Origin of the sequence: Acinetobacter sp. YH12045 (genome assembly GCF_013419925.1) — a bacterium.
GTDB lineage: Bacteria > Pseudomonadota > Gammaproteobacteria > Pseudomonadales > Moraxellaceae > Acinetobacter > Acinetobacter amyesii.
In genome coordinates this window covers 1-57,671 of sequence record NZ_VOZE01000010.1, presented here as the reverse complement: position 1 = coordinate 57,671, position 57,671 = coordinate 1, and the positions used below count along the sequence as shown (strand labels likewise).

Here is a 57,671-nt window from a genome sequence, read left to right as displayed (position 1 = left end):
CATCTGACCTCAAAGGCAATAATGACCTATTGGTGTTGACTCAGCCGCAAATCATTCAAGGCATTCATGAAGCCTATCTCGATGCTGGTGCAGACATTATTGAAACCAACAGCTTTAACGGCACAAAAGTTTCAATGTCTGACTACCACATGGAAGATTTGGTATCAGAGATCAACCGTGAAGCAGCGCGTATTGCCAAAGCAGCTTGTGAAAAATACTCAACGCCTGAAAAACCGCGTTTTGTAGCAGGTGTGCTTGGCCCGACTTCACGTACTTGCTCGATCTCGCCAAATGTAAATGACCCAGCATTTCGTAACATTACTTTTGATGAGTTAAAAGAAAACTATATTGAAGCTGCGCATGCCCTGATTGAAGGCGGTGCAGACATTCTTTTAATTGAAACAGTATTTGATACTTTGAACTGTAAAGCTGCCATTTTTGCAGTGAAAGAAGTCTTCAACCAAATTGGCTACGAATTGCCATTGATGATTTCAGGCACGATTACCGATGCCTCTGGCCGAACTTTAACTGGCCAAACTGCTGAAGCGTTCTGGAACTCTGTGCGTCATGGTGATTTATTGTCGATTGGCTTTAACTGTGCCCTAGGTGCAGATGCCATGCGTCCGCATGTAAAAACCATTGCTGACGTTGCCGATACTTTTGTTTCGGCGCATCCGAACGCTGGCTTACCAAATGCCTTCGGCGGTTATGATGAAACCCCTGAACAAACCGCTGCCTTTATTAAAGAATTTGCAGAAAGTGGCTTGATTAACATCACTGGCGGCTGCTGCGGTACAACGCCGGATCACATCCGTGCTATTGCCAATGCCGTAAAAGACATTAAGCCACGCCAAGTGCCAGAAACTAAGCCTGCTTGCCGTTTAAGCGGTTTAGAGCCGTTCAACATTACAGAAGATTCGCTGTTTGTAAACGTCGGTGAACGTACCAACGTGACAGGTTCTAAAAAATTCCTACGTTTAATCCGTGAAGAAAACTTTGCCGAAGCTTTAGAAGTTGCACAGCAGCAAGTTGAAGCCGGTGCTCAGATTATCGACATCAATATGGATGAAGGCATGCTGGATTCAGAAGGCGCAATGGTGCACTTCCTGAATCTTGTAGCCTCTGAACCTGAAATTTCACGTGTGCCGATCATGATTGACTCATCTAAATGGGAAATCATTGAAGCGGGCTTAAAATGTGTACAAGGTAAAGCAGTTGTTAACTCGATTTCCTTAAAAGAAGGCTATGACGAGTTCGTTGCAAAAGCGCGTTTGTGCCGTCAGTATGGCGCTGCGGTGATTGTGATGGCATTTGATGAAAATGGTCAGGCCGACACTGCTGCACGTAAAAAAGAAATCTGTAAACGTTCTTATGATGTATTGGTCAATGAAGTGGGCTTCCCTGCTGAAGACATCATTTTTGACCCTAACGTGTTTGCCGTGGCAACAGGTATCGAAGAACACAACAACTATGCTGTGGACTTTATTGAAGCGACAGGCTGGATCAAGCAAAACTTACCACATGCGATGATTTCAGGCGGTGTGTCTAACGTATCGTTCTCCTTCCGTGGTAACGAACCAGTCCGTGAAGCGATTCACTCTGTGTTCTTGTACCATGCCATCAAGCAAGGCATGACCATGGGTATCGTCAACGCAGGTCAAATGGCGATTTATGATGATATTGATGCTGAACTGAAAGCTGCGGTTGAAGATGTGATCTTGAACCAAAACCAAGGTGAAAGCCATCAAGAAGCTACAGAAAAGCTGCTTGAAGTTGCTGAGAAATACCGTGGTCAAGGCGCTGCGCAAAAACAAGTTGAAAACTTGGAATGGCGTGAACTTCCAGTTGAAAAACGTCTTGAACACGCTTTGGTTAAAGGCATCACCACCTTTATTGATGAAGATACTGAAGAAGCACGCCTGAAAGCTAAACGTCCACTCGATGTGATTGAAGGTCCGCTGATGGACGGCATGAATGTGGTAGGTGATTTGTTCGGTTCAGGCAAAATGTTCCTGCCGCAAGTCGTGAAATCTGCACGTGTCATGAAACAGGCTGTAGCTTGGCTCAACCCATTCATTGAAGCGGAAAAAACAGCTGGCCAATCTAAGGGTAAAGTCCTGATGGCAACTGTGAAAGGTGACGTACATGACATCGGTAAAAATATCGTGGGCGTAGTGCTGGGCTGTAATGGCTATGACATCATCGACCTTGGCGTGATGGTGCCTTGCGAGAAGATTCTGCAAACTGCCATTGATGAGAAAGTCGACATTATTGGTCTCTCTGGCCTCATTACGCCGTCACTGGATGAAATGGTTTTTGTTGCGAAAGAAATGCAGCGCAAAGGCTTTAATGTTCCATTGATGATTGGCGGTGCAACCACTTCTAAAGCGCATACGGCAGTGAAAATTGATCCGCAATATTCAAATGATGCGGTGATTTATGTTGCCGATGCATCTCGTGCGGTGGGTGTAGCAACAACTTTACTTTCTAAAGAAATGAAGCCTAAATTTGTTGAAGACACACGTGCTGAATATGAAAAAGTCCGTGAGCGTATTGCCAATAAACAGCCAAAAGCTGCCAAGCTGACATATGCTGAATCTGTAGAAAATGGCTTAAAAATTGACTTTGCTGCCAATGCGCCTGTGAAGCCAAACTTTATTGGTACGCAAACGCTGACCAATTATCCATTGGAAACATTAGTTGAGTACTTTGACTGGACACCGTTCTTCATTTCTTGGAGTTTGGCAGGTAAATTCCCTGCTATCTTAACGGATGAAGTTGTAGGTGAAGCAGCAACTGACTTGTATGAACAAGCACAGACCATGCTAAAAGACATCATCGACAACAAACGTTTTGATGCTCGTGCTGTGTTTGGTATTTACCCTGCTAACCGTTCTGCAGCGGATTCGGTTGAAGTGTATAGCGAAGATGGTCAATCGGTTACGCATACCTTCCATCACATTCGTCAACAGTCTGACAAAGTGACCGGCAAGCCGAACTTGTCATTAGCGGACTTTGTTGCGCCTAAAGGTGTCGCAGAAGACTACTTGGGCGGTTTCACGGTATCCATCTTTGGTGCGGAAGAAATGGCCAATGAGTACAAAGCTAAAGGCGATGACTACTCTGCAATTCTTGCACAATCTTTAGGTGACCGTTTTGCGGAAGCGTTTGCGGAGCATTTGCATGAGCGCATCCGTAAAGAGTTCTGGGGCAACCAAGCATCTGAAACCTTAAGCAATGAAGAATTGATTAAAGAGAAGTATGTCGGCATCCGTCCTGCACCGGGCTACCCTGCTTGCCCTGAGCACTCTGAAAAAGCGCCATTGTTTGACTGGTTAGGTTCTACCGACAAGATTGGTACGCAGTTGACGACGAGCTTTGCAATGTGGCCGCCTTCATCTGTCAGCGGTTTCTATTATGCTAACCCTGAAAGCCAATATTTTAACGTGGGTAAAATCGCAGGCGATCAGCTTGAGGATTATGCGAAACGTAAAGGCTGGACTTTAGATGAAGCGAAGCGTTGGTTAGCGCCAAATTTAGATGATTCTGTTCAGTAATTAGTTTGAAAAAATCCCCTCAAATGAGGGGATTTTTTAAAATAGTATTTTATATAAGCTAGATTTTTCTAATATTCGCAACTCTTGGATTCTCACACACATAAACATACAGAATAGTGCAATAGTCAAAATAATAAAGTCCCATACAATCCAATTCAAAATACTAAGCAGATCTCCTTTTTCAAATAGGTTATTAAATTTGACGATCATTTTATTAAAATTTAAAAATTGCCAAGATACATAACTAAAAAATAGGCTATAGATAAGAAAAAATGATACCGAGAAAAGGTTGAGTTTTACTTTATTAATTTTTACATCTGAATAATCTGAAGAAACCTTTAAATAAAACCTATATTTAGTAACTAGATACGCTTTTTGTTCTAACTTTTCATCATAGAAAAAGAGATCTACAATTTTCGCCTTTACGCCCTTCATATTAAGTAAACTTTCAGCAGCTCTATCTCGATAAATTTCGCGAATCTCATAATTTCTATAAAATTTCATCTCATATTCTTCCAGCGAATTATTAAATTCACGGACATGGTTCGACCTATGTTTACTTATAGAAATTACAGCAGCTAACAATGCACAAAAACCTGCAATAATTGCAGCAATAATTGTCACCATTCAAATTTCTCACTTCTTTGTTTTTCTCTCGCTATATCTTGTTTAGCCTGTTTATCAATAGCAACTAACCACTCTTTTTCTTTAGAAACAATAAGTGATTCAAGTTCAGGAAAGAACGGTATTATTTTATCTTTCAAAGAACTAATATACAGCAACCTAGTTTGCATAGCTTGCGACCAAGAGCCTGAAAAAACACCTCTCATTCTCAATATATGATTTTCAAAAAGTATATTTATAAGCTTAGACTTATGATTACTCATATTAATTAAAATGATCAATAAGTTTTTCCAAACAATATTATCTCCATTTCCCTCACTAACTAACTCTCTTCTGCTATCCACATATAGCATTGCATTTTCCACCCAAAAATTTATTTTTTCTTGATCTGTACCAATCCAATCAAGCACCTCTTTTTCATCTGCATAAGCCAGTACTTTGTCTACGTCATTCTGATAAAATTTGGACATAAAATTTTGATCTTCAACAAAATCAGTAATAAATTTGCCCGTATTATTTTCGATCAGCATTTTTAATAATTTAAATTTTTTATCTTCTCGACGAAATGAAATATAAGATTCAACACTAAAAAACTCTTTAACATCATTAAATATTTTAGCTTGGTAAAACTCGCCACAATCTAGTAAAACAAGTAAAGTATCTTCGAAGTAATTGAAAGCATCCTGAGAACTTATAAATTCAGAGACATAGTTTAATAAAATAGGTTGATATTTTACCGATAATTTATTTTGCAAATGGCATTCTGTCATAAGCTCATATTGAACTAACTTATGAGCATCAATGGAAATCAGGGCATCAACAACTAATTCAAATTGCTTGCTTGAGATTTTTTCATGTTTTTTTAACCAAGCTAAACTTAAAGCACGATCTAAACTAAATTTCCCTGTAACCAAAAATTCAATAAAAATTTCAAAATCTTGGTCTGTTTTACAACTATCAAATAAACTTATACCAATTATTTTATTGAATCGATCATCATTGACCAAACCTTTAACCAAAACTCTATATTGATCGATATTCTTAATTCTAAAGCCATTCAAAATTCCAACGATAAACTCAGAAGAATGTAAATTTTCATCTACACTTATCGTTTTTAAAATCTGAAGTAAATCATTTGCTAACTCAAAGGCAAATACACAACCCTCACCTAATCTTTGCAAATACTGATCACCTTGCCAACCATTTTTTGCATTAAGCAATATTTCAAAATTAGCTTTAACAATCTCTATATTCTGAAGCTCATCAGATATATAACTAATTAATTCATCATAATTATCAAATTCTGGGATTGGAATTGCATAATCTTCATTACTATCTTTAGTTAGACGATATAAATAATGATCATCTACCAACACATAGGATTTAATTAATTCTGAAATATTATTTTTCTGGGGTCTTAAGCTTTGCTCTAAAACCTCCAAATCTGACAATAATTTTGGTGCTTTAGCTTTTAGCTCATCACGATTCCATTGAATTATATTTAATAATTGTGAATGAGCCTCTGGGAAATATAGTCTCTGATTGAATCTTTCTAAATATTTTTTAGCAATATCAACTTTCCCGCATTTCCATATTACATGTTTAAGATTATTAGTAAAAACCTCTCGTGCTTTGCTAACATTTTGACTATCTAGTTCATCTAATAAACTCAGCAAAAACTCAACCCAGTCTAAGATTTCATCATGATTCTTCGGCTGATAGCCATATTCACTTAGTTGAGAACTTTCAAATGATTCTCTTATAAAAAATCCATAATCATCAAAATTGAGCGCTTTAGATAAACAATCTAAAAGGATCGACTCGTATTCCGGCTTCCTTTGTAATTGAGTCAGAACTTCCTTTTTTTGCTCTAAATCAGCCATTGTTTCTGATGTATAGAGCCTAAATAATGAAGTTACTAAATCTAGAATAGAATTGTTTCTTTCACCTTCTTTTTCATCTTTAGCAAAATAAATGAGTAACTCAGACGCTTTTTTAAAATTATGTGGTTGATAAGTTAAGGATCTAACTAATCTAGAAATTTCAACAAAATGAGTATTTTCTCTAGTTAAAAAACTAGGATCAGTATTATGTTTTTGTTCTAGTAATTGTAAAATTTGATCTACCGATATATGAGTAAGTAATCTAATTTTAACCAAATCTTGTGCATCATATTCATCATTTAACAGTTTTCCCCCCAACCATTCAGTAGAAGAAAACCATAATTTCACTAATTCTTGTACCTTAGGAACATCATGTAAGTAGCTTAAACGTTTAATACAGGACATCTGCAAACGTGCAGGCATATTTTGTATAAACTCATCTAGATGCTTCGGCAAACGTCGTGAAATACATTCTTTAGCTAAATGATTAGCTAGGACATGCGGTAAAATAGCACGCCATATCCCACGCTGTTGAACAATGTCTTTAGTTTTCAGCTCTTCAATTCTTTCAATTACATCATAACTATCAACTCTTGCAAATTTCGATACACAATCCAATTCAGAATTTTCTTCACCTACGTCCTCTAAATTAAAGGAATAAACTAAAGCAAAATTTTGAGCAACTTTATATAACTCATCATCACGCTGTCCTCTCTGCCAGAAGAGCCGTTCAAATAATTCAGAACTTGTGAGTAATGCTAAGTTATCAGTACGTTCAATATTTGAGGCTATTGCTAAAGCTAATCGATAGTTACCACCTGAAAAATCAGCAATTTTCCTTGCGTTTAAATCATTAATATGTGGGTAATGATGCTCAATAACTTTTTTTATAATTTCAGGGCTATTTGGCTTTAATTTATAAACTTCTGTACTTTCCGGTAAATCATCCTGAACATCATATTCAATAGTTAATAATGCAATTTGAGTATCTTTAATTTTTTTCGTTAGACTGCCATGTGTATCTTGCCCGCAATTATCTATAATTAAAATATAGGGCTTCTGTTTCTGTATTAGCTCTTCAACAAAATGCTGAGGTTGCGGATTAGGCGAATCACCAAAGTCACAATACCAAACATTTTTGATATCTAGACTATTAACTCCAACACGATCATCGAAAAGAGCTTGAGCTAAACGAGTTTTACCTACACCTGAGAGTCCAACTAATCTTATAGACGTACCACCTACTAATAATTTTTCTCTAATCGCATTGATACCATCAATCACACTCATTTCATTTTTATTAATATCTTTAGGTAGAACAACTTTAATATCTTCATCAACTAAATATTCTGCTTCAACGTTATCCTTTGTATTTGACCAATCATCGTAGCGTTGCCAACCTTCAAGCTTTTGCTGTGTAAAGAAGTATTTAGCTAAATCGCTATGCTCTAAGCACACAAATTCAGATTCAAAAAATGATGCTTCTCGCCATTCAAGCTCAATCATTAATTCTTTAGCTTTAGCGTTAATATCTAATAATGCCTGTGGAGACATCATTTTTTGCTCGGCTCTATTGTATGCTTCACCCCAAAACTGATTTGTATATACCAATTTTTTTGTTAGCGAGGGATGATCTCTTTTAGCTTTCTCTAACATTTCTAAAAAGTCATCTTTATGACTAGAAAGTTTTGTAAAGTAAAACTTCGCTTGAAAGCCTATAACCTCATCACTTCTTTCGATTGGATTTTTTTCAATACCTGACTGATTCTTAAATCCAAACCATCCCTTGGGTAAATCAAATTCGCGACAAAACAATAAATAAGCAAACCATTCAAACGTCATCTGTTGATTATTTGAAAATTTTGCTGAAAAGACTTCCCAATTTGGTTGGATCATTAATTTTTATCCATTTAATTTATAAAGACAAATTAAGTCAAAAATTCATTTTTTACAAATCACTCTCACCCCAGCCCTCTCCCACGGGGAGAGGGAGCATTCATTACGAATTCAACCCCATCATATATTTAATAATGGATATTCCCTCTCCTTTTAGGAGAGGGTTAGGGAGAGGTCAATTAATCATGCTAATACAGCAAACTGCACCTGATTCCGCCCATTTTCTTTCGATTTATATAGAGCCTGATCCGCCAAACGCGTCACTTCATCCATGCTCATACCGTCTTGCGCAGTAGCAACACCAAAACTCGCAGTTACTTTCAAAACACTTTGATTTGGCAGAGTGATCTCCAATGCTTCAATAGCCTGACGGCAGCGTTCCGCAATTTCTAAAGCCTTTGACAAGTCCTGATCGGCAAGTACCAAGGAAAATTCCTCCCCGCCAAAACGGCCAACCTTATCTTGCTCACGGACTGCATGTCTGAGCACATGGGCAACTTGGCGCAATACTAAGTCACCCGCTTCATGCCCATAACTATCATTAATTTTTTTAAAATGATCTAAATCCAAAAGAATCATCGAATATTTTTGGAAATTCTTTTGATGTCTTTTATTCACAAATTCAGATAAATAACGACGGTTATATACTCCCGTTAAACCATCAATTCGGCTCAAAATTTCAATCTTCTGATCTCGATTACGCCACTGACGCAGCAATATTTCAAAAAATAATGCTGAAGTAATTAATATCGGTGAGTAAAGGATCAACATACTTTTAAGCCAAAAACTATTGCTGTACAAATCACTTTGATTTAGCTGATCACTAAATAAAGGCGCATAAGCCAATGAACCAATGGCGGTGAAATAACACATCGCCCCAAAAACCAAAGTCACAATCACCATAATGCTATAAATGACTTTGGGTTTATAAAATACAAAACCAATCAGCAAAATATTCAAAATTCCGCCCATAGATGCAGGGCTATAAAGGCCAACACTTTTGGCTGAATACAGCAGCAGTAGCCCAAAAAATAGTGGAATAAACCAGCCCATAACATGACGGAACTTCGCATTTTGCTTAAATGCTAAAGCAAGTAAAAGTACAAAGGCGGTTAAAAATATCTGACACCATGTGGTAAAAATACGCTCATCATGATAGCTCTGACTAAACCAAATTTGGTTTGCAGACTCGTAATTCACCACATACCAACCCAAATGCCCAAGCAAGATCAGCAGCGCAAATACAAGTAAAAGTATGCCCTTATTAAAATCTGGCCAGTAAATGAATACATCGTCTGTCTCAAATAAATGAAATTTCAAAGACTTAAAATTTTCACTTATTTTATTTTTTATTCTTAGCATTTTGCCCATATATATTTATAAATCAAAAAATTAAATGGTTTTCACAACTGATATCCTTTTATTCAGATTTAAGGATTCCTTTTCTTTATAGCACCATTAAGATTGCTGATCTGCAAAACTTTAGACCACTTTTAAACAAATTATTTAAGCGCTTTGTAAATTTGAGATTTTCCCTGTCTGATGTTGCAAGTCTTTATTTTTAGAATGTCATTCAATATAAAAACTCAACCTTTAATCAAAAAATTGCTTTTTTACACTTTTATGTCAGCAAACATTATGTTTTTCGATAATAATAAACTTTTTACATTCTCCCCTATAAATACAGATTGGTACATCCATGAAAAAACTCATGAACGGTGCAGAAAACATCGTAATTGAAATGTGCAAAGGCTTTGTTCTTGCGCATCCTGAACTCTCATTTAACGAGTCACACAAAATCATTTCACGTAAAGAAAAACACAACAACGTGGCATTGATCAGTGGCGGTGGTAGCGGTCACGAACCTGCCCATGCAGGTTTTGTCGGTACAGGCATGTTAGACGCTGCCGTATGTGGCGATGTGTTTGCATCTCCTTCGCAAATTCAGGTCTATAAAGCCTTACAGCAAGTCGCAACTGACAAAGGCGTGCTGATGATCATCAAAAACTATTCTGGCGATATGATGAATTTCCAGAATGGCGCAGCCCTTGCAACTGAAGACGGCATTAAAGTTGACTATGTAAAAGTGGCAGATGACATTGCGGTTAAAGACAGCCTATATACAGTCGGTCGTCGTGGTGTTGCAGGCACAGTATTTGTACATAAGATTGCAGGCGCAGCAGCATCAAAAGGCTTAGAACTTGCAGACGTAAAAGCGATTGCTCAAAAAGCTGCGGACAACGTCATTAGCCTTGGTTTTGCTTATAGCTCATGTACTGTTCCAGCCAAAGGCACGCCAACGTTTACTTTGGCTGATGACGAAATGGAATATGGCGTCGGCATTCACGGTGAACCCGGCATCCGTCGTGAAAAAATCTTGCCATCCAAAAAAATGGCACAGCGCATCGTGGATGACCTGTTCCTTGACCGCCCAGACATGAAAGAAGTTGCAGTCTTGGTCAATGGCTTTGGTAGCACACCGCTGCAAGAGTTGTATGTCTTTAACCATGATGTATGCGAACACCTTGCACGTAAAGGCATCAAAATTTACCGCACATTTGTCGGCAACTATATGACCAGTATCGACATGAATGGTGCATCTGTGTCCTTGCTTGCTGTCGATGATGAATTGAAAACCTACCTCGATGCAGCAGCCAATACCCCTGCATTTAAAATGGATGTTTCAGCAGCACAGCCTTTAACTTTTGTGTCCAAAGATTCTGCCACCGAAGCTGTGGTAAATACCCAAGTTGAAACACAGCCTGAACATGCGGTGATTAGCAATGAACAATTCACCATCGAAAACATGCGTTATGTGGTGGATGTGATGTCTGCCTGTATCATTAGAAATGAAGTGCTATTCTGTGAGCTGGACGCGCATGCAGGTGATGGCGACTTCGGTATGAGCGTGGCGAAAGGCTTTAAGCAATTAAAACGTGAATGGCAAAGTCTAATTCAAGCGCAGCAGATGGATGAATTCATGCTGAACTGCTCAATGATCATTATGGAACATTGTGGTGGCGCGTCTGGCCCAATCTGGGGTTCAGCATTCCGTGCGGCAGCGAAATCAATTCAAGGCAAATCAGTTTTAACTGTCACTGATTTCGCAGAGATGCTGCAAGCAGCAGTCAAAGGCATTCAAACTACAGGTGAACGTTCATTTGGACGTGGCGCAGTGGTGGGTGATAAAACCCTGATTGATGCCTTAGTGCCATGTGCAGATTCATGGTCTGCCCATACCGATAAATCCTTTAAAGAAAACTTTGTCCTTGGTGCAAAAGCGGCGGTTCAAGGCGCTGAAAATACCAAAGAGATCGTAGCGCGTATGGGACGTGCGGGAACTGTAGGCGACCGTAGTCTTGGCTATCCAGATGCTGGCGCACATGGTTTAGGTGTAATCTTTACGGATATTGCAGAACATATTAAATAACTGAACATCTTTAAAAATTGCCAGACCACATCAAAAGCATCGAGTCGTCGGTGCTTTTTTTATGGCTATTTTAAAGCACTTTTTTTTCATCAAATATCTCATGCATACAATACCTTTAGCATGAAATCCTTTTTCGAATAGTGCTTAAAAATTAACACAATTGAGCTGCTTTATCGCCCAGCGCTTTGCTAAGTTAAAACACATAACGATTAAAAAGGATGAGACATGGATATCACTCAAATTTTCATCCATGACACCACATGGACTTTTGCTGCCGAAGTGATTTTGCGTAGCGTCATTATGTTCGTTTTAATCATCGTATTCTTACGCCTAACGGGCAAACGCGGGGTGCGTCAGTTATCCATCTTTGAAGTTGCGATACTCCTTGCTTTGGGTTCTATTGCAGGCGACCCGATGTTTGAGGAGGAACTCCCCCTCTTACAAGCTCTCATTGTGATGACGGTGGTGATTGGTTTATACCGCGTAATCACTTGGCTAATGATGAAATACCAACCCTTTGAAGATTTAATTGAAGGCAAAGCCCTCTACATTGTGGAAGATGGTGAATTGGTCTTAGAAAAAATTAAACAAGGTAAAATGTCACATGATGAATTCTTCTCTGAAATGCGTCAGCAAAATGTTGAGCATCTTGGACAAGTTCGAGTTGGCTTATTAGAAAGTGATGGCAAATTTAGTATTTTGTTTTATCCACCTGAACAAGTGCGTTATGGACTGCCACTATTTCCAAAACCCTATAAAGCGGTTCGCGATATCAAAATGCATCATCTGTATGCCTGTACGCACTGTGGCAAAACCATGTACATTCACGGTGCTCAGGATGCCTGCCCGCGCTGCGGATGTTGTGACTGGGCTGAAGCGATTAATACACAGCGTTTAGCTTAAGCATTCAAGGCTAAAACTTTAAAATTCTGTACCGCTTCAATTAAATACGTCATCAAAATACAGTCAGATCCAACGACCATCACCACAGACCCACCCTTGAATGTTTTATTCGCCATCTAAAAGTGCAGCAGCAGAGATTTAATTGGTTAATATCTGTGCATTATTTCAGTTCAGGTGAGACATCCAGCTTTCAACGTTTAATGACCACAAGATGCTCAGAAAGACTCCCAAAAATGTATCATGAGGAAATTTTCAGTTTCATTCTCGCACTAACATCTATCAATCAGATAAAAATACAAAATAATGGACTGCCCTGAATTAACTCAGAAATGGCGCTATTTGTTTTTCATTTTTTAAACAGATTCAAAAAACATAGTTTTTCACTTAATAATCATTCATTTAATTTTGTCATTGCAAATCATCATTGCACTATTTTAGTGCATTATTATCATACTCAAGCAAGTCTTTGCTTTATATCGAGTCTTCTACATTTTTTAGTTTTTTTAATCAAAATTTCCCTCTCTCACTCCTCTTTTCGAAATTATTCCGCTCGATATACTGAACTTCTTTTCGTGAACTAGCGCACTAAACTGGAACACCTTATGCAAAATATAGATCTCCTCTTTCTCCTTCTTGGTGCAGTCTTGGTTCTTGCCATGCATGCTGGCTTTGCATTTTTAGAATTGGGTACAGTACGACATAAAAATCAGGTCAATGCGCTGAGTAAAATTTTGACTGACTTTTCTATTTCCGCAATTGCATACTTTTTTGTGGGTTATTACATCTCTTATGGTCAGCACTTTTTTCATATTGGGGACACTTTAGCAGCCGATCATGGCTACAACTTAATGCGTTGTTTCTTCCTGCTAACTTTTGCCGCAGCCATTCCAGCGATTATTTCAGGTGGTATTGCTGAACGTGCAAAAATGCGGACTCAAGCGATTGCCACATTATTATTGGTCGCTTTGGTCTATCCATTTTTTGAAGGCATGGCATGGAATGGTAATTTTGGATTACAAGCATGGTTAGAACGCACATTTGGCGCAGCCTTTCATGACTTTGCAGGTTCGGTCGTGGTACATGCGATGGGCGGTTGGATCGCTTTAGCTGCAATACTTTTACTTGGCGCACGTCATGGACGCTATAAAAAAGACGGTCGTATCAGCGCTCACCCCCCTTCAAGTATTCCATTCCTTGCCTTAGGTTCTTGGATTTTAATCGTTGGCTGGTTTGGCTTTAACGTGATGAGTGCGCAACGTTTGGATGCCATTTCAGGACTGGTTGCAATTAACTCTCTCATGGCAATGGTGGGCGGCACGCTTGCAGCAAACTTTATGGGTAAAAATGACCCCGGTTTCTTACATAACGGTCCCTTAGCAGGTTTGGTTGCAATCTGTGCAGGCTCAGATGTAGTTCATCCTGTCGGTGCGTTAATTATCGGCGCTATCGCAGGTCTGATCTTTGTCAAACTATTTACATACACTCAAAACAAACTCAAAGTCGATGATGTACTTGGCGTATGGCCACTACACGGTGTTTGTGGTGCTTTCGGTGGTATTGCAGTGGGTGTATTTGGACAAAAATGGTTGGGCGGTTTAGGCGGTATTTCAATGATCTCTCAATGTATCGGTACGCTACTCGCAATCTTGATTGCATTGGCAGGTGGATTCATCGTTTATGGTCTACTCAAAGTAACGATGGGCATTCGCCTAGATCAAGAAGAAGAATTCCGTGGTGCAGACTTAAGTATTCACCGTATTTCGGCAAACTCTGAAGAAAACATGTTCTAAACAACACAATCTAAAGCGGCATTTATGCCGCTTTTTTTTACCCTGAACTTCGCTTAAAGCTTGAGTTTAAATCATCTTATTTTAGAAAATCTAAGACCTGATCCAAATGCTGAATTTTATTCGGAATGCTGTGCTGTTGTTCAGCACTTAAAGTATGAAAGCCTTCAAGCAATACGGCAGACATCCCTGCTTGGCTCGCACCATAAATATCATTGACAGGATGATCACCAATAAATAAACACTCGGTTTCCGTCACGCCCAACTCACGACAACTGTACTGAAATATTTCAACTTTGGGCTTACTAATGCCTGCACTTTCCGAGCTGATGATCTGATCAAAATACGATGCAAAACCTAGTCCATTCAAAATATTCAGGCGTGTGGCATATCCACCATTCGACACCACCGCCAGTTTATACTGCTGCTGTTTTAGTTGCTGCAGCAAGCTCAATGCTCCCGGCATCGCCACGGCGAACTGACCAAAGTGCTGAAACCAAAATTGTGTCAGCTCATCAAAATCGGGTTGATGTATCCAATCCAGCTCCGTTTGTAGGGCATAAGCGACAGATGCCCCAATACTCGGATGAGTAAGGAGTTCTTTTTTCGGATATCCCCCATTATCTATACGATTAATAATACGTTTAATCTGTACAAGGTCTACCTCCACCAGCGTCGACTGATAAGACTCGGCTAAATACTGCGTATAGGCCTGAACGCTGTGATCTCGGTGAGTCAAAGTATTATCTAAATCAAAAAGGACTGCACGTATGCTCATAAATCTTTATTACTGAGTTTTCAAAAACTTTAACACAATGCCCGTTTTGCTTTATGCACCTTCTTCACTATCGATATCAATACAGTTCAAATAGCCGATTAAGTCTGATTTAAGTTTTGTGGTTTCAAATAGCAGTATTCAAACAAAATAATTTCAGCACATCACACGACTTATGCTCTCGAACCGTTCCTTTTTATTACGACAAGCCCTGCTGCTCACACTCAGCTTGGTTGGCCTCCTTTATGTTTTTCCCGTCGGTGGTTCGCTCGACCAAGCTTTTATTCAGCCTTGGGTCGACCTACATGGTGGTTTTCCTCATCGTAATGATTGGGCACTTGCTGTGCTGAACCATCGCTATATCAAGAATATCGTTATAGGCGTTTATGTTCTCTATATCGCAGCGTGGATATGCAGTTTTAAATATCCGCATCTGAAAGCACGTAAGTTTGAATTTGGCTATTTTATCGTGGTGGCTCTACTCAGCACGGCAATTATTGGTTTACTCAAATCACAATCTGCACATGCCTGCCCTTGGAATATGACCGTCGCCACAGCCCAAGGCTTTTCTTGGGATTTTTCAGCACGCCAAGGACACTGCTTCCCCGGTGGCCATGCTGCGACTGGTTTTGCCTTAATTACGGGATATTTTGTTTATCGAATACATCGACCTGCCCGTGCTTACTTCTTTTTATGTGCTGGGCTGATTTTAGGCTTTGCTTTTGGCTGGGCGCAAATGATGCGGGGTGCACATTTTCTCAGTCATAATCTATGGACAGCATGGTTTATTTGGGCCTTTAACACAGTCATTTATACATTTGGCTATCGTTATCTACCCACAGAAAAAATCAAAACTGCCTATAAACACTTTGAATGGATATAGGCTTTATTCGCAAGGAGTAAATTAAAATAATTAGGAGTTTAAAGGTCTTAGCGGAATCTGAATCGTTACTTTCAACCCACCCAGCGTTTCACTTTTCGCAAAATCTAAACGTGCACCAATATGCGCAGCGGCCTTATCCACGATCGCCAAGCCTAAACCACTTCCAATTTCTTCATGATTATAAATTCGATAAAAGCGTTTTCGAATTTGCTCATATAAAGCTGGGTCGATGCCAGGCCCACTATCTTCAACCTGTACAACCGCCTGCCCCGCATGTTCAAAGACGGAGACATTAATCATGCCCTGTGCAGGGGTATATTTAATGGCATTATCAATCAAATTAAAAATGATTGAATGTACGGTTGGCTCAAGACTATATAAGGCAATGCTTTGTTGTTGCTCCATGCCAAGGTCAATATCTTTTTGCATAGCCAAATGTACCAGTTGCTCCACGCAATTGGTTGCGACTTGCTTAAGATCAAAATGTTGTTTGCGCTCAAGTTCAAAGACCGAGGCGTCTTGTTTTGCCAAACTCAATAATTGACTCACCAAATGCTGAATACGAATTAAACCTTTACTCAAATTTTGTAGAGCGTCATCTTGTGGAAATTTTTGTAGCAAAATCTGCATTTGCAAATTCAGTGCGGTAATCGGGGTCCGTAACTCATGCGCTGCGTCAGCAATAAACTGGCGCTGTTCCTGCTGCGACAACGAAATTCGTTCAAACAACTGGTTCATTTCAATAATAGTCGGCGCAATTTCCTCTGGATAAGGCATTTGAGAGATTGGAGAAAGTTCAAAGGCATCCCGTTTTGCCAGTTCTTTTTTAAATTTTTCCAGTGGATTTAAACTGCGTTGAATCAACCATCCCAAAGCGATTAATGCAAAAGGTATAAAAACCAAATAGGGAATAAACATGCTACTGGCCAATTCTGCTGCAAGATGCTGTCGAACCGATTCTTGCTGACTGACCTGAATTTGCCGATCTGCGAGTGGCAAAATATAGGTATGCCACTCATCCTGTTGGGTACTGTGGGTATAAAAACCGGCTTTGGGCTGAGGCGCGACCAATAATTTTAATTGATGGGTTTGATGCGCATTGGATTGATAGGTCCATACATCGACAAATAAATCTTCTTCATGATAATGCTTATGTTGATCAAATTCGCTGCGAATGGGCTGCGGATCATGCTCTGCAACACGTTCCGCCAAATTTTGCATTTGCGCATCTAAAATTTCATTAATTTCTTCAAGTGCAATTCGATAAGCTGAAAACACCAAAAGACAGCCCAAAAGCATACTGAAAACAGACACATAAATAATTAGTCTCTTTTTCAGAGAATAAGGCTGCTGCATGGTCGATAATTCCTTTGCCTTAACCGAGTCGATAACCTAAACCACGAATGGTGCGAATAAAATCTTTGTCTAATTTTGTTCTGAGATGATGCACATACACTTCAATAGTATTACTGCTGATATCACTATCAAAATCATAAAGCTTATCTTCTAAATTAGCTTTCGAAAAAATCTTATTCGGATGCGTCACCAGTGGTATCAATATGGCCCATTCACGGTTAGATAAATCGACATATTGACCCTTATAGCGTGCAAGATGCTGCTCAATATCTAAAATCAATTCACCATGTTTTAAAATTTTCTGTGGTGCTTCGACTGAACTCAGCCCTGTGCGTCGAAGGAGTGCATGAATCCGTGCAAGTAATTCATCAAACTCATAAGGCTTGATCAGATAGTCATCTGCCCCATGGTTTAAACCATCTACACGATTTTGTAATTGATCACGTGCCGAGATGATTAACACTGGCAATTTAGACTGCATTTGACGAATTTGTTTCAGGACTTGCATACCATCCATCATCGGCAAACCCAGATCTAGTAAGACGATATCAATCCCCCCTTGCATTATGAGCTTTAAGCCATCGATACCATTATTCACCCACTCGACTTCAAACTGTTGATAGTTCAACAAGGTTTTAGTCGATTCGGCAATCATGAAATCATCTTCAATAATAAGTATTTTGTGCATGGCTTAAGTCCTGCGCTGTACTGAAGTACATTGTTGCAACATATTGTTTTTTTCATCAATCACTTGAGTCTGCACATCGAGCAAACTCAATAGCGATGGAAATAGATTATCCTGACTTAATTTTTGGCTTTTTTGTGCCATTAAACAAGTGTATTGCGCTGAATTATTTTTTTGCCACGCCGGTGAAAACCACATCAACATCGGCACATGCGTTTGCTGTGACGGTGCAATTGCATATGGAGAACCGTGTAAATATAAGCCATGTTCACCTGTCGACTCGCCATGATCGGACAAATACCACAGTCCTGTTTGATAGTTGTTAGTCACTTTTAAGGTGTTAATCAATTCACTCAGCACATGGTCGGTATAGATAATACTGTTGTCATAACTATTTATTAATTCTGTCGAGCTACATCCCTGTATGGCATTGCTATTACAGGTTGGCTTAAATTTTTGAAACGCTGCGGTACTTCGTTTGAAATAAGCAGGGCCATGACTGCCCATTTGGTGTAATACAATTAAACGGGGAGTCGGATCTGCTTTGGGGATCGAAGCCAAATATGCCTTCAAACCATCCACTAAGATTTCATCATGACATTCGCCATCGGCATCACACCACTTTTTCTTCAATGCTTCAGGAAATTCATATTTTTCAACACGTGTGCATGTGCCCTTACAGCCTGAATTATTATCTAGCCACGTCACCTTATAGCCTGCACGCTGTGCAATATCGAGTAAACCTTCGCGATGACTTGCAAGCTGTTCATCATATTCGGTTCTCGGCATACCCGAGAACATACAAGGAACAGACACAGCGGTTGCGGTGCCACATGAACTGACTTGGCTAAAATTGATAATATTTTGCTGACTGAGTTCAGGATTGGTATTTTTAGCATAGCCATTGAGTGAAAAACTTTCCGCGCGCGCAGTTTCACCAACCACTAAGACCATCAATTTTGGTAAGCTTTTGGCGCTTACGTTTTCAACCATATGTGCATCTTCACCATAGATCAACAATGGCAAATTCTGTTTCGGTGCTTTTTTGTGATAATAGGAAAATGTCGAAGCGATACTGTTTTGTGGTGAGAGCATGCCTTTTAAGTCACGATGCTCACGAAAGATCGCTGCATAATCAACAAAATAAACAAACAGCAAAGCACCCAAAAGGATGAGCGATAGCACTATATGTAGACCCTTTTTGGCTACGACCGTGCTTAGGGCTTCTTTATGCAGTGGCAAAAGCCAGATCAATAGCACTGGCAAAATAACCAGTCCAAAGACCCAGATAAAAAATTGTGGCGAGATTAAATCCTGCACTTCCTTTACATCTGTTTGCATCATGTTCTGCACTTGGTCAGATGTAATGGTCACGCCTAAACTATTGACGAAATAAGCACTCAAGCCACCAATGATCAGCAAAACACTCGCCAAAAGTTTTGAATTCCATCGCCATTGCAGTAGTTGCATCAGCACATTATAAAGTGCCACTACCACCAGTACGGTTGCCGCTAAAAATAGTCCGGCCTTCAGCCCCGTATAAGGTGTGAGCTGCTGGATTTGCTGATAAAACGCGAGGTTCAAAACCACCCCAAGCCATAAGGCAAGCACGAGGTTAAATTGACTTAAACTAAGTCTTGGAATTTTTTGCTGTATTTTAGCTATGACCTGAAGCATATTGGCATCAATTATTGATCTTTGATGCCCTAATCTAAAAATTCAAACTTAAAAATCACTTAAAACTGATCAAAACCAAGCAAGAAAAATCAAAAAAGGCGATGTAAAACATCGCCTTTTGAACAACTTAAATCAAAGTTTTAGAATTTAAATTCTAGACCTGTACCTAGAACAGGTTGTTCACTTTCATTCGAACCTTTTTCAAGTGCTAAGTAACCTGCATAACCATAAGCTTTCACTTGTTTGCTAAATGCATAATCCGCACCTGCAATGAATTGCTGAGCTTCGTAATCATCACCCTCTTTATAAGTCGTGGTATTTTGACTATATTGTGCTTTTACAGTCCAAGCTTTTGCAGAGGGTAGATTATATTCTGCACCGACTAACCAACCTTGAGCATCATCAATATTTGCTGCTGCAACATCATTACCTTTAGCAGCCTCAACCTCTGATGTTTGATACAGTGCTTTGAGCGCCAAACCACCCTCAAGATTTACACGACCAATCGCACGAACGGTATTTGCAGCAGCAAATGCTTTTGTACCCGCAACTTCAGGACTTTCAGCATTTAAGATCCCTACACCACCAAAGTTCGATGGAATGGCTTTGTCATAGGCTAAACCTGCAACAACAACAGGGCTGTCATAGACAACAGACGCCGACCAAGCATCGCCAAGACCACGACCTGCAGTTTTTACTACACCTTTATCACTCTTGATTCCTGAAGACTCACCTGTTGCAAGCAATGCATTAACTTTAATTGCACCTTCAGCAATTTTAAAAGCTGGTGATTCATAGACAACAACGTTATCTACACGGTTTTCACCCGTCATGATGCCTGCAACATCAGCACGGTTACCCACGTAATTGTTGAATGTATCAACCGGACTAGACAATTGTTTTAATGGTGTATCGTGTGCACCGACTTTCAATGTACCAAGTTTCGCATCTTTCAAACCAACGAAGCGGTTACGCTTAGACCAGTCATCGCCTTCGCCGTCTGAGTTAAATGCCCATTCAATTGCATAAACTGCGCTTAAACGGTCAGTCAGTTTTTCATCGCCCTTTAAACCCAAGAAAGAACTGTTTGAACTGATTTCAACGACATCTTTGTCTGAAACACCCGTTTTATTATCTTCAGATAAATAATCAACAGACGCATCAATTTCACCGTAGAAGGTTGGTGCTGCAAAGGTTGAGCCAGCCAAAAGGCTCAATGCGATAGCCGCTGCTAACTTAGTTTTCATCAAAAATTTTCCTTAAATTATTTTGTAACAGATATTACACACGGGAAACATATTACAAAATTATTAAAATAATATTTGCATTGCTCTTTTAGTGCTTTAGCTGATAAAAAACAACCAAAATCATGATTTAGAAGTGATTTTGGTCATTTTTTGATGCTTTTCCCAAAAATAGAATCGGGACTAAGCTCAATGCAGCCAAACCTGTGATCCAAAATAAATAAGTGCTATAACCCAACTGATCGGCCACTATGCCACTGATGCTATACAGCCCCCCACTCACCGTAGCCATAATGGCAACCTGAAATGTAAAGTCCGTTGCTGCAAATGCTTTACGACTATATTGCATCACCAAAGTCAGCATGATCACAAGCAGCATGGCTGAAATCATGTCTTCGGCAGCATTGATCCCATAGATCAGCCATTCATGGACGGGCCGTTTTGCCTCGAACTGCAAAGCCAGCCATGCATAGGCCAATAAACTGAATATTTTCAATACCGAATAGAAAACCAAGGCTTGCGCCCGAGAAATATACTTCAAGCTAAGACCAGCAAGCCCCGCCCCAATTAAAGCAGCCACCGCACCTAACATGGTGACATACAGACCAATTTCACTAAAACTCAATCCTAAATCGACCATCAGCGGCTTAAGTAAAGGACCTGCTAGACCATCTGCAAGCTTAAAACTCAATAAGATCATGAGCCACAGTGTGAGGGTTTTGGTTTGGGTAAAATAAGTCAAATATTGGCGAATAGCGTAGAACAAGCCTGAAGTATGTTTATGGTTGTTATCATTCTCTGGACTAGATTTTATGTTGAGTGGTAGCTTTAAAGGTTCTCGATACATAAAAATAGGAATGGTATTGATGAACACCAATACCGCTAAAAACAGAAAGGTGGCTTGCCAATCCAACCAATCTAAAGCCCAAAGTACAGCGCCACCACCGACAATAAAGCCGAGTCTGGAACCAATCACCTGAAAGGTATTGCCCCAGTGCTGTTGGTCAGTTTTTAAAATATTGACAGCCAATCCATCCGTTGCAACATCTTGAGTTGCACCGACCAAATTCATACTGAGTAAAGCCACAAAAAACAGCAGCAAATACATTGGTTCATTCAAGCTTTGGATCGGCAAAAAGGACAGGAAGACCAAGACCAACACGGACAACAACTGCATTGGAATAATCCAACTCCGATAGTGCCCTTTGGACCTTGAACCATGCCGATCAATCCACGGTGCCCAGAAAACTTTGATCGACCATGGCAGCATGAGTAATCCAAAGCCACCTATATGTGCCAAAGACACACCTTGCGCTCTTAAAATCACTGGTAAAGCATGCGTCATAAAACCGACAGGTAACCCTTGCGCCCAATATAAGGAAAACAGTAAAAGATAGAGCTGACGAAGCTGGATCATAAGTTCCTAAATGTTGAATGCGCTGAAGTTACATTTAGAGTAGTCAAAATACGGCTATTTTGCCAATGATCTAAAAAAATCATCGACCTAAGATAAGGTCAATGCTGATGCCATACTTTTAAATGTGCATCACATCAAAAATGGATTTCACCTATATAAGAATATGCAATGAATCAAAAGACTCAATTATTTCCAGTTTTGCCCGATCAAGTTCCATCACGCGGCTCCCCCCTGAGCCGCGCAATATTTAAAACACTTTTTTTGGCACAAGGATGGAAATTTGACGGCGAATTTCCCAACCTTGCCAAAGCTGTAGCGATCATTTCTCCGCATACTTCTAATATAGATGCATGGCACGGCTTTCTCGCCTTGCTTGGAATCGGGATAAAAATAACCATTTTTGGCAAAAACACCCTTTTCGATACTCCCTTAAAACCACTTTTGGATTGGGTCGGCGTGATCCCTGTACAGCGTGAAAATCCACATGGACTGACGCGTGAAATTGCTGAGATTGTCCAAGTGACAGATCAAATTTGGATTGGAATGGCACCTGAGGGAACACGAAAAAAAGCCGATAAAATCAGGAGTGGTTTTTACTATATTGCCTATGAAGCACAGATACCTATTGTGATGTTTAGCTTTGATTATGCAAAGAAAACCATTCATTGCTTGGGTGTTTTTGAACCCAGTGGAGATTTTGAAACTGATCTCGAAAAAATTTTGAAGATTTATGATGGCAAATTTTCCCCGAAAAATCCCGAATGGTTGGCATTGCCGTTACAAAAGCACTGGAAAAAGCCCTAGTCAAATGGCTATTTTTTTGATGTGATGTGCACTTTGTATATTTAACCATCAGATTTCACCCATGAAACTTTTGCAATACCTGATTACTAGCCTCTTTGTATTGGCACTCACTGGCTGTGATTCTGCAACCAAAACGCCTGCAACCACGACACCTACACCTGCCAAAGCACGTGAACCGGTGATCGCGATTGCGCTCGGTGGTGGCGGTGCCAAAGGTTTTGCTCATATTGGTGTGCTTAAAGTGCTTGAATCGCACGGTATTAAACCTAAAATTGTGACTGGGACCAGTGCAGGTAGTTTTGTCGGTAGCTTGTACGCCAGCGGTAAAACACCATATCAAATGCAGCAATTGGCCTTGAACTTTAAAGAGTCCGATATTCGTGATTTAACCTTAAATAGCCAAGGCATTATTCAAGGGCAAAAACTGCAAGACTTTGTTAATAAAAACGTCGGCAATAAATCAATTGAACAGTTTCCAAAGCGCTTTGCTGCTGTAGCCACCCGTTTGGATAATGGCAGTAAAACTGAATTTAACCGTGGTAATGCAGGCCAAGCGGTACGTGCATCGTGCAGCATTCCGAATGTATTTGTACCTGCGACCATTGCAGGGGTGAAATATGTCGATGGTGGCTTAGTCAGCCCAATTCCAGTCAAAACCGCACGTGATATGGGTGCAGATATTGTGATTGCAGTTGATATCTCTGCGCGTCCTGACGGTAGCAAAGCCGTAAGCATGTTTGGTTTACTCGATCAAACCATTAACATCATGGGACAACAAAGTATTAATGAAGAACTGAAAAATGCCAATTTCGTGATTCAACCTAAAGTGGGACATATTGGCACACTCGATTTGAAGTCGAGCAATGCGACGATTTTAGAAGGTGAAAAAGCCGCACAGCTCAAAGTGAATAGCATTATTAAGGCGATCGATAACTTTAAACAGTCTCCTGCGGCCTTTAAACCAGCACCAAAAGCGAAAATATAATTCAACGATTTTTTTTATATTCATTGAGTTATACATCTGCTACATTGATATAGATACTGGTTCATCTATATCAATTCACCCTTATATAAGAGTAGATGTATGGAATTTATTTTAGAACCTTGGCACTGGTTTGTATTGGGCGTCGCTTTGATGCTTTTTGAACTGATTTTGCCGTCTTTTGCTGCGCTATGGTTTGGCGTTTCCGCAATTTTGGTTGGGATCTTATATTGGATCTTTCCATCCATGGACTTTAATGTCCAAATTGTGGTTTGGATTATTTTTGCCGTGCTTTGCACATTTTTGTGGTTCAAATTTATTAAGCCTTTATCCATTGATAAAACCAAAGCAGGTCTGTCGCGTGAAGCGACAATTGGCCAAGTGGGTATGGTGATTCAAACCCAGCTCAATCATGGCAGCGTTAAAGTTCGCTTCCCGATGCCTGTTTTAGGTTCAGACGAATGGCATTGCCGTACCCAAGATGCACTTCAAGTCGGCGACCGTGTTCGCGTGACCGATATTTTAGGCAATGATTTAGTTGTCCAACTGCACAACAGCAACCACCCCACTGACAATCCATAAATAAGTGAGAAATGACATGTCTGGTGTTTCTATTGTTTTTTTAGCGCTCTTAGTTTTTGTAGCCGTCACCATTTTTAAAGGTGTCCGTATTGTTCCCCAAGGTTATAAATGGATTGTTCAGCGTTTAGGTAAATACCATACCACGCTCAATCCGGGACTGAACTTTGTGATTCCCTATGTCGATGAAGTGGCTTATAAAGTCACAACCAAAGATATTGTGTTAGATATTCCCTCTCAGGAAGTGATCACACGTGACAATGCGGTACTGCTGATGAATGCTGTGGCTTATATCAATTTAACCACACCTGAAAAAGCAGTTTACGGTATTGAAAACTACACATGGGCGATTCAAAACTTAGTTCAAACCTCTTTACGTTCAATTGTCGGAGAAATGGACCTTGATGATGCACTTTCATCGCGTGATCATATTAAGGCTAAACTTAAAGCCGCAATTTCTGACGATATCTCTGACTGGGGTATTACGCTTAAAACTGTAGAAATTCAAGACATTAAACCTTCTCATACCATGCAAGCTGCGATGGAAGAGCAAGCGGCCGCTGAACGTCAACGTCGTGCGACAGTGACCAAGGCAGACGGTGAAAAACAAGCGGCTATTTTGGAAGCGGATGGTCGTTTAGAAGCTTCTCGTCGGGATGCAGAAGCTCAAGTGGTACTGGCAGAATCTTCACAGCGTGCAATTGAAATGGTGAGTTCAGCCGTCGGCGATAAAGAAATTCCAGTTGCGTACTTACTGGGTGAACAATACGTCAAAGCCATGCAAGATATGGCTAAATCTAATAATGCCAAAACTGTGGTATTACCTGCGGATGTACTCAACACCATTCGTGGTGTGATGGGACGTAATAACTAAATCTTCACATTAATAAAAATGGGTCGTGACATACGGCCCATTTTTATGCCCAAAACAAAAAAGAAGGCAAAGTTTGTGAATTTATGTTTAAATTTCACGTTATTTTTTTGACGTTTTAGGACTTATCGTTCGATTTCACCTACTTGGCTTAGGCAAATCCCATTGAGTCCCCTGATTAAACGCAATTGTCCAACGCCAAAGCGGATACCGTATGAGCTCCCTGAATCCCACCCTAATTACCTTTCTCTTTTATATTGTCGCCATGGTCGTGATCGGTTTACTTGCATACCGTGCGACCAGTAACTTTTCTGACTACATTTTAGGTGGCCGCCGATTAGGGAGCTTTGTCACTGCCCTTTCTGCAGGTGCATCGGATATGAGTGGTTGGTTGCTCATGGGTCTTCCGGGGGCGATTTACCTTTCAGGTTTATCTGAAATGTGGATTGCAATTGGTCTGATCATCGGTGCTTGGCTCAACTGGCTACTTGTGGCAGGTCGTCTTCGTGTACATACCGAAGTTCAAAATAATGCCTTGACCCTACCTGACTATTTCTCAAATCGTTTTAACGATCAAAAGAAAATCTTACGTATCGTGTCAGCTGTGATTATTTTGATTTTCTTCGCAATTTACTGTGCTTCAGGCATGGTTGCAGGCGCTCGATTATTTGAAAGTATGTTTGGTATGTCGTATAGCACTGCGCTTTGGATCAGTGCCATTGCAACGGTGAGCTATGTGTTTATTGGTGGCTTCCTTGCTGTCAGTTGGACCGATACCATTCAAGCGGGCTTTATGATTTTTGCCTTGCTACTTACCCCTATCGTGGTCATGTTGTCATTCTCTGATTTAAGCCAGTTCACTCTGGCACTGGAAGCGGCACGCCCTCAAGCGATGAATGTATTTGCTGACTTAAGTTTTGTCGCAATCATGTCTTTATTGGCATGGGGCTTAGGCTATTTTGGTCAACCGCATATCTTAGTCCGCTTCATGGCAGCTGATTCTGTTAAATCGATTCCCAATGCACGCCGTATTGGTATGACATGGATGACGCTCTGCCTCGGTGGCGCAGTTGCAGCAGGCTTCTTCGGTATTGCTTATTTCCAACAGCATCCAGAACTGGCAGGTGTCGTTACAGCAAACCCTGAAACGGTCTTTATGGAATTGACTAAAATTCTATTTAACCCATGGGTTGCAGGTATCGTATTGGCTGCGATTTTAGCTGCGATCATGAGTACCTTAAGCTGTCAGCTTTTAGTCTGTTCAAGTACCTTAACTGAAGACTTTTATAAATCATTCTTACGTAAAAATGCTTCACAAAAAGAATTGGTTTGGGTCGGCCGTATCATGGTGTTAATGATTGCGTTGCTAGCGATCTATATGGCGGCTAATCCTGACTCTAAAGTCCTTGGTCTCGTAGCATATGCATGGGCAGGCTTTGGTGCTGCATTTGGCCCACTGATTATCATGTCATTGTTCTGGAAACGCATGACACTCCATGGTGCCTTAGCAGGTATGGTGGTTGGTGCTGTTATGGTTATTCTATGGAAAAACCTGTGGGGCGATACAGGCGTTTATGAAATTATACCGGGCTTCATCTGCTCACTACTTGCAATCATCATTGTGAGCTTAATGGGCAAAGCACCATCTGCTGAAGTCACTGAAAAATTTGAAGAAGCAGATCGTATCTATAAAGAAAGTATTTAAGATCAATAGCACTTAAATTTAATTTCTAAGTTTTAATATCTGCAAAAAAGGACGCTAGGCGTCCTTTTTTCTTTTTTATCATGTCATCCATTTAGCTATTCCGTAGATGGTTTATTGACTTCTGTTCCAAATATACAAAATATAAAAAAGCCCACAACATGTTACATGTGTGGGCTGAGGTCTTTTACTGCGTCATATTAACTTTGACGTTTTAATAAAAACTGCGTGATCTTGTGTAATTCTGCCGCATCTTCTGCAAAATAATCCAAAGCTTGAAGCGCTTGAGCATGTAATTCTTCTGCATAAGCTTGCGCTTGCTCGAGACCCATTAACGCAGGATATGTCGATTTATCCACTTGTTGATCTTTACCTGCTGTTTTACCCAATGCTTCAGTGTCAGCAATAATATCTAAAATATCATCTTGCACCTGAAAAGCTAAACCAATCGCTAGACCAAATTCGCGGAGTTTAGGAATAGCTTGGTCTGTACCATTAAATATCGTCACTGCCGCCATCATGATTGCAGCAGAAATTAAAGCACCAGTTTTATTTCGATGAATGTTTTCTAGTTCATCCTGACTGACATGCTTGCCTTCCGCTTGTAAGTCTAGGACTTGTCCATTGACCATTTTTGAAGTTGCAGTCGCTAAAATTTGCATTTGCTTTAAGATGATTGGCGCTTCAACGGCTGGGCTTTGATCAAAAAGACGACTACCTAAAACTTCAAATGCCATCGATTGTAAAATATCGCCAGCAAGTAAGGCCGTATCTTCACCAAAAGCCACATGACAGGTTGGTTGACCACGACGGAGTAAATCGTTGTCCATACACGGCAAATCATCGTGTGCCAATGAATAGCAATGAATAAATTCAATCGCCACAGCAGCACGGCGTACGGCTGCAAAATTGGTATTGGGTTTTAACGCTGCTGTTGCATAACAAAGTGCCGGTCGAACGCGTTTTCCACCCAACATCACAGCATGATACACCGCCCCTTTTAAGGGTTCTGGAATTGAAAATGCATCAAGCGCTGTCAGTAAATCCTGCTGAATACGCTGCTGCGCTTCTGTCAGGGCATGTGTGGAAACGTCTGTTAAAGAAGACACATTCACCTCAAATACTTTAAATATTTAACTGCTTTGTTCATTAGCAAATCGACTGCCAATGTTTTCTGTCAATTTTGACCTGTTGCATCATACTGCTTTCTCAGTTCTTTCTCTATGTTACGGCCTAAATCTATGTGTTTTTCCCACAGTCTGATGGTTTTTTAAATGTCGTTTCCTCAAATAGCGCCACATTTTGTCCATCATTAAAACAAGTACAATTTTTCGAGCCTTTCTTGGCTTGATACAAAGCCTGATCGGCACGTGCCAATGTTTCAAAAAATGACTCTGTACCATCCCACAAGGCCACTCCGCATGAGATACTCAGTTGTAAAGTTTTATCTGCATAACTCATCGAAGAAGCATAGATTTGCTCACAACACTGTTGTGCAATCAAACATGCAGTCGATATAGCCGTGCGTGGCAAAATCATTGCAAACTCTTCCCCACCCATGCGATATATTTGTGCATCTGCGTGTTGACTAATTTGCACCCTTAAAAGCTGCGCACATTTTCTTAAAACTTCATCGCCAAACGCATGACCGTAGATATCATTGATTTGCTTAAAATTGTCTAAGTCGAGCATCATCAAACAAATTTCATTGGCTTGTTCAACCGCGAAGCTTTTTTGCCACTGAGAAAGGTCTAAATCAAAACCTCGTCGATTTTTTATCCCTGTCAGATAATCAAAATAAACTTGTTGTTCGAGTTGTTGGTTATGTTTCAACAACGATAATTCGAATTGCTTTAAATTTGTAATGTCCGCACAGCACAACAACACATGTTCCAAATCACCACTTTGTTGAAACTTAGGTTTGAGCGTGAACCAATAATGCCGTTCATTTTCACTATACATAAAGGGTTCAATGCTGTCGTTCTCTAAACAGCGTAAATCAAACTCAGAACTTGTGGCTTTGGTTTTTTGCTGCATCACAGACACGTGATTTAATACGATCTCTTGTAAGTCTGACTGAAATCGATGTTTAAATATTTGATTGGCGCATATCAGCTCAGCTGTCGCAGAAAATAACGCAGCAGGCATTGGCAACGCTTCTAATACAGCCAATTGTTCAGTAGGTAGATCCGATTTTATTAAGTCTTTTTTAAGCATGGTTTCGCTACTTTTTTCAGGGTAAAGCTACGCGAAATGCTAACAAAATTAATCTGTCATAAATCACAGAAACTTTCTAATATTAAATGCAGTTCATATTATATAAAAATATATACCAATTCATGATTTCCTTATTCATATAAAAGATAAAGGCAAAAAAAAGCCCCTGCAAAGCAGAGGCTGATTTCTAATAAGATGTTAAATACTTAATCTAAACTATCCGCAGGAATACGCACCCAGCCTTCCATTAAGACACGCGCACTTCGGCTCATCACGGCTTTTTTAACCACCCACTGACCATTTTCATAAATTGCTTGCGCACCTACACGTAGCGTCCCAGATGGATGTCCAAAACGCACAGCTTCTCGCTCCCCACCACCCGCGGCTAAGTTCACAAGCGTCCCCGGTATCGCCGCAGCTGTACCAATGGCAACTGCCGCTGTGCCCATCATGGCATGATGCAGTTTCCCCATCGATAAGGCACGAACCAATAAGTCCGTATCGTGTTCCGTGATTTGTTTAGAACTCGAAGACGTATAGGCTTTCGGCTTTGAAACAAATGCAATCTTTGGTGTATGTTGACGTTGCTCTGCTTCAGCAATATCTGAAATCAAACCCATTTGCTGCGCACCATAAGCACGGATTTTTTCAAAACGGGCCAATGCCTTGGCATCACCATTGATCGCATCTTGCAGTTCAGTGCCGACATAACCAATATCTTCTGCATTTAAGAAGATCGTTGGAATACCTGCATTAATAAATGTTGCAGGGAAACTACCTTCATCGGGTACGGTTAAGGTATCGACCAAATTCCCTGTAGGGAACATAGCGCCGCCATCTTCACCATCATCTGCGGGGTCTAAAAATTCAATTTGAACTTCGGCTGCTGGGAAGGTCACACCATCTAGTTCAAAATCACCGGTTTCTTGTACTGCACCATCAGTAATAGGTACATGCGCAATAATGGTTTTTTGAATATTGGCTTGCCAAATACGAACCGTACACAAACCATTTTCAGGAATACGTGATGCCTCAACTAAACCATTTGAAATGGCAAATGCACCAACCGCTGCCGTTAAGTTTCCGCAGTTACCACTCCAGTCAACAAATGCTTTATCAATCGACACTTGTCCAAATAGATAGTCTACATCATGCTCAGGCTGTGAACTTTTTGCCAAAATCACGGTTTTACTTGTACTTGAAGTCGCTCCCCCCATCCCATCAATTTGTTTGCCATAAGGATCTGGACTGCCAATCACACGCAATAAAAGTTGGTCGCGAACTTTTCCAGCTTGTTGTGCTGCAAGCGGTAAATCATCTAGCTTGAAAAATACACCTTTACTAGTACCACCACGCATATAAGTCGCTGGAATCTTAATTTGGGGAGCAAAACTCATTTTTATTGAATCCTTAATCTTTATCATTGTGTTTTGGCAGAGCGTTCTTTTCTGCGCTTTTGCATCATACAATGTTTAATTGAAGTTTTAACAATCACATGACTTAAGTATAAAAAAACAACATTCGATACCTTTTCCATATAAAGCCAAGTATAAGAATTTCAATTAAAATAAAATTAATCTATTGATTCATAAATTTTTAATTCAGCATTTAAAACCAAAAATAGGTTATCAAACCTATAAATATTTTTCATAAATTTTGAGCTACTAGGCTATTCATTCTCTATACATTACAATTACCAAAATTAAACCATTCTCGGGAAGAGTAACTTGACTACCAATTCCTCCGAACTCAAGCGTGGCTTAAAGAATCGTCATATTCAATTGATTGCCATGGGTGGTGCAATTGGTACAGGCTTATTCTTGGGCTCAGCGCATGTGATTCAATCTGCTGGACCATCCATTATTCTCGGCTACGCCATTGGCGGTCTGATCGCCTTTCTAATTATGCGTCAGTTGGGTGAAATGATCGTCCATGAACCTGTGGCAGGTTCATTTAGCCATTTTGCATATAAATATTGGGGGAAATTTCCAGGTTTCTTAACAGGTTGGAACTACTGGATTCTCTATATTTTAGTGGCAATGACAGAACTCACCGCTGTTGCGAAATACATCAACTACTGGTGGCCTCATATTCCAGCGTGGGCATCTGTACTGTTCTTCTTCGTGATCATTACTTTAGTAAACTTAGGTAATGTGAAGTTTTATGGTGAATCTGAGTTTTGGCTGTCGATTATTAAAGTCACTGCGGTTATTTCGATGATCGTATTTGGTTTGTATTTGCTACTGACTGCAGATGCCAATTCAACAGCATCATTTACCAACTTATGGAGTCAGGGCGGCTTCTTCCCAAATGGTTTTGAAGGTTTATTCTTCATGCTGGCTTTCTTGATGTTCGCCTTCGGCGGTATTGAACTGATTGGTATGGCGGCAGCAGAAGCTGAAAATCCAAAAGAAACTATTCCAAAAGCGATCAACCAAGTTGTATTTCGTATTTTGATTTTCTACGTGGGTTCTTTGACTATTCTATTATCACTTGTGCCATGGAATCAGCTTGAACTAGGTGGTCTAGACAAAAGCCCATTTGTGATGATCTTTAGCCAACTGGGTATTGATTGGGCTGCACATTTACTGAACTTCATTATCCTAACTGCAGCACTGTCTGTTTATAACAGCGGTATGTATGCCAATAGCCGTATGCTTTACAGCTTGGCGAAGCAAGGTAATGCACCAAAAGTTTTCGCAAAAACCAACAAAAGTGGCGTGCCAATTCCAGCAGTATTACTTTCTGCAGTGCTGATTTTCGGTTGTGTACTCTTAAACTACTTCGTACCCGAAGATGCACTTGGTCACTTAATGTATGTTGTTGTTGGTGCGCTTGTCCTGAACTGGGCGATGATTACCATGACTCACTTACAGTTCCGTCGTGCAAAACGTATTTTGAATTTTAAAACCTCATATCCTGCACTTTGGGCACCAGTCAGCAACTACATCGTTCTGATCTTTATTGCTTTAGTTCTATTTATTATGTGGACTCAGGGCTTTATGGAATCTGTTCTGATGATCCCTGTTTGGATTACAGTCATGTTATTAATGTTTAACTATCTTAATCCTAAAGATTTGAGCGACATTGACCCCAATGAAGTTCATAAAGACTAAGTAATTTAAAAAGTTATTGTTTCGGCAATAACTTTTTTTTTAGCTAAAATAGGAGTACATTAGCCTCCGTCTTGCGCTCTTAGCTTAACTGGATAGAGCAGTTGCCTCCTAAGCAACCGACGTGGGTTCGAGTCCCGCAGAGCGCACAATTTTTTGGACACCTCACCTCTCTGATTTTTTCAACTCACATTTATCAATAAAACTAAATTCAGAATTCTTAAATCTAAATTACAAATTCAAAATTCATCTCTGAATTTTTTAACTTAATCTTTGTTTTTACTGATATTACTCTTGAGAGTTTGTTTTTTAAGAAGAATTGAATAGCTCTTTTAAATTCCCTAATCATCTATTTGTCAATGCAAAAAACGACACATGGCGTGGTCTATAAGGCCAAAAAAATCAATTTATGACTGCCCATATCAAAATATTTTCAATTATTTTTAGGTTTAGAAAATAATGCAGTAACTAAAAATATTAAATAATAATCAAAATGTTATATGTATTAATTAGTATATTTACTCTAAATAGTTCGTTTTTCAATCATATTTTTTAATCTAGAGCATTTACTCTTATTTTAATTGTGCTATTTTTGTCACATGGAGTAACAATTAAGCCCAAGAGTATTAAAAAGTTTTCCATAACGAATATATGCAGTAACCATAAAAATCAAATTCGTATCTCAAGGAATGACGAAGAATGAAATTAAAAACTTTAGCTACAGCCATGATTCTTGCTTCAGTTCCAATGACAGGTGCTTTTGCAGCAGCAATGGACCGTTCAGGCCAATCTATGTCTGCATTCTTACAACCAGGAAATTATTTTGAAGCAGGTATTTCAGTTCTAGACCCGACAGTATCTGGTAAAGAAGCTGGTGAAACAGCTACACGTCGTAATATTGAAGACATGGCTGATGATTATTACTTCCCTTCAGCCGCATTAAAACTACAATTAACTGATAAGTTTTCATTCGGTCTTCTATATGACCAACCATTTGGTGCCGCTGCTGAATATAAAGGTAACAATGCTTTTGTTTCACAAGCTTCTGACACGGTATTACCTCAACCACTATTAGACAGCATGGTTCGAAATGAAGTTACTCAAACTTTAAATCAACTTACAAGTACACAAATTGTAGGTTTAGCAGCGCAAGGCTTGCTTGCACAACAAGGTATGTCTCCAACTAACCCAGCTTATAATGCTACTTTACAAGCAACAGTGACAGGTATTATCACTCAAGCAGGTGGTAATGTTGATACAGCTGCTGCTGCAGTACGTCCACAAGTTGAAGCTGGGGCATTTATTCAAGGTCAACAGCAATTACAACAACGTTTAGATAATGCAGGTGTTGCTCTAGGCCAAGGAAATACAAAAGTTTCTGTAGACACTCAGAACTTAGCTTTTGTTTTTGGCTTCCAACCTACGCCAAATTGGAACATCTATGCTGGTCCTGTTTATCAAACAGTTAAAGGTAGCGTAAGCCTACGTGGTCAAGGCTATAGCATTTTTAATGGCTATGACTCAAACATTAAAGAAACTGGTGATCTTGGTTGGTTGGCAGGTGTTGCTTACCAAATTCCAGAAATTGCACTTAAAGCTTCTTTAACATATCGTTCTGAAATTGACCATGAAACGACAATTCGCGAAACAATTCCAACTGCTGGCGCGTTAACGCTACTTGGTCAAAACCCTGCAGATGTAGTTGGAGCTAAGGGCACTTCGACGATTACTACACCTCAGTCTGTAAACCTTGATTTCCAATCTGGTATCATGGCTGACACCGTTGCATTTGCAAACGTGCGTTGGGTTGAATGGTCAAATTTCGCAATTCGTCCATACCAATTTGGTTTAATGTCTGAAGCAGTTGGACAATTACCAGCAGTTAACCGTCCGAACGGCTTTAACTTAGTTGAATATTCTGAAGACCAAATTTCTGCAACAGTTGGTGTTGGTCGCAAACTTAGTGAACAATGGGCTGGTAACGTATCCGTAGGTTGGGACTCAGGCGCTGGTAACCCTGTATCAACACTTGGCCCTACTGAAGGTTACTGGAATGTCGGCTTAGGTTTACAATTTAGTCCAGCACCGAATTACTTCATTGCTGGTGGCGTGAAATACTTCATGCTCGGCGATGCAAAATCTCAAACAGCTGCTCAATTTGGTGAAGATAGCCGTATTGTTGGTGAATTTGAAGATAACGATGCTTGGGCATACGGTTTAAAAATCGGTTACCGCTTCTAATTTAAATATGATTCGGGCCATAGTTCGCTATGGCCCTAACTTTTTATTATTTCCCTATCTTGTTTGATCAAACAATAAACATTTAAATTTACTAAAACATTTATCAAAAACTAAGCTTTTTACTCTAATTTTTCATTTAAAAATCATAAAGATAATTATCAATCACTAGAATAAATACTCTAGTCATGCTCATTTTTTAACTTCCCTAGTTCAATTTTAGAGTAGCAACTCTTATTTACTGTTTTTCTATTTATGTTACTTTCCACACATTGAAATAACATCAAAAGTTACAAACAGGGAAAAGTATGCGCTTAAATCACCTTAGCTACGCAATTTTACTTACCGCTTTACCAACAGCATCATTATTTGCAGCGGGTCTAGATCGTTCAGGTCAGTCTATTTCAGCATTCTTACAACCTGGTAACTACGCAGAAGCTGGTATTTCTATTTTAGACCCTAAAGTAGAAGGTCAAGATTTACTGAAAAATAAAGTTGATGACATGGGTGAAGACTACTACTTCCCGTCAGCAGCAATTAAAGTACAAGCAACTGATAAGATTTCTTTAGGTTTGATCTATGATCAACCGTATGGTGCAGATGCAGCATACGACAGCAATTCACTTTTCTTCGGTTCAAACGGCACGGGTACAAGTGTTGAAGTTGATACACAAAACCTAACAGCGTTAATTGGTTACCAACCAACAGAGAACTGGAACTTCTATGCAGGTCCAGTATGGCAAACTGTTGAAGCAGATATCAAACTGCGTGGTTTAGCTTACCAAGGCCTTTCTGGTTATAACATTAAGGTTGCTGAAGAAGAAGCATATGGTTGGTTAGCAGGTTTCGCCTACTCTATTCCAGAAATTGCTTTAAAAGCTTCTGTAACTTACCGTTCAGAAATCAAGCATAAAGCAACTGGTGAAGAAACTTATACGCTTTCATCTCCTATGACTGTCGCTCCTGGTGTTATTCTACCTACAGGTACTACGATCGGTTTAGCTGACGCTCGTGTAGATGCAATTACACCGCAATCTGTAAACGTAGATCTACAAACGGGTATTGCTGCAAACACTTTAGCTTTTGCTAACCTTCGTTGGGTTCATTGGGATCAATTTGCAGTAACACCGCAAGCATTATTCCAACGTTCTGGCGGCAACAATTTAATTGATTATTCTGACGATCAGTACTCAATCACTACGGGTATTTCTCGTAAATTCAATGATAAATGGGCGGGTACAGCAGCTGTAGGTTATGACTCTGGTGCAGGCAACCCTGTAACAACACTTGGCCCAACTGAAGGCTACTGGAGTGTTGGTTTAGGCGGTCAATATAGTCCTGCTGAAAACTATTTCATTCAAGCTGGTGTGAAATACTTCTGGTTAGGAGATGCGAAAGCGCAAACTGGCGGTACAGTTGTTGGCGAATTCAAAGACAATACTGCACTAGGTTATGGCATGAAAATTGGCTATCGCTTCTAAGAATTAAAAATACCAAAAGCCCCTATATGGGGCTTTTTTTGCATGTGACCCATTTCACATAAAATATTTAGAATTTTACTTATTTTGCTTATTTTTCGAACAATTGATTTTATATCAATAATTTAATGGATATTTATTTTATATATTTAATAACAATAGTTTATCTAAAAATTATTAAAGTATTTATTCTAATTATTTAAAATCAACAGCTTTTTTTTACCCTAAGTTTAAATTTAGAGTCTTTACTCTTTTTTTTATTAGCTATTTTTTGGTGCAAGATATGATTAAAAAAATTACATATCTTTAAATTTTATTAACGCATTGAAGCGTTTTTTATACTAGGAAAGTAGAAAAATGAACTTAAAAGCATTAACAAGTGCCATTTTATTTGCCAGCGTACCTACGACCGGGGTGTTTGCCGCAGCAATGGATCGCTCTGGGCAGTCAATTTCTGCATTTTTACAACCGGGTAATTATTTTGAAGCAGGGATTTCAGTTTTAGATCCAAACGTCTCAGGTGTAGATATTAAAGGCCAAGCTACAGGTGATATGGCTGAGGACTATTATTTCCCAGCTGCTGCATTAAAAATTCAACTGAATGAGCATTTCTCATTTGGTTTAATTTATGATCAGCCTTTTGGTGCAGAGGCTAAATATAATTCAAATAGCGTCTTTTCAGCAAAATCTACTGATTCTGTCCTAGGTGCACTAGACCACAAAACAGTCGCTCAATTTAACAGTAAGGCCACTGAAGTTACTGGTCAAACTGAAGTGGATGTAAAAACACAAAACCTTTCTCTTTTATTTGGTTTTCAACCTAATGAGAATTGGAATTTTTACGCAGGACCGGTATACCAAACTGTTGAAGGTAAAGTAAGTCTGCGTGGTGAAGCTTACAGTATGATGTCTGGATATGATGCAAATATCAAAGAAGAAGGTGATCTTGGATGGCTAGCGGGTTTTGCATATCAAATTCCTGAAATTGCCTTAAAGGCATCCCTAACATATCGATCTGAAATCGAACATGAAGTAAATGCAACTGAGTCATTCCAATCAATTGATAACTTCACTGGCTTAAGTGCACCAATCTTAAACATTATGCTTGGTCATTGGGTGCCAAATTACCGAAAGAGCAACGTGATGCTGTAATTGCAGTAAGAAATGCATTAGTTGCATCTAATTCACTTCCAGAAGGTAAAACAAAAGTTACCACGCCACAATCGGTAAATTTAGATTTGCAATCTGGCATCATGGAAAACACTGTTGCCTTCGCAAATGTACGTTGGGTAGATTGGTCTAAATTTGCAATTAAACCTCATGAGTTTGGTATTAAAGCAGATATTTTAGGTTCTTTAGTTGCTGGTTCTAACGGTATCGTTGGCTACACAGATGGTTTTAACTTAGTCGACTATTCTAAGGATCAATGGTCTGTAAATGCAGGCGTTGGCCGTAAATTTAATGATCAATGGGCTGGTACAGTCATGGTCGGTTGGGACTCTGGTGCAGGTAACCCAGTGTCAACTTTAGGCCCAACCGAAGGTTACTGGAGCGCTGGCTTAGGTGGACAATTTAGTCCAACACCTCAATCGTTTATTCAAGCTGGTGTTAAATACTTCTGGTTGGGTGATGCGACTGCACAATCTGGTTCACACTCTGTCCCTGGTAATGAAACAGCTGCAAATGTTGCTAACTTTAAAGACAACGATGCAATCGGTTACAGCTTAAAAATCGGTTACCGTTTCTAAGTTGCTTTAAAAACTTTGGATTAAACAAGAAAGGGCGCTATAAGCGCCCTTTTCTATAACTTACTATTCAGAATTAAGCTGGAATATCCCGAATAGAAGCATTACGAATCGCTTCTTTCAGTGCAGCATAGCCATGAATTGGTGGAAACTGTGGAAATTCAGCAATCACATTGTCAGGCGCATCAAATAAGAAACCCGCATCTGCTTCACCAAGCATCGTCGTATCATTATAAGAATCACCTGCTGCAATCACTCGGAAGTTCAATCCATGTAATGCTTGAACGGCTTTACGTTTTTGATCAGGTTGACGAAGCTTATAAGCGCTAATCATACCATTTTCATCAGTTTCTAACTTGTGACAGAAAATCGTTGGCCAACCAAGTTGTTGCATTAATGGATGTGCAAACTCATAGAAAGTATCTGAAAGAATAATTAATTGAAAATGAGTACGCACCCACTCTACAAACTCTTTTGCACCTTCAAATGGCCCCATATCTGCGATTACATCTTGAATATCGTTTAAACCCAAACCGTGTTGTTTTAGAATATTTAAACGCTGAGTCATCAACACATCGTAATCTGGAATGTCACGAGTCGTTGCTTCAAGTTCTTTAATGCCTGTTTTTTTCGCAAAATTAATCCAAATTTCAGGTACTAAAACCCCTTCTAGATCTAAACAAACGACTTCCATGCACTCTACCCTCTGTTAAGTGAAAAAATTTTTCAATATCATAGCGGAAGAATAAAAAAATGCATTGTTCTTTTTTAAATCTATTTTTTTCATAAGTATCTATTTTTTAGTGATAAGTGTGTTTTAGCATTTCCATTAAAATAGTTCTGAAATAAATTAATATAGGTTTTAACGTTCCAAGCCTATAGCCAGGACATTCATGACTACCATCCCTACTATTGACCTTGTCGATGCACTTGCATCCGAATATGCAGATAAATCACCTTCTGAGATTATGAAACTTGCGCTAAGCCAGCAAGGTGAAGTTGCGATTTCCTTTTCTGGTGCAGAAGATGTTGTACTGATAGATCTTGCATCGAACTTAGGGATTCCATTTCGTGTATTTAGTTTAGATACCGGTCGCTTACACCCTGAAACTTACCAATTTTTAGATACTGTCCGTAAACATTATAAAATTGATATCGAAATCTGTTTCCCAGAAAGTGATGCGGTACAAAAACTAGTAACAGAAAAGGGCTTTTTTAGCTTCTATCAAGATGAACATAAAGAATGCTGTGGTATCCGCAAAGTACAACCTTTGCGTAAAAAACTAGCCACTTTAGATGGCTGGATCACTGGTCAACGTAAGGACCAAAGCCCAGGCACACGTAATGAAATTCCTGTAGTACAAGCTGACCCAAGTTTTTCAGGTCCGGGCAAGCAATTAATTAAATACAATCCCTTGGCAAACTGGTCTAGCGCTGATGTATGGAACTATATCCGTCTAATGGAAATTCCATATAATCCACTACACGAACGTGGCTTTATCTCGATTGGCTGTGAACCATGCACTCGACCTGTTTTACCGAATCAACACGAACGTGAAGGTCGCTGGTGGTGGGAAGATGCAACCCATAAAGAATGCGGCTTACACGCAGGCAACATGAAAAAATAAAGAGCACAAAACCACTGCACAGCAGTGGTTTTTTCAACGCATCGATACACATAATTCCGTATCATTTCAACGTAAAAACGCTATACTGCAAATGACAATTTAATAATTCTAACAATGCTACTCATACATGAGCAGCTGTAGAAATTGCAGTGAGGCAATCAACGCTATGCGTCCATTACATCCTATTGATTTCATATTCTTAAATTTAGAGAAACGGCAACAACCGATGCACGTAGGTGGCCTATTTTTATTTCAGATCCCTGACAATGCACCTGATACTTTTATTCAAGATTTAGTCGCAGATATTCGTAATTCAAAATCCATTCCTATTCCTCCTTTTAACAATAAACTCAATGGCTTCTTTTGGGATGAAGACGAAGAGTTTGATTTAGATCATCACTTCCGCCATATCGCACTGCCGCATCCCGGTCGTATTCGTGAACTTTTGACTTATATTTCTCAAGAACACAGTGCGCTGATTGACCGTGCAAAACCGCTTTGGACTTGCCATATTATTGAAGGCATTGAAGGCAATCGTTTTGCCATGTACTTCAAGATCCACCACGCGATGGTTGATGGCATTGCAGGTATGCGTTTAGTTGAAAAATCACTTTCGCATGACCCAGATGCTAAAAGTATTGTACCGCCATGGTGTGTGGAAGGCCCTCGTGCAAAACGCCTCAAACAGCCTAAAGTCAGTCGTATGAAAAGTTTGTTATCGACCATTAAGGGACAACTTGACTCAACTCCACGAGTTTTGTATGAACTATCACAAACTGTAATGAAAGATATGGGGCGTAACCCAGATTATGTATCTAGCTTCCAAGCGCCGAGTTCAATATTAAACCAACGGGTCAGTTCTTCACGTCGTTTCGCTGCTCAGTCTTTTGAATTTTCACGTTTGTCACATATTGCCAAGTCACTTGGTGTAACAATTAACGATATAGTGCTCGCAATTTGTTCAGGCGCATTACGTGAATATTTAATTACACAAAATGCTTTACCTAAAAAGCCATTAATTGCCATGGTGCCTGCATCAGTTCGTACCGATGATTCAGATATGTCAAACCGTATTACCATGATTTTGGCCAATCTTGGAACCCATAAAGAAGATCCGCTAGAACGCTTGAAGATTGTGCGTCGTAGTGTGCTCAATGCCAAAGAGCGCTTTAAGCGGATGAACTCGAATCAAATTTTAAACTACAGTGCTTTTGTTTACAGCGCAGCAGGTTTAAATATTGCATCAGGTTTTATGCCAAAACGTCAGGCCTTTAACTTGGTCATTTCTAATGTTCCCGGTCCACAAGAGCCGTTATATTGGAATGGTGCACGTTTAGAAGCGCTCTACCCTGCGTCCATTGTTTTGGATGGTCAAGCACTTAATATCACCATGACCAGCTATTTAGATAAGCTTGAAGTTGGTTTAACCGCATGTCGTAATGCGCTGCCAAAAATGCAAAATTTACTAACGCATTTGGAAGAAGAAATTCAACGATTTGAAACTATTGTGAACCAAGATTCCCCAAAGTTACAGGCGGTTAGCTAACCGCCTGCATCACAACTTAGTATCAGTTCATCAGCATCTTGAACCATACATAATGATAAAAACCCGTCTAAATTGAACAATCTAGACGGGTTTTTAATATTTGAACTTTGATTGATTTTTTGGAGCAATTTATGTGTATAAGCTAAAATTTAGGTGAACAAATCCGTTGTTATTGTTTAATTATGACTTGTAGATACGCACTGATAATTAAGTTTATTTTCCATTATTTATAAAATTTTAGCGCATTAAATATTTTAGAATTGCGCGTTAGCACTTTAACCCTCTGGATTACATTATTTATATTTCAATATTTAAGCTTTGATAGCTCGGCACTGTTTAAGTAACTGATGACAAGCAGAACGAATCATAGACGCTGTAATTTGAACTTCATTACCACGCTCATCCACGATATAACCTGAATGGATCGCTTTTGCTTCAACAACAGTTTTAAGACCACTTTTCATTACTGTTTTACTAACACCCATAGTACACCTCTTTTTGCTAAGCCATTTTCAAGTCCAATGCAGGAAAATGGCTTTGGCTATTTGATGTGTCTAGTATTCAAAATAACAGTTCAAAAGTAAAATCTCAGTTGTAACAAGTGTTTAACGATATTCTGTTACAATTTCAGCTCAGAATGATATCGTATTGCTCTTGCGTATATAAATTTTCCACTTGGAACTTGATCACACGGCTAATAAAGTGCTCTAAATCAGCTACCGCAGGTGCTTCAGCAGTTAACAATCGGTCAATCACCGATGGATGTGCCACCACAGTAAAACCACTTTGTGATTCATAAGCACGTGCATATCTCAAGATTTCACGGAAAATTTCATAGCAAACTGTTTCAGCCGTTTTCACATAACCACGCCCCTGACAGGTCGGGCAAGAATCACAAAGCAGATGCTCCAGAGATTCACGAGTGCGTTTACGCGTCATTTCCACCAAACCCAGCTCAGACACTTGAGTGATCTTGGTTTTTGCATGATCGCGCTCAAGCATTTTCTCAAACTGGCTCATCACTTCTTCACGATGATGTACTTCTTGCATATCAATGAAGTCAATAATGATAATCCCGCCCAAATTACGTAGACGGAGCTGACGTGCAATGACCTGTGTGGCTTCCATATTGGTTTTAAACACAGTGTCTTCAAGTGAACGACCACCAACATAGGAGCCAGTATTGACATCAATCGTGGTCATTGCTTCAGTTTGATCGATCATCAGATAACCGCCAGACTTAAGTGCTACACGTGTCTGTAAGGCTTTCTGAATATCTTCTTCGACATTGTACAAGTCAAAAATTGGACGCTCACCCGGATAATGCAGTAAGCGATTTTGCATGCTCGGTACAAATTCTTGGACAAACTCTTGCAATTTGCCATGCACTTCGCGTGAATCGACCTGAATTTTAGACGTATCTTCATTGGCCAAATCACGGATGACACGTTGTGGTAAAGGTAGCTCTTCAAAAATCAGAGAAGGTACGACAATACTGCGTTGTTTACGTTGAATGTATTCCCACAGTTTTGCTAAATAGGCCATGTCCTGCGCAATTTCACATTCAGGAATACCTTCGGCGGCAGTACGAACGATGACTGAACCCGGTAAGTTGTGTTCCTTTTGAATGCGTTCAATCATGCTACGCAAGCGATCACGTTCTTCTTCAGACTCAATGCGCTGTGAAACACCGGTATGACTGCCATATGGCATTAAAACGAGGTAACGGGAAGGAATAGAAAGATCAGTAGAAAGTCGTGCACCTTTGGTACCCAACATATCTTTCATGACTTGTACGGTGAGTACTTGCCCCGGTTGTAACAGCTCAAAAACGTTCGGGGTCGGTTGATTGCGCTGCCAGACCATATCATTGATATGTAAAAAAGCTGTTCTCGACAATCCAATATCGATAAAAGCAGCCTGCATACCCGGAAGCACACGAACAACTTTCCCTTTATAAATATTGCCCACTAACCCACGCTTCACGGTGCGTTCAACAAATAATTCATTGACCGTACCGTTTTGAATCAACGCCACCCGACATTCCATCGGTGTGACGTTAATCAACAACTCGTCAGACATATCAAAACTCAAAACATTATAAAAATTCTTGTGTTGCAGCAGTTAATTTAATGCCTTAACTGTCTGTAATAACTGTACGGTTTCATGCAAAGGCAGCCCAACGACATTGCTGTAGCTCCCTTCAATACAAGGAATATAGCGCGCAGCAATTCCTTGGATGGCGTAGGCTCCCGCCTTGCCGATTGGTTCACCTGTTGCCCAGTAGCTTTCCATGTCAGCTAGACTCAGCGTTTGAAATTCAACCTGTGTACGTACTACTATACTGTATATTTGATCTTTTGTACTGACACAAACACCTGAAAACACATCATGTTTTCGTCCAGAGATCATTTCCCACATAGAAAAAGCATGTGCTTTCGACGCTGGTTTTCCTAAAATGTGCTCATCTACGCCTAAACTGGTATCGGCGGCAATAACGATAGCATCAGGGAATTGTTGTTGTACTGCGCAAGCTTTAGCACGTGCTAAACGCTCTACATAATCCGCCACAGGTTCTCCTTCCAACACGGACTCATCAATATCTGGACTGAAAATGTCAAATTCCAGTCCCAATTGTTGCAATAGTTCGCGTCGTCGAGGAGAACTCGAAGCTAAAATTATATGCGCCATTTTCTCAGGAAGTAATACATGATTGGCCAAATGAGTAAGCTAGTAACAATTGGCTGCCAATGGCGAGCAAATGAAAACTGTGCCCCACCCATCACTTGAACAATCCACACAAACAGTAAATGCGCGAAAATTGCCATTGCAGCAATAATCCATAAATTACCAAATGTGAGGATACGACGTTCACGGGTCAAAAAGCGTGTCACAAATGCAATGACCACAAAACTCAGTGCGTTCATGCCAAATGGCGCATCAGTCAATAAGTCGGTAAAGAGACCTGTGGCAAATGCAAACCAAACACCGCACCATGTCGGCTGACAAAGTACCCAAAATAGCATGATCATCATCATGAATAATGGGCGCCAACCTGATAGGTCATAAGAAAGCGGATACACCATCAGCACGGATGCCAAAATGATGGAAAAGATAATCGGAAATAATGGGTCGCGCTCTGTATGACGACTAAGCTTAGCGAATGACATGCGGTTGCTCCATCGCTAAAGAATCGGAAAATAGCACAACCACATGATGACCACCTGCCAATTGGGCAGCAGGATTGATATCAATTTGGGCAAATTCACCGCTATTGTGACGACTGACTTTCGACACTGTACCCACCAAATAACCCGCTGGGAAATGTGCCCCTAGACCTGAGCTATAGACTTTTTCACCGACTTTGATATTCGCACTGGTTGGCACGTATTCCATCTTAAGTCGACCTAAGTCACCTGTACCCGTAACGATTGCACGCATACCGGTATGCTCCATACGCACGGATAAAGAGTGCTCTTTGTCTGAGAGCAACATGACACGGCTACTATGCGGGTAAACATTGATAATTTGCCCCATAATGCCCTTGTCATCGAGTACAGTTTGTCCCACTTTAAGCTGACTGCTGGCTCCGCGGTTAATCACAATAATATGACGTAAGGGATCAGCATCGGTACCAATGACTTCGGCAATCTCCATACGACCATCAATGATGAGTGGTGTATCGAGTAGTCCACGCAGTCGAGTATTTTCAGCAGAAAGTTCAGAAAGTTTCTGTAAACGGACTTGAGCCTGAATTAACTCTGCTTGCATCGCGGTATTTTCACGACGTAATTGAGCTTCAGACTTGGTTTGTTGATTCAGCCATTCTCGCGATAACACTGGATAGCTTGCTAGTGCATAAATTGGATTATATGCCGCATACAAGACGTCTCTGGCCGGTTGAATTACATGTGGCATGCGCCAATCAAAGAAAAGCACCACCAAGCATGTAATCACCGCAATGATAAATGAGCGAAAAGATGGCGGTTGTCTTGAAAACAGTTGCGTTTGCACCCGCCGAGTCCTTTTCTTAGCCTACAAATAACATATCATGATTAGGGTTATCGAAGAATTCGAGAACCTTACCGCCACCACGTGTAACACATGATAGTGGATCTTCTGCAACCACGACAGGAAGACCCGTTTCTTTTGCAAGAAGCTTATCAAGATTGCGAAGTAATGCACCGCCACCAGTCAACACAATACCGCGTTCTGCGATGTCTGAAGACAACTCAGGTGGCGTTTGCTCTAGTGCAGATTTAACCGCAGACACAATGTTTTGTAGTGGATCAGAAATCGCTTGAGTTACTTCGTCAGAAGTTACGGTAATCGCACGAGGTACACCTTCAGCCAAGTTACGACCACGGACTTCGATTTCCAAAGGTTTTGCACCTTCTTCTGGAAGCGCCATACCAACTTCTTTTTTGATGTTTTCTGCAGTGGTTTCACCAATCACACAACCATGTGCTTTACGCACGTAATTAATGATTTGTTCATCAAATACATCACCACCGATACGTAGTGAGTCTGCATAGACACAACCTTGAAGTGAAATGATCGCGATTTCAGTTGTACCACCACCAACATCGACAACCATCGAACCACAGGCTTGCTCAACAGGCATACCTGCACCAATTGCAGCAGCCATTGGCTCTTCAATTAAGCGAACTTCACGTGCACCTGCATTGTATACAGCTTCACGGATTGCACGGCGTTCCACCAACGTCGATTTACATGGCACACACACCACGACACGCGGTGCAGGTGGGAACAAACGTTTTTCGTGCACTTTGCCAATGAATTGATTCAACATCGTTTCAGTGACTTCAAAGTCAGCAATCACACCATCTTTCATTGGGCGAATCGCAGAAATATTTGCAGGTGTACGACCTAGCATTTGCTTCGCGTCAAGACCTACTGCGGCAACGATTTTTTGTGAACCACTGTGGCGAATTGCCACCACCGTCGGTTCATTTAATATAATGCCTCGTCCTGGCGCATAGATAAGTGTATTTGCAGTGCCTAAATCAATGGCAAGATCCGGCGAAAACAAGCCAATTAGTCGTTTTAGAATCACGGGGACGTTCTCAGTTAAACTTTTATATGGACGCAAGGTGGCAACTTTAACTAAATGTGATGATTTGAACAAGTCAATCGCTTATTATAAGCCACGATATTTTGAATTTTTTTAATACTGATTAGGTAATGTTATGTCTACATCGGATGCACAGCATTCTGCAGATCTAAATGCACAAACAGTTTCAGCGATTGCCCATCTGGCTCGATTGTCGCTAGATGAAGCGCAATCTGCTGACTATGCTCAAAGTTTAAATAAAATTTTAGGCATGATGGAAACCCTGAAAGGCATCGATACTGACGGTGTTGAACCACTAAAAAGTCCATTCGACAATCCACAGCCCTTACGTGAAGACGTGGTATCTGAGACCAATCATCGCGAAGCATATCAAGCAGTTGCTCCTGCCGTACAGGATGGCTTGTACCTTGTTCCGCGTGTGATTGAATAATTTTTATTCAGATCAACATTTTTTCAAATTAAACGTAAAGAAATATTTCTCATGACAGATTTACATCGCTTATCAATTCGTGAATTGTCTGAAGGTTTGGCTGGCGCTAAATTTTCTTCACGCGAATTGACTGAACACTATTTAAAACGCATTGAAAAAATCGATGCTCAAGTCAAGTCATACGTGACCGTGACTGCTGAACAAGCACTTGCGCAAGCAGATGCTGCAGATGCTTTACGCCGCGCAGGTGGTGCCTCTGTTTTAACAGGTGTACCCATTGCACATAAAGATATTTTCTGTACCCAAGGCATTAAAACCACTGCTGGTTCTAAAATGCTGGACAATTTTATCTCTCCTTACGACGCGACCGTTGTAGCGAAAGGTAAAGCTGCGGGCCTTGTCACTTTAGGTAAAGTGAACATGGACGAATTCGCCATGGGTTCGACCTCTGAAAATTCATTTTATGGCGCAACGGCTAACCCGTGGAACTTAAACCATGTTCCCGGTGGTTCTTCAGGCGGTTCTGCGGCAGCGGTAGCGGCTGATCTTGCTCCGTTCGCAACAGGTACAGATACAGGCGGTTCAATCCGTCAACCGGCGTCTTTCTGTGGTCTAACAGGCCTTAAACCGACTTACGGTCGTGTATCACGTTTCGGTATGATTGCGTATGCATCATCTTTAGACCAAGGCGGCCCGATGGCACGTTCGGCTGAAGATTGTGCTTACCTCATGAACGTGATGGCAGGTCATGACGCGAAAGATTCAACTTCGGTTGAAAAAGACGTAGACAACTATGTGGCGAACCTCAACGGCACATCGGTTAAAGGCTTACGCATTGGTATTCCGAAGCAATACTTCAATGTTGCAGGTTTAGATGCTGACGTGAAAGCACGTGTTGAAGAATCTCTGAAAAAATTGGAAGAGATGGGCGCAATCTTGGTTGAGATTGACCTGAACATGACTGAAAGCTACGTACCAACGTATTACTTGATCGCACCTGCTGAAGCATCGTCTAACTTATCTCGTTTCGACGGTGTACGTTATGGCTACCGTGCAGAAAATCCTGTGGATTTGATGGATCTTTACAAGCGTTCACGTTCGGAAGGTTTTGGTAAAGAAGTTCAGCAACGTATCTTGATTGGTACATACGCGCTTTCTGCGGGTTACTACGATGCTTATTATGTGAAAGCACAAAAAGTACGTCGTTTAATTCAACAAGACTTTTTAAAAGCATTTGAATCTGTAGACGTGATTGCTGCTCCTGCTGCGCCTACGACAGCGTATAAGATTGGTGCAAACCTTTCTCCTGTAGAAATGTACTTAGGCGACATCTACACCATCGCAGTGAACTTGGCAGGTCTGCCTGCGATTAACGCGCCTGTTGGTTTTGACAAAGACAACTTACCTGTTGGCTTACAGTTGATTGGCAACTACTGGTCAGAATCTCAATTGTTGTCTGTGGTGCATCAGTACCAACAAGCAACCAATTGGCATACACAACGCGCTGCAATTGCTGAGGAGAACGCATAATGGCTAAGAACGCTGCGAAACCAAAATCTAACCTGATTGATGGTTGGGAAGTCGTTATTGGTATCGAGATTCACACTCAGCTTGCGACCAATACCAAAATTTTCTCAGGTTCATCTACCACATTTGGTCAAGACCCAAATACACAAGCTAGCCTTGTAGATTTGGCAATGCCGGGCGTATTGCCAGTATTGAACAAAGAAGTAGTTGATCTTGCGATTCGCTTTGGTTTGGGTATCGATGCTTACATCGACCAAGCTTCTGTATTTGCACGTAAAAACTATTTCTACCCTGACTCTCCAAAAGGCTACCAAATCAGCCAAATGGACAACCCGATTGTGGGCTTGGGTCATATCGACATTCAACTTGAAGATGGTACGGTTAAGCGCATTGGCGTAACCCGTGCTCACCTTGAGGAAGATGCAGGTAAATCGATCCATGACCAATTTGAAGGTCAATCTGGTATCGATTTAAACCGTGCAGGCACACCTTTACTTGAGATTGTCTCTGAACCTGATATGCGTTCGGTTGAAGAAGCAGTTGCCTACATTAAAGCGATTCACACTTTAGTGCGTTGGTTAGGCATTTCTGACGGTAACATGGCAGAAGGTTCGTTCCGTGCGGACTGTAACGTGTCACTACGTCGTCCGGGTCAACCATTTGGTACGCGCTGCGAGTTGAAAAACTTGAACTCTTTCCGTTTCATTGAACAAGCGATCAATGTTGAAATTGAACGTCAAATGGAAATCTTGGAATGGGATGGCACCATCGACCAAGAAACACGTTTGTTCGATCCTGTGAAGATGGAAACGCGTTCTATGCGTTCGAAGGAAGAAGCGAACGATTACCGCTACTTCCCTGATCCTGACTTGTTACCTGTGATCATTGCAGACGAGCAAATTGAAGCGGCACGTGCTGCCCTTCCTGAGCTTCCTGCTGCACGTCGTGCACGCTTTGTGGCTGACTTTGGTGTGACTGAGTACGATGCACACGTGCTGACGCTTACTCGTGAAATGTCAGAGTTTTATGAAGAAGTCGTAAAAGCTGCTGGCGGTGCTTCACAAGGTAAAGTGTCTGCTAACTGGGTGATGGGTGAATTCTCAGGTGCTTTAAACAAAGCGGGCTTCGAGCTTCATGACTCTCCTGTATCTGCAGAACAGCTTGGTGGTATGATCGCGCGTATTGTGGACAACACCATTAACGGTAAGATTGCAAAGCAAGTGTTCGGCTTTATGTGGGAAGAAGGCAAAACTGCGGACGAGATTATTGCTGAAAAAGGCTTGAAACAGGAAACTGATACAGGCGCGATTGAAGCGATTATTAAAGACGTACTTGCTGCTAACGAGAAGATGGTTGAAGAGTATAAATCTGGTAAAGAGAAAGCTTTCAACGGTTTAGTTGGTCAAGTAATGAAAGCAGCGAAAGGTAAAGCCAACCCTGCTCAAGTGAATGAATTGATGAAGAAATTGATTGGTTAATACCAATTGATTTTGAAATAAAAAACCCGCTTTAGAGCGGGTTTTTTATTTTTTCAATAATTTCTTTAATGTTGGCATTAATCTCTTCTACATGATTAAAAAACTGTTCTGATAAGTTTTCTCTAGTAATTTTTGACTCAATGATTTTATGATCGGCTTCTGTTCTATCTTTTTGTAAAAGACGTACTGCTTTGGTTAATTTTTTTGAAGATCCTATTTTTTCTTCAAACAATCCTAATAACTCTAACTTACTAATATCTCGTCCTGATTCATATACAAAATCCTTATCTAAACAACCTTTATTCTTCCTAAGAAAATCTTTTAAAGTTTTCTGATTAATATTATCTGGCCCGACTAATTTAAAGAGTTCACTACAACTATCAAAATAAGATTTTTGAGTATTTTCGACTGGAGGACGGCAATAAATATTTTGTACTTTATTAAAAATCTTATTCTCAAACAGTGAATTTAATGACTCTAAGTTGTTAGTTAAGTCTGATAATTCATCAGTATAGTTCACCCATGCACCTTCATAATTTCTATTAAAGAATTTTTTCATAGGCTTCGTCATTAGGGAGAAAATCTAATTCATGGATATTAAGCTCGTGCGAATGCCAATATCTTTGTTCAAATTCACTCATGTTAGCCAAATCTTTATATATGGCAACAATGGCTGATTTTCCATTTGCTAATGTTTTTCTACCATGTCTAACATGGATATATCTTTCTTCAGGCGTTTCTTCAGAACAAATATAGATATGCCCACCTGATCTAGAATCATTGAGTTCATAATATTCAGGATAATCAAAATATCGAGCTAATACAGATTCATCAAAAAGTACCTGTGATAACTGATGAGCTCCTAGATATAATCTTTTCTTATACTCTGGAATACTTTTTCTAACTAAATCACTAGAGTAAAAAAATTCTTCTAGCATCTGCTTTGAAGGAAAATATATATGCACCTTAATCGGAGTAAATTCAAACTCTCTCGTTTCTGAGTCTATTGATATTTGAGACAATTCGACATTTGCATTGATAGTCCCATAATTATCAGCTACTAAATGTTCCATAGCCCCCATGACAATTGAATTATCAATTTCAATTTTATTTGCTATTTCCGAACTAGCTGTTCCACCAAATGATTTATTCCAATTTTCTATGGAAATTTTCGCTATTTTTCTCTTAATTATGTTCAAGTCCATTATCCCTACCTAGCTAATATGCTGATAAAATATTTTCTAAATATAATTGCTTAAACAGATAAAACACATCACATAACCAAACAAAATTATTTTCTATAGTAATGTTTAAAAACTTAGGACACTTCTAATTTTCAGATCTATTCTTTATGCGTGACTAATACCTTCATCCCCCGCCTTCTCCCAGAGGGAGAAGGAGCTTCCATTGCTAATTTAACACCGTTATGGATTCTGTAATAGAAATTACCTCTCTTTTAAAGAGAGGGTTAGGGAGAAGTAAATATTTAATTTTCATAAATTTAATAATAAAATCAGTCTAAACACTTAGACTAAAACAACATGACCATCAAAAAAGTATCCTCTATCGCCAAACTTGAAGACTTAGGACGCATCCAACTTTCAAAGTCTTTCTTTATGCGTGACTTTCTCTATAGTGAAATCGCAAACTGGTATGGTGTACCCAACTTCCCCGACCATCCCGAAAAAGCAATCTACACAGGTACACAACTGTGCGAGCAACTGCTCGAACCATTACAAGAAAAGTTTGGACGTATCGCTATTCGTTCCGCGTACCGTTCACCAAGCGTGAACCAAATCGGCAATGAAAAAGGACACAACTGCGCGAGCAATGAGAAAAACTTTGCGAGCCATATTTGGGACTATCCTGACGCAAAAGGCTACGGTGCAACGGCGTGTATTATCATTCCCTCACTCATCGATTTAATTGAAAAAGACCCAAATAATTGGAAACAGATTGCATATTGGATTCACAATCACCTGCCATACAGTCATCTAGAATTTTTTAAAAAAGAAAATACGTTTTGTGCATTCAATATCGGTTGGCATGAGAAACCACTTAAAGAGATCAATAGCTATGTCACAGGATCTAAAGGCAAGCTGAAAGTAACTCATGAACCAAATCTTGACTATGAAAAATTTTATCCTGATTTGCTGTGATTTATCCCTCTCCCAATGGGAGAGGGAGCTTTCAAAGTGAATAAATACTTAAACGATTTTTTGGATATCCCCCCCTCTCCTTTTAGGAGATAAGCAGCAGTGCTGCGCAAGGGAGAGGTAAATATTTAACTTTTTAAAACTTTGTGAAAAACACTAAAGTCATTAATAATTGATAACAGCTAGCCTACTAGACTCATCATAATTTGAACTATAACCATCCATAACTTTTTATAAATCTAAATAAAAATATACAACTAAAGAATTTACAGCCTGCTTAAAACTGTCATTTCAATATGCTAAGGTAAATGAAAAATTGATATAAATCATATTTCAACAGAGGGTTACATCATGTCAAAACAAATTCTTATGCTCGTGGGCGACTATGCTGAAGACTACGAAACAATGGTACCTTTTCAATTTTTAGTTGGTCTTGGTTATACCGTTCATGCCGTTTGTCCTGACAAAAAAGCTGGCGACAGCATTGCCACAGCCATTCATGATTTTGAAGGTGAACAAACTTATAGCGAAAAACGCGGTCATAACTTTGCGATTAACTATGACTTTGATGCAGTTAACTCAGATAACTATGTCGGCTTAGTGATTCCGGGTGGTCGTGCACCTGAATATTTACGTATGAATGCACGTGTGATTGAAATCGTACGCGAATTTGACGCAGCGAAAAAACCGATTGCAGCGGTTTGTCATGGTGCGCAAATTTTAGCAGCAGCCAATGTACTGAAAGGCCGTACATGTTCCGCTTATCCTGCATGTGCCGCCGAAGTTAAACTGGCTGGCGGTCAATATGCAGATATTGCAGTCACGGATGCAGTGACCGACGGTCATTTAGTTACTGCTCCTGCTTGGCCTGCTCACCCTGCGTGGATGGCGCAATTTGTTAAAGCATTAGGCGCGACGATTACCATTTAATGCTTGAGTCACGAAACTAAAACGCATGGATCATCATCCATTTAGGGTGAATCCATAAAAAATGCTCCTTGTATAAAAGGAGCATTTTTTATTTACTCAAAATAAAATTAACGAACCACACCTAACTTATTCCAAATTTCTGGGGTTAAAAATTTGGTCACCAATTTATTCAAATCGACATAACGCAGTACGCCTTGTAATTGTTGTTTAATTTCAGGCGTCTTTAATATTTCATCCCCAGTGATACTACCAAGCTCTTGAAAACTTTCGCCTACAGCCTGTAGACCGTCGGCTTTAATTACGGCCTGCGTTTGCGTAGAACATTGCTCAACCAAGATTCGCTGCATCACTTGAGCCAGATTTTTATCGAGTTGCGTTTTTTGCGCATCACTGACATTACTGTATTGTTTTAAATCTGGATGCGCTGCCAAGGCAGAAAAGGTCCATTGCAAAACCGTGGTTTTATCTGCGGCAGTGGTCGATTTCACTAAACATTGACTAAGCTGATCGACCGTCGGACTCGCTAAACTCACTTGCGTCGTCCCAAGCATCATGAGCGTCAATAAAGCTAAACCTGCAGGTCGTGAAAAACGTAGATGTAATTTTTTAGATAAACCGTAAGCCATAGACCAAACTCCCAAAACTTGAGTCACCTTTGTATCATGAAGTGCTGTATTTGCTGTTTGGTCTATGTAACGCAACTATTCATTTTTGCTAGTCGGTGCATAGATGAGATGATGAATCGTTGGCCTTCTATTCCAATACCAGTAAAAATGTCCATGGGTATCGAGCAAACTATGGGTGGTCAATGTCGATTTATTGCTATCACCTCGCCAACATGCAAGTGCTGCATTACGGTTATTATGTAGGTCAATAAACTCGGGATTTAAATATTTTGGTTTCGCAGGAATGTATAAAGCATCTCCCGGATTGACCCATAAATCTGCCAAGTAAATCTTGCCTAGATTTGGAAAATAGCGTCCTACTGAGATGACCAGTGGCAATTGATCCTGATCGGTCGCGCTAAAAATATGCGGAAAGTCGTGATGTTCTAAATCAGTAATGACAAATGGCGTTAAAGTTTTACCGCCATTTAAATTTGATGTTGCACTTTCATATGGCAAATAATGACCTGCCATCATGCCGTATTCATAATGAATCTCTGACAGTCGTTTTTGATTTGAATGAATCTGAATCGCTTCACCTGCCTGAACTAAGGTGATACCAAAAGCTGCCGCGGTTTCTTTGCTTGCCACCAATGGCATAAACTCGAAGTGTTGCCCTTCAAATTCAAGCTCCGTTTGCTCCCCCCAATTGGTAATTTTAGTCGAAATTTCAGAAGGAACCGCGTAGCCATTTCCCATCGTCATTTTCGCATTGGTAGTTGACTCGGTAATTAAATGAATCCCCGCCCCAAGTGACGCTAAATATGTTGGATGCCCTCGATCATTCAAAAAGAAGGGTGTTTGCTTGATATCAACTAAAATTTCTGTCAATTCACGGTCAAATAATGGTGCATTAAAATAAGTTTCATTTACTGAACTCATGGTTTTTCCTTATTATTTTTAAAACTTTATCTGAGTACATCATAGGATCAGGATAAAAGCCTATTTCCCCAAATGGCTTTTATCCTGTTGAAGTTTATTTCATACGATTCAACATATTTTTTGCCCCTGCGTGGTTATAGTTGGTCGCTAAGTTTTGTAGGATGCCTTTTGCTCTTGCATTGGCGTTTGGATAACTTTTGCTATATGCAGGCACTGACGTTAAGCATTTTGCAACGAGCATACCTGATTCAGCATAGGCTCTATTGGCATTTGCACCATTTAATTTGCCATAGCTATAAGCGCGCTGTGCATTATTACAAGCGGTGACTTGGTTTTTTCCGGCATTCAGGTCGCGTCGAGCATTCACATATAAACGCATTTGTATCTGCTGCGATGTTTCTGCAATTGGCTTCGCCACTGGTTTATTTTCAGGCTCTTTGGCTTTGGTTTCTTTTTTAGTCTCTACTTCTTTTTTTGCTTCATCTTTCGCATTGCTTTTTGTTGTCGTTGCTTTTGCTTTGCTTGGTGTGTCTTTCTTAGCTATGGTTTCTTCTTGTTTATTATAGTTTTTGCGACGTTCTTCAGGTCCAATGATTGCTGTATACAAACTGACTAAGCGGGTTTCAGAACGGTCATTTAATTTACGCTCTGAAACGGGTTCAATAGCAACCATCCAGCGCTGTCCATCTGCCTGACTACACTGAAATACACCTGTACCCTGTTTTATGCTGCTATAGGTCGCTAATAATTTACGACTCCATGCATTTTTGACTTGGTTCAAATTGCTTTTATTCAGTTGAATAAATTTGCCATTTTTGGCTTGGCAGTAACTGCTCATATTTTGCTTAGGTATGAGCGATTCTACTTCCACATTTTTCTTTTGTGGTCCCCAATCATAGACGTATTCTTTCGCCTTTCCATTTGAGCTATTTAGCTCTTTTTGATTGATCACTTCTTGTGGTGAAGCATAATGATTAAATGAATTTGGGTTTAAACTCTGCATGGTTGTACAACCATGTAATGCAAATCCAATACTCCCCACCCATAAAATTGCCTTTAAATTCACAGCAAAAATCTCAAAAAATTCACCCTTAAAAAATAGCGTAATTTAGTGCCTTCCACAATTTTATAATCTTGATTTTATTTATTATTTTTATAATTTTAATCACTAAAATCGCATACGTTTGAGATGTATACACATGTTGTTCATTTTAATTTGATGAGTTTCACATTTTATTTTGATCTAGCGGTGTTTATGAAGAAAATAAAAAAGAGCCTCCGAGGAGGCTCTTTTCTGATTGCTTAAATTCTATTTTAATAGAATATAAGTTGATTACTATCTAAAAGATCTTGCAGAGTAACATCAGTATTTTTCAAAATTACAAGACCTGTGTAATTACTTACACCAAATGTAGGTCCATCTAAATCAATACTTACTTTTACATCAGTACCAGATTGTTCAACTTGAATAAAGCCTCCAATATTTGCATCAGTTAGTGCAGTACTTGTATCACTGAATAAACCACGCAAATCCAACACGTCGCCTTCATTAAAATTATAATCCGCCCATGTATCATTGCCTAACAGGCTAGTATTACCACCAGCAGTTCCAGTTGACAACAAGTCATAAATTACAGTATCGGCGCCAGTACCTGTATTAAAGGTATCATCACCACTGGTACTATATTGAACTACTCCAGAATTATTCAATACTGGATTAATTGTAATAGAAGCACTATCAGTTGCACCTGTTGGGCTAATCAATGTGTAATTAATTACATCAGCAGACAAATTAGTCGTATCACCAGCTGCTTTTGCAGTATAGGTATAATCACCATTCCCTTTAACTTCAAAGTAACCTTTAGCTGTTTCATATGTAGTTGATTCATTGTAGCCAATAGTTACCCCTCCAACTAGAAGTTTAGTAAATGTTGTATCCAATGTATCTGTAGCTACACCATTATCAGCATAAATATTACCCGTAATGATCACTTGTGATGTACTGTCTGTATGCTCTCCATTGTATGTATAGGATGTCCCATCCAATACTGCAGTTACCTGAGATGCTGATGTAGCGGCCCCAAGTATATTTCCTGCAGCTTTAGTCACAGTGTAAGTTAACTCATAATTTCCAGCCGCTAAACTGCTCAAATCAATTGAGAATAAGTTACTGGCCGAAATGGTAGAGAGTGTTGCCGTTTTCACTACAGTATAAACATTAGAAGTGTTTGTACCTTGTGCACCAGAAATAGCTATTGCAACTCCATCCAATTTCAAACTATAGGTAATAGTAGTGGTTGCTGCCGAGGTCGCTAAAGCATTAGATAAACCTAAAGTACCTTTATTTACATCTCCTAGAGTAAATTGAATTGTGCCCGAATCACTTTGTGTAGCTGTGCTTGAGGCTACAGTCGAAACATCTGTTTGCTCATGTTCTTTGAACAAAACATTCTTCGCAACATTTACATCTAAATCGAATATGTCATTTTCAGCTGCCACAACACCAGTCACATCGTTACTACCAATATTGATAGTCAGCTGAGCTGTGTTATTGGTCGCATTAGTATCTGCTGGATCAGCAATTGTGTATTCAAAGACCTCTGTTTTACCCAAACTTTCAATTTTTGGATTTGCAGTATAAGTATAGGTACCATCTGCCTTAATATTTAATGTTCCGTATAAGCCCTGAATATTTACTCCATCAGTATCAACAGGTATCGCTACCCCACCAACTAGTTTGATCGTACTTACAACAGTATCCGCTAATACATTATCTGCTGTCGCACCGCCATCACCAGTGAGGACGTTACCTGTCGCTGTATCACTTGAGATCCCCAAATCTGTATCCGTTCCACTGATTGTCACACTTGGGAAAATACTTAATCCTACAGCACTATTAATTCCTAGATTAACACGGTATTGACCTTCCGGAAGATCCGTAACCGTACCAACTAAATTATTACCTAATAAGTTTAAGTTAATTAATGAATACTCGTCTTGAGTATTCCCAACTGCTACCCACTCATTATTTTCATACTTCTGAAGGACAATACTAAGTTGTTGACCCACACCTAAATTAATTCCACTGCTTACAGTAAAAGTTAAATTTTGCGTGTGGCCTTCTTCAACTGTAAATTGTGTTAATGGACTACCAAGATTTAAATTAGCTCCGAGTAAGCCAACCACAGCAAATGCAACGTTAGAAGTTGGTGTGATATTCGTTGTGATTGGTAGATGTTCAAGATTTATATTTGCATCTACTTCATCATTAATTGCGATTACATCGTTCACCGCTGGAATCACGATATCTGTTAACGCATCAATTCGCGTTTGGAAATCAGCTGCTTCTGCTGGGAAGTCGGCAACAATGCCATCTACCGCTGCTTGCGCTGCATCTTTCGCAGCTTGAGCATCAGCTAAGTCTTGCGTTAATGCATCAACCTCTGCTTGGCTCACAGCATTGTCTGCAATCGCATCTGCTAGCGCTT

45 protein-coding genes, 1 tRNA gene and 1 pseudogene (1 of these 47 running past the window's edge) are annotated in these 57,671 nt (G+C 39.9%); 22 read left to right on the top strand and 25 right to left on the bottom strand.

Annotated elements, in window-relative coordinates:
• On the top strand, positions 1-3,557 hold the 3' portion of the coding sequence (gene metH / locus FTU02_RS12635) for a methionine synthase (protein ID WP_180157418.1). It extends 133 nt beyond the left edge of the window; 3,557 of the gene's 3,690 nt are visible here — the last part of the coding sequence; the start codon falls outside the window, past its left edge; the stop codon is at positions 3,555-3,557.
• 36 nt (positions 3,558-3,593) lie between these two features.
• Here the strand turns inward: metH and FTU02_RS12630 are convergent, their stop codons facing one another.
• The 3 genes from FTU02_RS12630 to FTU02_RS12620 form a co-directional block, all read right to left on the bottom strand.
• Complete coding sequence (locus FTU02_RS12630; RefSeq protein WP_111884445.1) at positions 3,594-4,184, bottom strand: hypothetical protein; 591 nt, start codon at positions 4,182-4,184, stop codon at positions 3,594-3,596.
• Positions 4,178-7,960, bottom strand: coding sequence for a hypothetical protein (locus tag FTU02_RS12625; RefSeq protein WP_180157416.1), 3,783 nt, complete (start codon positions 7,958-7,960; stop codon positions 4,178-4,180). The genes FTU02_RS12630 and FTU02_RS12625 overlap by 7 nt, the downstream gene beginning before the upstream one ends.
• 183 nt (positions 7,961-8,143) lie before the next feature.
• Positions 8,144-9,280, bottom strand: coding sequence for a GGDEF domain-containing protein (locus tag FTU02_RS12620; protein WP_162689735.1), 1,137 nt, complete (start codon positions 9,278-9,280; stop codon positions 8,144-8,146).
• A 379-nt stretch (positions 9,281-9,659) separates the two neighbouring features.
• On the opposite strand from FTU02_RS12620, the gene dhaK reads away from it, so the two are divergent.
• The 3 genes from dhaK to FTU02_RS12605 all read left to right on the top strand — a co-directional run bounded on the left by dhaK (position 9,660) and on the right by FTU02_RS12605 (position 14,083).
• Complete coding sequence (gene dhaK, locus FTU02_RS12615; protein WP_180157414.1) at positions 9,660-11,390, top strand: dihydroxyacetone kinase subunit DhaK; 1,731 nt, start codon at positions 9,660-9,662, stop codon at positions 11,388-11,390.
• A gap of 225 nt (positions 11,391-11,615) precedes the next feature.
• Entirely contained in the window at positions 11,616-12,293 is a 678-nt protein-coding gene (locus FTU02_RS12610) for a DUF421 domain-containing protein (RefSeq protein ID WP_180157412.1), read from the top strand.
• A gap of 602 nt (positions 12,294-12,895) precedes the next feature.
• Positions 12,896-14,083, top strand: coding sequence for an ammonium transporter (locus FTU02_RS12605; protein WP_180157410.1), 1,188 nt, complete (start codon positions 12,896-12,898; stop codon positions 14,081-14,083).
• A gap of 76 nt (positions 14,084-14,159) precedes the next feature.
• On the opposite strand, the gene FTU02_RS12600 is transcribed toward FTU02_RS12605, so the two are convergent.
• Positions 14,160-14,858: an HAD family hydrolase gene (locus FTU02_RS12600; protein ID WP_180157408.1), complete on the bottom strand. Its 699-nt coding sequence runs from the start codon at positions 14,856-14,858 to the stop codon at positions 14,160-14,162.
• A gap of 172 nt (positions 14,859-15,030) precedes the next feature.
• On the opposite strand from FTU02_RS12600, the gene FTU02_RS12595 reads away from it, so the two are divergent.
• Entirely contained in the window at positions 15,031-15,738 is a 708-nt protein-coding gene (locus tag FTU02_RS12595; protein ID WP_180157406.1) for a phosphatase PAP2 family protein, read from the top strand.
• A 30-nt stretch (positions 15,739-15,768) separates the two neighbouring features.
• On the opposite strand, the gene FTU02_RS12590 is transcribed toward FTU02_RS12595, so the two are convergent.
• From FTU02_RS12590 to FTU02_RS12570, 5 genes are all read right to left on the bottom strand, one after another.
• Positions 15,769-17,094, bottom strand: a complete 1,326-nt coding sequence (locus tag FTU02_RS12590; RefSeq protein ID WP_078193039.1) for an ATP-binding protein — start codon at positions 17,092-17,094, stop codon at positions 15,769-15,771.
• Positions 17,095-17,113: 19 nt separating this feature from the next.
• Complete coding sequence (locus tag FTU02_RS12585) at positions 17,114-17,782, bottom strand: response regulator transcription factor (RefSeq protein WP_180157402.1); 669 nt, start codon at positions 17,780-17,782, stop codon at positions 17,114-17,116.
• Between the two features lie 3 nt (positions 17,783-17,785).
• On the bottom strand, positions 17,786-19,456 hold the full coding sequence (locus FTU02_RS12580) for a phosphoethanolamine transferase (protein WP_180157400.1): 1,671 nt from the start codon (positions 19,454-19,456) through the stop codon (positions 17,786-17,788).
• Positions 19,457-19,596: 140 nt separating this feature from the next.
• Positions 19,597-20,703: a porin gene (locus FTU02_RS12575; protein ID WP_180157398.1), complete on the bottom strand. Its 1,107-nt coding sequence runs from the start codon at positions 20,701-20,703 to the stop codon at positions 19,597-19,599.
• A 127-nt stretch (positions 20,704-20,830) separates the two neighbouring features.
• Entirely contained in the window at positions 20,831-22,117 is a 1,287-nt protein-coding gene (locus tag FTU02_RS12570; protein WP_180157396.1) for an MFS transporter, read from the bottom strand.
• Between the two features lie 168 nt (positions 22,118-22,285).
• Between FTU02_RS12570 and FTU02_RS12565 the strand changes: the two genes are divergently transcribed.
• The 5 genes from FTU02_RS12565 (at position 22,286) to putP (ending at position 27,058) form a co-directional block, all read left to right on the top strand.
• The gene (locus FTU02_RS12565; RefSeq protein ID WP_180157394.1) at positions 22,286-22,921 is read left to right on the top strand and encodes a 1-acyl-sn-glycerol-3-phosphate acyltransferase; all 636 of its coding nucleotides are present in this window, start codon (positions 22,286-22,288) and stop codon (positions 22,919-22,921) included.
• A gap of 61 nt (positions 22,922-22,982) precedes the next feature.
• Positions 22,983-23,906 carry a patatin-like phospholipase family protein gene (locus FTU02_RS12560; protein ID WP_180157392.1) on the top strand — a complete coding sequence of 308 codons (924 nt, stop codon included), beginning with the start codon at positions 22,983-22,985 and terminating at the stop codon, positions 23,904-23,906.
• A gap of 99 nt (positions 23,907-24,005) precedes the next feature.
• On the top strand, positions 24,006-24,485 hold the full coding sequence (locus FTU02_RS12555; RefSeq protein WP_180157390.1) for an NfeD family protein: 480 nt from the start codon (positions 24,006-24,008) through the stop codon (positions 24,483-24,485).
• A gap of 16 nt (positions 24,486-24,501) precedes the next feature.
• The gene (locus FTU02_RS12550; RefSeq protein ID WP_078189969.1) at positions 24,502-25,356 is read left to right on the top strand and encodes an SPFH domain-containing protein; all 855 of its coding nucleotides are present in this window, start codon (positions 24,502-24,504) and stop codon (positions 25,354-25,356) included.
• A gap of 211 nt (positions 25,357-25,567) precedes the next feature.
• Positions 25,568-27,058, top strand: a complete 1,491-nt coding sequence (putP, locus tag FTU02_RS12545; RefSeq protein ID WP_180157389.1) for a sodium/proline symporter PutP — start codon at positions 25,568-25,570, stop codon at positions 27,056-27,058.
• A 197-nt stretch (positions 27,059-27,255) separates the two neighbouring features.
• On the opposite strand, the gene FTU02_RS12540 is transcribed toward putP, so the two are convergent.
• The 3 genes from FTU02_RS12540 to prpF form a co-directional block, all read right to left on the bottom strand.
• Positions 27,256-28,164 carry a polyprenyl synthetase family protein gene (locus FTU02_RS12540; RefSeq protein ID WP_180157387.1) on the bottom strand — a complete coding sequence of 303 codons (909 nt, stop codon included), beginning with the start codon at positions 28,162-28,164 and terminating at the stop codon, positions 27,256-27,258.
• A gap of 130 nt (positions 28,165-28,294) precedes the next feature.
• Positions 28,295-29,272: a GGDEF domain-containing protein gene (locus FTU02_RS12535; RefSeq protein WP_180157385.1), complete on the bottom strand. Its 978-nt coding sequence runs from the start codon at positions 29,270-29,272 to the stop codon at positions 28,295-28,297.
• 206 nt (positions 29,273-29,478) lie between these two features.
• Entirely contained in the window at positions 29,479-30,669 is a 1,191-nt protein-coding gene (gene prpF, locus FTU02_RS12530; protein ID WP_180157382.1) for a 2-methylaconitate cis-trans isomerase PrpF, read from the bottom strand.
• 330 nt (positions 30,670-30,999) lie between these two features.
• On the opposite strand from prpF, the gene FTU02_RS12525 reads away from it, so the two are divergent.
• The 5 genes and pseudogenes from FTU02_RS12525 to FTU02_RS16380 all read left to right on the top strand — a co-directional run bounded on the left by FTU02_RS12525 (position 31,000) and on the right by FTU02_RS16380 (position 37,849).
• Complete coding sequence (locus FTU02_RS12525) at positions 31,000-32,388, top strand: amino acid permease (RefSeq protein ID WP_111885597.1); 1,389 nt, start codon at positions 31,000-31,002, stop codon at positions 32,386-32,388.
• A gap of 73 nt (positions 32,389-32,461) precedes the next feature.
• Positions 32,462-32,534 (top strand) — tRNA-Arg (locus FTU02_RS12520).
• 550 nt (positions 32,535-33,084) lie between these two features.
• Positions 33,085-34,626: an outer membrane protein transport protein gene (locus tag FTU02_RS12515; RefSeq protein WP_180077302.1), complete on the top strand. Its 1,542-nt coding sequence runs from the start codon at positions 33,085-33,087 to the stop codon at positions 34,624-34,626.
• A gap of 305 nt (positions 34,627-34,931) precedes the next feature.
• Positions 34,932-36,104, top strand: a complete 1,173-nt coding sequence (locus FTU02_RS12510; RefSeq protein WP_180157379.1) for an OmpP1/FadL family transporter — start codon at positions 34,932-34,934, stop codon at positions 36,102-36,104.
• A 354-nt stretch (positions 36,105-36,458) separates the two neighbouring features.
• Positions 36,459-37,849 (top strand): annotated as a pseudogene (locus tag FTU02_RS16380) (OmpP1/FadL family transporter).
• 73 nt (positions 37,850-37,922) lie between these two features.
• Here FTU02_RS16380 and thrH read toward each other — a convergent pair.
• A complete protein-coding gene (thrH, locus tag FTU02_RS12495) occupies positions 37,923-38,540 on the bottom strand; it encodes a bifunctional phosphoserine phosphatase/homoserine phosphotransferase ThrH (RefSeq protein WP_180085216.1) in 618 nt (205 codons plus the stop codon).
• Positions 38,541-38,739: 199 nt separating this feature from the next.
• Between thrH and FTU02_RS12490 the strand changes: the two genes are divergently transcribed.
• On the top strand, positions 38,740-39,474 hold the full coding sequence (locus FTU02_RS12490; protein ID WP_180110671.1) for a phosphoadenylyl-sulfate reductase: 735 nt from the start codon (positions 38,740-38,742) through the stop codon (positions 39,472-39,474).
• A gap of 166 nt (positions 39,475-39,640) precedes the next feature.
• Positions 39,641-41,020 (top strand): wax ester/triacylglycerol synthase family O-acyltransferase, encoded by a 1,380-nt coding sequence (locus tag FTU02_RS12485; protein ID WP_180157372.1) that lies wholly within the window; start codon positions 39,641-39,643, stop codon positions 41,018-41,020.
• 311 nt (positions 41,021-41,331) lie between these two features.
• Here the strand turns inward: FTU02_RS12485 and FTU02_RS12480 are convergent, their stop codons facing one another.
• From FTU02_RS12480 to FTU02_RS12455, 6 genes are all read right to left on the bottom strand, one after another.
• Complete coding sequence (locus FTU02_RS12480; protein WP_168379036.1) at positions 41,332-41,505, bottom strand: PA1571 family protein; 174 nt, start codon at positions 41,503-41,505, stop codon at positions 41,332-41,334.
• Positions 41,506-41,647: 142 nt separating this feature from the next.
• The gene (gene rng / locus FTU02_RS12475; RefSeq protein ID WP_180157370.1) at positions 41,648-43,102 is read right to left on the bottom strand and encodes a ribonuclease G; all 1,455 of its coding nucleotides are present in this window, start codon (positions 43,100-43,102) and stop codon (positions 41,648-41,650) included.
• A 42-nt stretch (positions 43,103-43,144) separates the two neighbouring features.
• Positions 43,145-43,711: a Maf-like protein gene (locus tag FTU02_RS12470; protein WP_180040412.1), complete on the bottom strand. Its 567-nt coding sequence runs from the start codon at positions 43,709-43,711 to the stop codon at positions 43,145-43,147.
• On the bottom strand, positions 43,699-44,190 hold the full coding sequence (gene mreD, locus FTU02_RS12465) for a rod shape-determining protein MreD (RefSeq protein WP_180133997.1): 492 nt from the start codon (positions 44,188-44,190) through the stop codon (positions 43,699-43,701). Before mreD ends, FTU02_RS12470 begins: the two co-directional genes overlap by 13 nt.
• Positions 44,177-45,034, bottom strand: a complete 858-nt coding sequence (gene mreC, locus FTU02_RS12460; protein ID WP_180133996.1) for a rod shape-determining protein MreC — start codon at positions 45,032-45,034, stop codon at positions 44,177-44,179. The genes mreD and mreC overlap by 14 nt, the downstream gene beginning before the upstream one ends.
• Before the next feature lie 16 nt (positions 45,035-45,050).
• Positions 45,051-46,097, bottom strand: a complete 1,047-nt coding sequence (locus tag FTU02_RS12455) for a rod shape-determining protein (RefSeq protein WP_078193300.1) — start codon at positions 46,095-46,097, stop codon at positions 45,051-45,053.
• A gap of 133 nt (positions 46,098-46,230) precedes the next feature.
• Between FTU02_RS12455 and gatC the strand changes: the two genes are divergently transcribed.
• Genes gatC through gatB form a run of 3 tightly spaced genes read left to right on the top strand, consistent with a single transcriptional unit; the run spans position 46,231 to position 49,550 of the window.
• Positions 46,231-46,545 (top strand): Asp-tRNA(Asn)/Glu-tRNA(Gln) amidotransferase subunit GatC, encoded by a 315-nt coding sequence (gene gatC / locus FTU02_RS12450; RefSeq protein ID WP_078189985.1) that lies wholly within the window; start codon positions 46,231-46,233, stop codon positions 46,543-46,545.
• A gap of 51 nt (positions 46,546-46,596) precedes the next feature.
• Entirely contained in the window at positions 46,597-48,075 is a 1,479-nt protein-coding gene (gene gatA / locus FTU02_RS12445; protein ID WP_180157368.1) for an Asp-tRNA(Asn)/Glu-tRNA(Gln) amidotransferase subunit GatA, read from the top strand.
• Complete coding sequence (gatB, locus tag FTU02_RS12440; protein WP_180157366.1) at positions 48,075-49,550, top strand: Asp-tRNA(Asn)/Glu-tRNA(Gln) amidotransferase subunit GatB; 1,476 nt, start codon at positions 48,075-48,077, stop codon at positions 49,548-49,550. The genes gatA and gatB overlap by 1 nt, the downstream gene beginning before the upstream one ends.
• Positions 49,551-49,581: 31 nt before the next feature.
• On the opposite strand, the gene FTU02_RS16375 is transcribed toward gatB, so the two are convergent.
• Together FTU02_RS16375 and FTU02_RS16370 are read right to left on the bottom strand one after the other, a co-directional pair.
• On the bottom strand, positions 49,582-50,109 hold the full coding sequence (locus FTU02_RS16375) for a hypothetical protein (RefSeq protein ID WP_257232781.1): 528 nt from the start codon (positions 50,107-50,109) through the stop codon (positions 49,582-49,584).
• Positions 50,093-50,755, bottom strand: coding sequence for a hypothetical protein (locus FTU02_RS16370; RefSeq protein ID WP_257232780.1), 663 nt, complete (start codon positions 50,753-50,755; stop codon positions 50,093-50,095). Before FTU02_RS16370 ends, FTU02_RS16375 begins: the two co-directional genes overlap by 17 nt.
• Positions 50,756-51,091: 336 nt before the next feature.
• Between FTU02_RS16370 and FTU02_RS12430 the strand changes: the two genes are divergently transcribed.
• Positions 51,092-51,709: a hypothetical protein gene (locus FTU02_RS12430; protein ID WP_180157364.1), complete on the top strand. Its 618-nt coding sequence runs from the start codon at positions 51,092-51,094 to the stop codon at positions 51,707-51,709.
• Positions 51,710-52,057: 348 nt separating this feature from the next.
• Entirely contained in the window at positions 52,058-52,636 is a 579-nt protein-coding gene (locus FTU02_RS12425) for a DJ-1/PfpI family protein (protein WP_180157362.1), read from the top strand.
• Positions 52,637-52,743: 107 nt separating this feature from the next.
• Here the strand turns inward: FTU02_RS12425 and FTU02_RS12420 are convergent, their stop codons facing one another.
• The 4 genes from FTU02_RS12420 to FTU02_RS12405 form a co-directional block, all read right to left on the bottom strand.
• Positions 52,744-53,190, bottom strand: coding sequence for a hypothetical protein (locus FTU02_RS12420; protein ID WP_257223236.1), 447 nt, complete (start codon positions 53,188-53,190; stop codon positions 52,744-52,746).
• A gap of 147 nt (positions 53,191-53,337) precedes the next feature.
• The gene (locus tag FTU02_RS12415) at positions 53,338-54,183 is read right to left on the bottom strand and encodes a hypothetical protein (protein WP_180157360.1); all 846 of its coding nucleotides are present in this window, start codon (positions 54,181-54,183) and stop codon (positions 53,338-53,340) included.
• Positions 54,184-54,277: 94 nt separating this feature from the next.
• Complete coding sequence (locus FTU02_RS12410) at positions 54,278-55,249, bottom strand: hypothetical protein (RefSeq protein ID WP_180157358.1); 972 nt, start codon at positions 55,247-55,249, stop codon at positions 54,278-54,280.
• Between the two features lie 248 nt (positions 55,250-55,497).
• A partial coding sequence (locus FTU02_RS12405) for a BapA/Bap/LapF family large adhesin (RefSeq protein WP_218956189.1) occupies positions 55,498-57,671 on the bottom strand: 2,174 nt, incomplete at its 5' end.

Excerpts from the sequence above, each read along its gene's own strand:
- FTU02_RS12485 (WP_180157372.1), top strand. The coding sequence starts at position 39,641 with ATGCGTCCATTACATCCTATTGATTTCATATTCTTAAATTTAGAGAAA.
- FTU02_RS12560 (WP_180157392.1), top strand. The coding sequence starts at position 22,983 with ATGAAACTTTTGCAATACCTGATTACTAGCCTCTTTGTATTGGCACTC.
- FTU02_RS12430 (WP_180157364.1), top strand. The coding sequence starts at position 51,092 with ATGACCATCAAAAAAGTATCCTCTATCGCCAAACTTGAAGACTTAGGA.
- FTU02_RS12420 (WP_257223236.1), bottom strand. The coding sequence starts at position 53,190 with ATGATGCTTGGGACGACGCAAGTGAGTTTAGCGAGTCCGACGGTCGAT.
- dhaK (WP_180157414.1), top strand. The coding sequence starts at position 9,660 with ATGAAAAAACTCATGAACGGTGCAGAAAACATCGTAATTGAAATGTGC.
- FTU02_RS12555 (WP_180157390.1), top strand. The coding sequence starts at position 24,006 with ATGGAATTTATTTTAGAACCTTGGCACTGGTTTGTATTGGGCGTCGCT.
- FTU02_RS12585 (WP_180157402.1), bottom strand. The coding sequence starts at position 17,782 with ATGCACAAAATACTTATTATTGAAGATGATTTCATGATTGCCGAATCG.
- thrH (WP_180085216.1), bottom strand. The coding sequence starts at position 38,540 with ATGGAAGTCGTTTGTTTAGATCTAGAAGGGGTTTTAGTACCTGAAATT.
- FTU02_RS12590 (WP_078193039.1), bottom strand. The coding sequence starts at position 17,094 with ATGCAGCAGCCTTATTCTCTGAAAAAGAGACTAATTATTTATGTGTCT.
- FTU02_RS12630 (WP_111884445.1), bottom strand. The coding sequence starts at position 4,184 with ATGGTGACAATTATTGCTGCAATTATTGCAGGTTTTTGTGCATTGTTA.
- FTU02_RS12565 (WP_180157394.1), top strand. The coding sequence starts at position 22,286 with ATGAATCAAAAGACTCAATTATTTCCAGTTTTGCCCGATCAAGTTCCA.
- FTU02_RS12605 (WP_180157410.1), top strand. The coding sequence starts at position 12,896 with ATGCAAAATATAGATCTCCTCTTTCTCCTTCTTGGTGCAGTCTTGGTT.
- gatB (WP_180157366.1), top strand. The coding sequence starts at position 48,075 with ATGGCTAAGAACGCTGCGAAACCAAAATCTAACCTGATTGATGGTTGG.
- gatC (WP_078189985.1), top strand. The coding sequence starts at position 46,231 with ATGTCTACATCGGATGCACAGCATTCTGCAGATCTAAATGCACAAACA.
- rng (WP_180157370.1), bottom strand. The coding sequence starts at position 43,102 with ATGTCTGACGAGTTGTTGATTAACGTCACACCGATGGAATGTCGGGTG.
- FTU02_RS12425 (WP_180157362.1), top strand. The coding sequence starts at position 52,058 with ATGTCAAAACAAATTCTTATGCTCGTGGGCGACTATGCTGAAGACTAC.
- mreD (WP_180133997.1), bottom strand. The coding sequence starts at position 44,190 with ATGTCATTCGCTAAGCTTAGTCGTCATACAGAGCGCGACCCATTATTT.
- FTU02_RS12535 (WP_180157385.1), bottom strand. The coding sequence starts at position 29,272 with ATGCTTAAAAAAGACTTAATAAAATCGGATCTACCTACTGAACAATTG.
- FTU02_RS12600 (WP_180157408.1), bottom strand. The coding sequence starts at position 14,858 with ATGAGCATACGTGCAGTCCTTTTTGATTTAGATAATACTTTGACTCAC.
- FTU02_RS12595 (WP_180157406.1), top strand. The coding sequence starts at position 15,031 with ATGCTCTCGAACCGTTCCTTTTTATTACGACAAGCCCTGCTGCTCACA.
- FTU02_RS12510 (WP_180157379.1), top strand. The coding sequence starts at position 34,932 with ATGCGCTTAAATCACCTTAGCTACGCAATTTTACTTACCGCTTTACCA.
- FTU02_RS12570 (WP_180157396.1), bottom strand. The coding sequence starts at position 22,117 with ATGATCCAGCTTCGTCAGCTCTATCTTTTACTGTTTTCCTTATATTGG.
- FTU02_RS12575 (WP_180157398.1), bottom strand. The coding sequence starts at position 20,703 with ATGAAAACTAAGTTAGCAGCGGCTATCGCATTGAGCCTTTTGGCTGGC.
- FTU02_RS12470 (WP_180040412.1), bottom strand. The coding sequence starts at position 43,711 with ATGGCGCATATAATTTTAGCTTCGAGTTCTCCTCGACGACGCGAACTA.
- putP (WP_180157389.1), top strand. The coding sequence starts at position 25,568 with ATGAGCTCCCTGAATCCCACCCTAATTACCTTTCTCTTTTATATTGTC.
- gatA (WP_180157368.1), top strand. The coding sequence starts at position 46,597 with ATGACAGATTTACATCGCTTATCAATTCGTGAATTGTCTGAAGGTTTG.
- FTU02_RS16375 (WP_257232781.1), bottom strand. The coding sequence starts at position 50,109 with ATGAAAAAATTCTTTAATAGAAATTATGAAGGTGCATGGGTGAACTAT.
- FTU02_RS12515 (WP_180077302.1), top strand. The coding sequence starts at position 33,085 with ATGAAATTAAAAACTTTAGCTACAGCCATGATTCTTGCTTCAGTTCCA.
- FTU02_RS16370 (WP_257232780.1), bottom strand. The coding sequence starts at position 50,755 with ATGGACTTGAACATAATTAAGAGAAAAATAGCGAAAATTTCCATAGAA.
- FTU02_RS12415 (WP_180157360.1), bottom strand. The coding sequence starts at position 54,183 with ATGAGTTCAGTAAATGAAACTTATTTTAATGCACCATTATTTGACCGT.
- prpF (WP_180157382.1), bottom strand. The coding sequence starts at position 30,669 with ATGAGTTTTGCTCCCCAAATTAAGATTCCAGCGACTTATATGCGTGGT.
- FTU02_RS12580 (WP_180157400.1), bottom strand. The coding sequence starts at position 19,456 with ATGCTTCAGGTCATAGCTAAAATACAGCAAAAAATTCCAAGACTTAGT.
- FTU02_RS12490 (WP_180110671.1), top strand. The coding sequence starts at position 38,740 with ATGACTACCATCCCTACTATTGACCTTGTCGATGCACTTGCATCCGAA.
- FTU02_RS12610 (WP_180157412.1), top strand. The coding sequence starts at position 11,616 with ATGGATATCACTCAAATTTTCATCCATGACACCACATGGACTTTTGCT.
- FTU02_RS12625 (WP_180157416.1), bottom strand. The coding sequence starts at position 7,960 with ATGATCCAACCAAATTGGGAAGTCTTTTCAGCAAAATTTTCAAATAAT.
- FTU02_RS12550 (WP_078189969.1), top strand. The coding sequence starts at position 24,502 with ATGTCTGGTGTTTCTATTGTTTTTTTAGCGCTCTTAGTTTTTGTAGCC.
- FTU02_RS12480 (WP_168379036.1), bottom strand. The coding sequence starts at position 41,505 with ATGGGTGTTAGTAAAACAGTAATGAAAAGTGGTCTTAAAACTGTTGTT.